55 protein-coding genes, 1 other RNA gene and 1 pseudogene (2 of these 57 cut by a window edge) are annotated in these 55,861 nt (G+C 63.1%); 21 read left to right on the forward strand and 36 right to left on the reverse strand.

Going from position 1 to position 55,861, the window contains the following annotated elements; translation table 11 throughout:
• The 4 genes from AABE10_RS24370 to AABE10_RS24385 form a co-directional block, all read left to right on the forward strand.
• Positions 1-163 carry the 3' end of a PqiC family protein gene (locus AABE10_RS24370; RefSeq protein ID WP_342935790.1) on the forward strand. 575 nt of this gene lie to the left of the window's left edge, so the window shows 163 of its 738 coding nt (coding positions 576-738); the start codon falls outside the window, past its left edge; the stop codon is at positions 161-163.
• A 136-nt stretch (positions 164-299) separates the two neighbouring features.
• Positions 300-1,580 (forward strand): class I SAM-dependent RNA methyltransferase, encoded by a 1,281-nt coding sequence (locus AABE10_RS24375; RefSeq protein WP_342935791.1) that lies wholly within the window; start codon positions 300-302, stop codon positions 1,578-1,580.
• Between the two features lie 165 nt (positions 1,581-1,745).
• Entirely contained in the window at positions 1,746-2,129 is a 384-nt protein-coding gene (locus AABE10_RS24380; RefSeq protein WP_342935792.1) for a VOC family protein, read from the forward strand.
• 90 nt (positions 2,130-2,219) lie between these two features.
• Positions 2,220-2,960 carry a helix-turn-helix transcriptional regulator gene (locus AABE10_RS24385; RefSeq protein ID WP_428983377.1) on the forward strand — a complete coding sequence of 247 codons (741 nt, stop codon included), beginning with the start codon at positions 2,220-2,222 and terminating at the stop codon, positions 2,958-2,960.
• Between the two features lie 79 nt (positions 2,961-3,039).
• On the opposite strand, the gene AABE10_RS24390 is transcribed toward AABE10_RS24385, so the two are convergent.
• The 3 genes from AABE10_RS24390 to AABE10_RS24400 are packed head-to-tail and all read right to left on the reverse strand — an operon-like array spanning position 3,040 to position 5,981.
• Positions 3,040-4,491, reverse strand: coding sequence for an NAD(P)(+) transhydrogenase (Re/Si-specific) subunit beta (locus AABE10_RS24390; protein ID WP_342935793.1), 1,452 nt, complete (start codon positions 4,489-4,491; stop codon positions 3,040-3,042).
• Positions 4,492-4,824: an NAD(P) transhydrogenase subunit alpha gene (locus AABE10_RS24395; protein WP_090868596.1), complete on the reverse strand. Its 333-nt coding sequence runs from the start codon at positions 4,822-4,824 to the stop codon at positions 4,492-4,494. It lies immediately after the preceding gene.
• Positions 4,825-4,838: 14 nt separating this feature from the next.
• Complete coding sequence (locus AABE10_RS24400; protein ID WP_342935794.1) at positions 4,839-5,981, reverse strand: Re/Si-specific NAD(P)(+) transhydrogenase subunit alpha; 1,143 nt, start codon at positions 5,979-5,981, stop codon at positions 4,839-4,841.
• Between the two features lie 283 nt (positions 5,982-6,264).
• Here AABE10_RS24400 and AABE10_RS24405 point away from each other — a divergent pair, with 283 nt between their 5' ends.
• The 3 genes from AABE10_RS24405 to AABE10_RS24415 all read left to right on the forward strand — a co-directional run bounded on the left by AABE10_RS24405 (position 6,265) and on the right by AABE10_RS24415 (position 9,888).
• Positions 6,265-6,762: an NUDIX hydrolase gene (locus AABE10_RS24405; protein WP_342935795.1), complete on the forward strand. Its 498-nt coding sequence runs from the start codon at positions 6,265-6,267 to the stop codon at positions 6,760-6,762.
• A 43-nt stretch (positions 6,763-6,805) separates the two neighbouring features.
• Entirely contained in the window at positions 6,806-7,960 is a 1,155-nt protein-coding gene (mnmA, locus tag AABE10_RS24410; RefSeq protein ID WP_342935796.1) for a tRNA 2-thiouridine(34) synthase MnmA, read from the forward strand.
• A gap of 317 nt (positions 7,961-8,277) precedes the next feature.
• Positions 8,278-9,888, forward strand: a complete 1,611-nt coding sequence (locus AABE10_RS24415; RefSeq protein WP_342935797.1) for an FMN-binding glutamate synthase family protein — start codon at positions 8,278-8,280, stop codon at positions 9,886-9,888.
• A gap of 81 nt (positions 9,889-9,969) precedes the next feature.
• Here AABE10_RS24415 and AABE10_RS24420 read toward each other — a convergent pair whose 3' ends face one another.
• Both AABE10_RS24420 and AABE10_RS24425 read right to left on the reverse strand, forming a co-directional pair.
• A complete protein-coding gene (locus tag AABE10_RS24420; RefSeq protein WP_342935798.1) occupies positions 9,970-10,725 on the reverse strand; it encodes a M48 family metallopeptidase in 756 nt (251 codons plus the stop codon).
• A gap of 207 nt (positions 10,726-10,932) precedes the next feature.
• The gene (locus AABE10_RS24425; RefSeq protein ID WP_342935799.1) at positions 10,933-11,541 is read right to left on the reverse strand and encodes a glutathione S-transferase C-terminal domain-containing protein; all 609 of its coding nucleotides are present in this window, start codon (positions 11,539-11,541) and stop codon (positions 10,933-10,935) included.
• A 389-nt stretch (positions 11,542-11,930) separates the two neighbouring features.
• Here AABE10_RS24425 and AABE10_RS24430 point away from each other — a divergent pair, with 389 nt between their 5' ends.
• The 8 genes from AABE10_RS24430 (at position 11,931) to ruvB (ending at position 20,243) form a co-directional block, all read left to right on the forward strand.
• On the forward strand, positions 11,931-13,370 hold the full coding sequence (locus tag AABE10_RS24430) for an aminopeptidase P N-terminal domain-containing protein (protein ID WP_342935933.1): 1,440 nt from the start codon (positions 11,931-11,933) through the stop codon (positions 13,368-13,370).
• Between the two features lie 21 nt (positions 13,371-13,391).
• A complete protein-coding gene (locus tag AABE10_RS24435) occupies positions 13,392-14,615 on the forward strand; it encodes a UbiH/UbiF/VisC/COQ6 family ubiquinone biosynthesis hydroxylase (protein WP_342935800.1) in 1,224 nt (407 codons plus the stop codon).
• A 197-nt stretch (positions 14,616-14,812) separates the two neighbouring features.
• Positions 14,813-15,877 (forward strand): tRNA dihydrouridine synthase DusB, encoded by a 1,065-nt coding sequence (gene dusB, locus AABE10_RS24440; protein ID WP_342935801.1) that lies wholly within the window; start codon positions 14,813-14,815, stop codon positions 15,875-15,877.
• The gene (locus tag AABE10_RS24445) at positions 15,874-16,107 is read left to right on the forward strand and encodes a Fis family transcriptional regulator (protein WP_087739738.1); all 234 of its coding nucleotides are present in this window, start codon (positions 15,874-15,876) and stop codon (positions 16,105-16,107) included. The genes dusB and AABE10_RS24445 overlap by 4 nt, the downstream gene beginning before the upstream one ends.
• A gap of 43 nt (positions 16,108-16,150) precedes the next feature.
• Entirely contained in the window at positions 16,151-17,716 is a 1,566-nt protein-coding gene (purH, locus tag AABE10_RS24450; protein ID WP_342935802.1) for a bifunctional phosphoribosylaminoimidazolecarboxamide formyltransferase/IMP cyclohydrolase, read from the forward strand.
• A 105-nt stretch (positions 17,717-17,821) separates the two neighbouring features.
• On the forward strand, positions 17,822-18,364 hold the full coding sequence (ruvC, locus tag AABE10_RS24455) for a crossover junction endodeoxyribonuclease RuvC (RefSeq protein ID WP_342935803.1): 543 nt from the start codon (positions 17,822-17,824) through the stop codon (positions 18,362-18,364).
• Positions 18,365-18,488: 124 nt separating this feature from the next.
• Positions 18,489-19,070, forward strand: a complete 582-nt coding sequence (gene ruvA, locus AABE10_RS24460) for a Holliday junction branch migration protein RuvA (protein ID WP_342935804.1) — start codon at positions 18,489-18,491, stop codon at positions 19,068-19,070.
• A gap of 108 nt (positions 19,071-19,178) precedes the next feature.
• A complete protein-coding gene (gene ruvB, locus AABE10_RS24465) occupies positions 19,179-20,243 on the forward strand; it encodes a Holliday junction branch migration DNA helicase RuvB (protein ID WP_342935805.1) in 1,065 nt (354 codons plus the stop codon).
• A 73-nt stretch (positions 20,244-20,316) separates the two neighbouring features.
• Here the strand turns inward: ruvB and AABE10_RS24470 are convergent, their stop codons facing one another.
• From AABE10_RS24470 to tyrS, 3 genes are read right to left on the reverse strand one after another with little or no spacing between them, the layout of a single operon-like run.
• A complete protein-coding gene (locus AABE10_RS24470) occupies positions 20,317-20,988 on the reverse strand; it encodes a histidine phosphatase family protein (protein ID WP_342935806.1) in 672 nt (223 codons plus the stop codon).
• A gap of 50 nt (positions 20,989-21,038) precedes the next feature.
• Positions 21,039-21,497 carry a D-aminoacyl-tRNA deacylase gene (gene dtd / locus AABE10_RS24475; RefSeq protein WP_342935807.1) on the reverse strand — a complete coding sequence of 153 codons (459 nt, stop codon included), beginning with the start codon at positions 21,495-21,497 and terminating at the stop codon, positions 21,039-21,041.
• 43 nt (positions 21,498-21,540) lie between these two features.
• The gene (tyrS, locus tag AABE10_RS24480; RefSeq protein ID WP_342935808.1) at positions 21,541-22,788 is read right to left on the reverse strand and encodes a tyrosine--tRNA ligase; all 1,248 of its coding nucleotides are present in this window, start codon (positions 22,786-22,788) and stop codon (positions 21,541-21,543) included.
• A 234-nt stretch (positions 22,789-23,022) separates the two neighbouring features.
• Here tyrS and AABE10_RS24485 point away from each other — a divergent pair, with 234 nt between their 5' ends.
• Positions 23,023-24,153, forward strand: coding sequence for an anhydro-N-acetylmuramic acid kinase (locus tag AABE10_RS24485; RefSeq protein ID WP_342935809.1), 1,131 nt, complete (start codon positions 23,023-23,025; stop codon positions 24,151-24,153).
• 111 nt (positions 24,154-24,264) lie between these two features.
• Here AABE10_RS24485 and erpA read toward each other — a convergent pair whose 3' ends face one another.
• From erpA to rplM, 3 genes are all read right to left on the reverse strand, one after another.
• Complete coding sequence (gene erpA, locus AABE10_RS24490) at positions 24,265-24,630, reverse strand: iron-sulfur cluster insertion protein ErpA (protein ID WP_087739746.1); 366 nt, start codon at positions 24,628-24,630, stop codon at positions 24,265-24,267.
• Positions 24,631-24,874: 244 nt separating this feature from the next.
• Positions 24,875-25,267 (reverse strand): 30S ribosomal protein S9, encoded by a 393-nt coding sequence (gene rpsI, locus AABE10_RS24495; protein ID WP_087739747.1) that lies wholly within the window; start codon positions 25,265-25,267, stop codon positions 24,875-24,877.
• Between the two features lie 11 nt (positions 25,268-25,278).
• On the reverse strand, positions 25,279-25,707 hold the full coding sequence (gene rplM / locus AABE10_RS24500) for a 50S ribosomal protein L13 (RefSeq protein WP_087739748.1): 429 nt from the start codon (positions 25,705-25,707) through the stop codon (positions 25,279-25,281).
• Positions 25,708-26,312: 605 nt separating this feature from the next.
• On the opposite strand from rplM, the gene AABE10_RS24505 reads away from it, so the two are divergent.
• Positions 26,313-26,735, forward strand: coding sequence for an OsmC family protein (locus tag AABE10_RS24505; RefSeq protein ID WP_087739749.1), 423 nt, complete (start codon positions 26,313-26,315; stop codon positions 26,733-26,735).
• An 87-nt stretch (positions 26,736-26,822) separates the two neighbouring features.
• Here the strand turns inward: AABE10_RS24505 and rnpB are convergent.
• From rnpB to pyrC, 3 genes and pseudogenes are all read right to left on the reverse strand, one after another.
• An RNA gene (gene rnpB, locus AABE10_RS24510) (RNase P RNA component class A) lies at positions 26,823-27,236 on the reverse strand.
• Positions 27,237-27,335: 99 nt separating this feature from the next.
• Positions 27,336-28,115, reverse strand: a pseudogene (locus AABE10_RS24515) (DUF3025 domain-containing protein); the annotation flags it as partial.
• Between the two features lie 39 nt (positions 28,116-28,154).
• Positions 28,155-29,219: a dihydroorotase gene (pyrC, locus tag AABE10_RS24520; protein ID WP_342935810.1), complete on the reverse strand. Its 1,065-nt coding sequence runs from the start codon at positions 29,217-29,219 to the stop codon at positions 28,155-28,157.
• A gap of 199 nt (positions 29,220-29,418) precedes the next feature.
• Between pyrC and AABE10_RS24525 the strand changes: the two genes are divergently transcribed.
• Positions 29,419-30,324, forward strand: coding sequence for a class II glutamine amidotransferase (locus tag AABE10_RS24525; RefSeq protein WP_342935811.1), 906 nt, complete (start codon positions 29,419-29,421; stop codon positions 30,322-30,324).
• 32 nt (positions 30,325-30,356) lie between these two features.
• On the opposite strand, the gene AABE10_RS24530 is transcribed toward AABE10_RS24525, so the two are convergent.
• The 7 genes from AABE10_RS24530 to AABE10_RS24560 all read right to left on the reverse strand — a co-directional run bounded on the left by AABE10_RS24530 (position 30,357) and on the right by AABE10_RS24560 (position 37,062).
• A complete protein-coding gene (locus AABE10_RS24530; protein ID WP_342935812.1) occupies positions 30,357-30,863 on the reverse strand; it encodes a hypothetical protein in 507 nt (168 codons plus the stop codon).
• A gap of 255 nt (positions 30,864-31,118) precedes the next feature.
• A complete protein-coding gene (locus AABE10_RS24535) occupies positions 31,119-31,844 on the reverse strand; it encodes an amino acid ABC transporter ATP-binding protein (RefSeq protein WP_342935813.1) in 726 nt (241 codons plus the stop codon).
• Entirely contained in the window at positions 31,841-32,518 is a 678-nt protein-coding gene (gene gltK / locus AABE10_RS24540; protein WP_342935814.1) for a glutamate/aspartate ABC transporter permease GltK, read from the reverse strand. The genes AABE10_RS24535 and gltK overlap by 4 nt, the downstream gene beginning before the upstream one ends.
• Positions 32,518-33,255 carry an amino acid ABC transporter permease gene (locus tag AABE10_RS24545; protein ID WP_090868555.1) on the reverse strand — a complete coding sequence of 246 codons (738 nt, stop codon included), beginning with the start codon at positions 33,253-33,255 and terminating at the stop codon, positions 32,518-32,520. Before AABE10_RS24545 ends, gltK begins: the two co-directional genes overlap by 1 nt.
• Before the next feature lie 92 nt (positions 33,256-33,347).
• Positions 33,348-34,241 (reverse strand): glutamate/aspartate ABC transporter substrate-binding protein, encoded by an 894-nt coding sequence (locus AABE10_RS24550; protein ID WP_342935815.1) that lies wholly within the window; start codon positions 34,239-34,241, stop codon positions 33,348-33,350.
• Positions 34,242-34,625: 384 nt separating this feature from the next.
• Positions 34,626-35,918, reverse strand: a complete 1,293-nt coding sequence (locus AABE10_RS24555) for a Glu/Leu/Phe/Val dehydrogenase (RefSeq protein ID WP_342935816.1) — start codon at positions 35,916-35,918, stop codon at positions 34,626-34,628.
• A gap of 187 nt (positions 35,919-36,105) precedes the next feature.
• Complete coding sequence (locus AABE10_RS24560; RefSeq protein ID WP_342935817.1) at positions 36,106-37,062, reverse strand: LysR family transcriptional regulator; 957 nt, start codon at positions 37,060-37,062, stop codon at positions 36,106-36,108.
• Between the two features lie 175 nt (positions 37,063-37,237).
• On the opposite strand from AABE10_RS24560, the gene purB reads away from it, so the two are divergent.
• On the forward strand, positions 37,238-38,626 hold the full coding sequence (purB, locus tag AABE10_RS24565) for an adenylosuccinate lyase (RefSeq protein ID WP_342935818.1): 1,389 nt from the start codon (positions 37,238-37,240) through the stop codon (positions 38,624-38,626).
• Positions 38,627-38,729: 103 nt separating this feature from the next.
• Here the strand turns inward: purB and AABE10_RS24570 are convergent, their stop codons facing one another.
• The 4 genes from AABE10_RS24570 to edd all read right to left on the reverse strand — a co-directional run bounded on the left by AABE10_RS24570 (position 38,730) and on the right by edd (position 43,430).
• Positions 38,730-39,224, reverse strand: coding sequence for a gluconokinase (locus tag AABE10_RS24570; RefSeq protein WP_342935819.1), 495 nt, complete (start codon positions 39,222-39,224; stop codon positions 38,730-38,732).
• Between the two features lie 10 nt (positions 39,225-39,234).
• Positions 39,235-40,596, reverse strand: coding sequence for a GntP family permease (locus AABE10_RS24575; RefSeq protein ID WP_342935820.1), 1,362 nt, complete (start codon positions 40,594-40,596; stop codon positions 39,235-39,237).
• Between the two features lie 262 nt (positions 40,597-40,858).
• Positions 40,859-41,500 (reverse strand): bifunctional 4-hydroxy-2-oxoglutarate aldolase/2-dehydro-3-deoxy-phosphogluconate aldolase, encoded by a 642-nt coding sequence (eda, locus tag AABE10_RS24580; protein WP_342935821.1) that lies wholly within the window; start codon positions 41,498-41,500, stop codon positions 40,859-40,861.
• Positions 41,501-41,519: 19 nt separating this feature from the next.
• Complete coding sequence (edd, locus tag AABE10_RS24585; RefSeq protein WP_342935822.1) at positions 41,520-43,430, reverse strand: phosphogluconate dehydratase; 1,911 nt, start codon at positions 43,428-43,430, stop codon at positions 41,520-41,522.
• 295 nt (positions 43,431-43,725) lie between these two features.
• Between edd and AABE10_RS24590 the strand changes: the two genes are divergently transcribed.
• Positions 43,726-44,571 carry a MurR/RpiR family transcriptional regulator gene (locus AABE10_RS24590; RefSeq protein WP_342935823.1) on the forward strand — a complete coding sequence of 282 codons (846 nt, stop codon included), beginning with the start codon at positions 43,726-43,728 and terminating at the stop codon, positions 44,569-44,571.
• Positions 44,572-44,645: 74 nt separating this feature from the next.
• On the opposite strand, the gene AABE10_RS24595 is transcribed toward AABE10_RS24590, so the two are convergent.
• From AABE10_RS24595 to AABE10_RS24605, 3 genes are read right to left on the reverse strand one after another with little or no spacing between them, the layout of a single operon-like run.
• Positions 44,646-45,773 (reverse strand): DUF2827 domain-containing protein, encoded by a 1,128-nt coding sequence (locus AABE10_RS24595; protein WP_342935824.1) that lies wholly within the window; start codon positions 45,771-45,773, stop codon positions 44,646-44,648.
• Positions 45,770-45,997, reverse strand: a complete 228-nt coding sequence (locus tag AABE10_RS24600) for a DUF2827 family protein (RefSeq protein ID WP_428983382.1) — start codon at positions 45,995-45,997, stop codon at positions 45,770-45,772. The genes AABE10_RS24595 and AABE10_RS24600 overlap by 4 nt, the downstream gene beginning before the upstream one ends.
• The gene (locus AABE10_RS24605; RefSeq protein WP_342935825.1) at positions 45,994-46,782 is read right to left on the reverse strand and encodes an ESPR domain-containing protein; all 789 of its coding nucleotides are present in this window, start codon (positions 46,780-46,782) and stop codon (positions 45,994-45,996) included. Before AABE10_RS24605 ends, AABE10_RS24600 begins: the two co-directional genes overlap by 4 nt.
• Positions 46,783-47,580: 798 nt before the next feature.
• Here AABE10_RS24605 and AABE10_RS24610 point away from each other — a divergent pair.
• The gene (locus AABE10_RS24610; RefSeq protein WP_342935826.1) at positions 47,581-47,811 is read left to right on the forward strand and encodes a hypothetical protein; all 231 of its coding nucleotides are present in this window, start codon (positions 47,581-47,583) and stop codon (positions 47,809-47,811) included.
• A 3-nt stretch (positions 47,812-47,814) separates the two neighbouring features.
• Here AABE10_RS24610 and AABE10_RS24615 read toward each other — a convergent pair whose 3' ends face one another.
• The 8 genes from AABE10_RS24615 to dapB form a co-directional block, all read right to left on the reverse strand.
• Positions 47,815-48,231, reverse strand: a complete 417-nt coding sequence (locus AABE10_RS24615) for a CopD family protein (RefSeq protein WP_342935827.1) — start codon at positions 48,229-48,231, stop codon at positions 47,815-47,817.
• Positions 48,232-48,271: 40 nt separating this feature from the next.
• Entirely contained in the window at positions 48,272-49,543 is a 1,272-nt protein-coding gene (locus tag AABE10_RS24620; protein WP_342935828.1) for a glutamate-5-semialdehyde dehydrogenase, read from the reverse strand.
• Positions 49,544-49,763: 220 nt separating this feature from the next.
• Positions 49,764-50,903: a DNA polymerase III subunit delta gene (gene holA, locus AABE10_RS24625; RefSeq protein WP_342935829.1), complete on the reverse strand. Its 1,140-nt coding sequence runs from the start codon at positions 50,901-50,903 to the stop codon at positions 49,764-49,766.
• Between the two features lie 46 nt (positions 50,904-50,949).
• Positions 50,950-51,501, reverse strand: a complete 552-nt coding sequence (gene lptE, locus AABE10_RS24630) for an LPS assembly lipoprotein LptE (RefSeq protein ID WP_342935830.1) — start codon at positions 51,499-51,501, stop codon at positions 50,950-50,952.
• A 71-nt stretch (positions 51,502-51,572) separates the two neighbouring features.
• Positions 51,573-54,179 (reverse strand): leucine--tRNA ligase, encoded by a 2,607-nt coding sequence (gene leuS, locus AABE10_RS24635; protein ID WP_342935831.1) that lies wholly within the window; start codon positions 54,177-54,179, stop codon positions 51,573-51,575.
• Between the two features lie 244 nt (positions 54,180-54,423).
• Entirely contained in the window at positions 54,424-54,930 is a 507-nt protein-coding gene (locus tag AABE10_RS24640; RefSeq protein ID WP_342935832.1) for a biopolymer transporter ExbD, read from the reverse strand.
• Positions 54,931-54,968: 38 nt separating this feature from the next.
• Positions 54,969-55,706 carry a MotA/TolQ/ExbB proton channel family protein gene (locus tag AABE10_RS24645; RefSeq protein ID WP_342935833.1) on the reverse strand — a complete coding sequence of 246 codons (738 nt, stop codon included), beginning with the start codon at positions 55,704-55,706 and terminating at the stop codon, positions 54,969-54,971.
• 61 nt (positions 55,707-55,767) lie between these two features.
• Positions 55,768-55,861, reverse strand: partial view of a 4-hydroxy-tetrahydrodipicolinate reductase gene (gene dapB / locus AABE10_RS24650; RefSeq protein WP_342935834.1) — the 3' portion only. The gene runs 704 nt beyond the window's last position; only the last 94 of its 798 coding nucleotides appear in the window; its start codon lies off the right edge, out of view — the gene reads right to left on this strand; its stop codon occupies positions 55,768-55,770.

A 55,861-nucleotide genomic window follows, 5' to 3' on the forward strand; every position in this document is an offset into this window, starting at 1 on the left:
GGAAATCGCGGCCGCCGTGCGCACTCTCGCGGCGGCGCCGTCGCGCGGCGCAAGCGTGACGTGTCCGGCGTCGGCGGCCGGGGCGGCTTCTGCTTCAGCGGTGCCTTCTGCACAGTCCGCACTTTTTGCGCCGAACGCGCCGAACTCCGGGCCGAAGAGCTGAGCCGGCCCACGCGCGCAACGACACGCGACGCGCGCACTCAAACGCGCAGTCGAGCGTCCACGCGCGATCCAACCCCGAGGCACCGTGAGGCGACCGCGTACAATGTCGCCTTGACCTACGCCTTGCGGCAACCTCCATGTCCTTCGAATTTTTCATCCCCTGCCCGCGCGGCCTCGAAGCCGCGCTTGCCGCCGAACTCGCCGAGATCGCCGCGCGTCATCTGAACGGCGCGCCGTTCACCGCCGGCGAGCAGGTGCCCGGCGGCGTGCACTTCAAGGGCGGCTGGGCAGCCGGCATGGCCGCCAATCTGCATTCGCGCATCGCGAGCCGCGTGCTGCTGAAGATCGCGCATCGTACGTATCGCAACGAGCAGGACATCTATGCGCTCGCGCTCGAACAGCACTGGGAACAATGGTTCTCGGCGAATGAAACGCTGCGCGTCGACGTCACCGCGATCAAGTCGCCGCTGCGCAGCCTCGAATTCGCGACGCTGCGTGTGAAAGACGCGATCTGCGACCGTCTGCGCGACAAGACGGGGGCGCGTCCGAGCATCGATACGGGCGCGCCCGACGTGCGCGTGTTCGCGTTCGTGACGGCCACCGACTGCACGCTGTATCTCGATACCTCCGGTGAGCCGCTCTTCAAGCGCGGCTGGCGCCTCGACAAGGGCGCGGCGCCGCTGCGCGAAAACCTCGCGGCGGGCATTCTGCGCCTGACCGGCTGGACGCCGGGCACGCCGCTGTACGACCCGATGTGCGGCAGCGGCACGTTCCTCGCGGAAGCCGCGCAGGTCGCGCTGCACATCGCGCCGGGCGTCGATCGCCGCTTCGGGTTCGAGAAGTTCCGGCAGTACGACGTATCGGCATGGCAGGCGCTGAAGGTCGCCGCGCAAGACGCGAAGCGCGCGGCGCGCGCGGGCCGCGGCGATCTGCTGATCTTCGGCAGCGACATCTCCGACAACATGCTCGAGAAGGCGCGTGCCAATTTCGAGCGCGCCGGTTTTCCCGCGCTGCCGCTCAAGCAACTCGACGCGCGCAACATGACGCCGCCTGTCAGCGAGTCCGGCATTCTCGTCGCGAACCCGCCGTATGGCGAGCGGATCGAAGTGCGTGGACGCGGTCCGCGCGGCGAGATACGCAATACGGGACGTGAAGAAAGCGGCTTCCGGCGCGCGGAAGCCGATACGGGTGATATCGCCGAGTTCTTCCAGTCGTTCGGCGATGCGCTCAAGAAGCGCTTCACCGGCTGGCACGCGTTCGTGCTGACGTCGGATCGCAAGCTGCCGGGGCAATTGCGCCTGCGCGAATCGGCGAAAACGCCGCTGTATAACGGCGCGCTCGAATGCCGGCTGTTCCGCTTCGATCTGATCGCGGGAAGCGTGAGACAGCGGCCCGCCGCCGACGCGCCGAAGGCGTAAGCGGTTTTTCCTCTTCAACAGGAAGCGGGCGCGATGCCCGCTTTTTTATCGCCCGCGCTAGCGCGCGTCTTTCAACGCTAATCAACGCTACTGACAGAACGGTGTCAGCAGCCCACCCGCACACTTCTCCTGCGCCATCCGGCGACACATCCACAGGAGAACGTCATGTCAGCACAACCCAACCGCGCCATTGCCTGGTTCGAGATTCCGTCCGCCAATTTCGAGCGCGCGGTCCGCTTCTACGAGGCCGCGCTCGATACGACGCTGCGCCGCGAAGACTTCGGCATGCCGATGGCCGTCTTCAGTTACGACGAGCCGTCGACGGGCGGCTGCATCGTCCAGAGCGCGACGATGGAACCGTCGTCGACGGGCTCGCTCGTCTATCTGAACGCGCGTCCGACCGTCAACGCAACGCTCGAACGCGTGAAGCGCGCAGGCGGCAAGGTCGAAGGGCCGGCCGTGCAGTTGCCGCACGACATCGGCTGGATCGGTTTTTTCACCGATACGGAAGGCAACCGCGTCGGCCTTCATTCGAAGACCAACGAGTAACGCGTCGGCACACGTGACCGCCATCATCTTGCAGCGGACCGGGACCGGGACAGGCGTTTAGGCGCCCACTCCCGTCGACAGGAGCGCGTCGTGCGGCGCTATCATCGCGGGAGATTCCCCGTCTATTTCCGCGAGACACCCACGATGACGCGTCGCGCCGACCGCCTGTTCCAGATCGCCGAACTGCTGCGCGGCCGGCGCCTGACCACCGCGCAACAACTGGCGGACTGGCTGCACGTGTCGCTGCGCACCGTCTATCGCGACGTGCAGGACCTGCAACTGTCTGGGGTGCCAATCGAAGGGGAGCCGGGCATCGGTTATCGGCTGAGCCGCAGCGCGAGCCTGCCGCCGCTCACGTTCACGGCCGACGAGCTCGCGGCGCTCGCCGCCGGCGCGCGGATGCTCGAATCGTGGGGCGGCGAAAGCATGGCGGCGGGCGCACGCGGCGCGCTCGCAAAGATCGCGTCGGCGATGCCCGCCGACAAGCGCGCGGCGATCGACCGCCTCGCATTCTTCGCACCGTCGTTTCATATCGACGGGAATGTCTCCGCGATCGTCGATACGCTGCATCGTGCGATCGACAAGCGGCATGTGGTCAGCTTCGCGTATCAGGACAAGAACGGCGCGGCGACGCAGCGGCGCGTGTGGCCGCTCGCGCTCGCGTACTGGGGCGCGCGCTTCACGCTCGGCGCGTGGTGCGAGCTGCGCGGAGACTTTCGACATTTCGCGCTCGCGAATATCGACGATCTGAAAGTACACGAGCCGTTTCCCGATGTGGCGGGAAGACGGCTCGCGGATTTCATGCGCAGCATCGGCGTGAAGCCGCGCTGAGCGAATTGTCGTGACGACTGATCGTGATACCCGATGAAGCGTGCGAGGCGCCTTTGAAAGCGCCCCGCAGCATGCTTCGTCAATCGACGGATTTCACCATGTCTTCGATCACCTTCTTCGCATCGCCGAAGACCATCATCGTCTTGTCCATGTAGAAGAGATCGTTGTCGAGACCGGCGTAACCCGCCGCCATCGAACGCTTGTTGACGATCACCGTGCGCGCCTTGTACGCCTCGATGATCGGCATGCCCGCGATCGGCGACTTCGGATCGTTCTTCGCGGCCGGGTTCACCACGTCGTTCGCGCCGAGCACCAGCACCACGTCGACCTGGCCGAACTCGCCGTTGATGTCCTCCATCTCGTGGACGATTTCATACGGCACTTCGGCTTCCGCCAGCAGCACGTTCATGTGACCGGGCATGCGGCCCGCGACAGGGTGAATCGCGTACTTCACGTCGATGCCCTTCTCGACGAGCTTGTCGGTCAGCTCCTTCAACGCGTGTTGAGCGCGCGCGACGGCGAGACCGTAGCCCGGCACGATCACGACCGTCTCGGCGTTGCCGAGCATGAACGATGCGTCTTCCGCCGAGCCCGACTTCACCGGCTTCTGCTCCGTCGAGCCGCCCGCAGCCGCCGCGCCCGGCTCGGCACCGAAGCCGCCGAGAATCACGTTGAAGAACGAGCGGTTCATCGCCTTGCACATGATGTACGACAGGATCGCACCGGACGAGCCGACCAGCGAACCGGCGATGATCAGCATCGCGTTGTTCAGCGAGAAGCCGATACCCGCCGCCGCCCAGCCCGAGTACGAGTTCAGCATCGACACGACCACGGGCATGTCCGCGCCGCCGATCGGGATGATGATCAGCACGCCCAGCGCGAACGCGATCAGCGTCATGATGATGAACGGCAGCCATGATTGCGTGAGGAAGAAGATCACGCCGAAGCCGATCATCGCGAGCGCGAGCAGCAGGTTGATCAGATGCTGGCCCGCATAGACGACGGGCGCGCCCTGGAAGAGCCGGAACTTGTACTTGCCCGACAGCTTGCCGAACGCGATCACCGAACCGCTAAAGGTAATCGCGCCAACGAACGTGCCGATGAACAGTTCGATCCGGTTGCCGTACGGCAGGAAGCCCGCAATGCCTTCCTCGGCGCCGAGGCCGAACGCGGCCGGCTCCGACACCACCGCATACGCGATACACACGGCCGCCATACCGATCAGCGAGTGCATCGCCGCGACCAGTTCCGGCATCTTCGTCATCTCGACGCGCGCTGCGACAAACGCGCCGATCCCGCCGCCCACCACCAGCGCAACGAACACGAGCGCCAGGCCAAGCGACAGATTCGAGCCGAGCACGGCTGCCTGCTTCGCAATCAGCGCGACGGTCGTCAGGATCGCGATCGCCATGCCGATCATGCCGAACACATTGCCGGCGCGCGCGCTCTTCGGGTTCGACAGCCCCTTGAGCGCCTGGATAAAGCACACCGAGGCGATCAGATAAAGGAGCGTAACGACGTTCATGCTCATTTACGCGCCCTCCTTCGAACCACCGGGAGCCGCGATCTTCTTCGGCTCCTTCTTCTTGAACATCTCCAGCATCCGCCTTGTGACGAGGAATCCGCCGAACACGTTCACAGCCGCGAGCGCCACCGCGATCGTGCCGAAGAACTTGCCCGCGCCGCCGACCGTCAGGCCCGCCGCAAGCATCGCGCCGACGATGACGATCGCCGAAATCGCGTTCGTCACGGCCATCAGCGGCGTATGCAGCGCGGGTGTCACGTTCCACACGACGTGGTAGCCGACGTAGATCGCCAGCACGAAAATGATCAGGTTGATCACGGTATGGTTGATGACTTCCATCACCCGTCTCCTTCTTATGCCTTGCGCGTGACTTCGCCGTCGCGTGCCAGCAGCGTGGCCGCGACGATGTCGTCCGCGAGATCGATATTGAGCGCGCCTTCCTTCGTGACGATCAGCTTCATGAAGTCGAGCAGATTGCGCGCGTACAGTGCGGAGGCATCCGACGCGACCATCGACGCGAGATTCGTATAGCCCGCGATCGTCACGCCGTGCTTGACGACGACCTTGTCGGCTTCCGTCAAAGGACAGTTGCCGCCGCGGTTGCCTTCATATTCGGCGCCGCGTCCGGCCGCGAGGTCGATCAGCACGGAGCCCGGCTTCATCGCCTGTACGGTTTCGACGGAAAGCAGCGTCGGTGCGGGACGGCCCGGAATCAGCGCGGTCGAGATGATGACGTCCGCCTGCTTCGCGCGCTCGTGAACGAGCGCCGACTGGCGCGTGAGCCACGAAGGCGGCATCGGCCGCGCGTAGCCGCCGACGCCTTCCGCTGCTTCGCGTTCCTCAGCGGTTTCGTAAGGCACGTCGAGGAACTTCGCGCCGAGCGACTCGATCTGCTCCTTCACGGCGGGCCGCACGTCCGACGCTTCGATTACGGCGCCGAGGCGCTTCGCGGTCGCAATCGCCTGCAGGCCCGCGACGCCCGCGCCCAGAATCAGCACGCGCGCGGCCTTCACGGTGCCGGCGGCTGTCATCAGCATCGGCATGAAGCGGGGGTAAAGGTCGGCGGCAAGCAGCACCGCTTTATAGCCCGCGATGTTGGCTTGAGACGACAATACGTCGAGACTTTGCGCGCGCGTCGTGCGCGGCGCGGCCTCCAGCGCGAAGGCAGTGATGCCCGCTGCCGCAAGCTTTGATGAATTCTCCGTATTAAAAGGCTCGAGCATGCCGATCAGCACCGCGCCGCGTTTAAGAAGCGGTAGTTCTGAATCGGTGGGCGTCTGGACCTTGAGAACGATCTCCGCGCCGAACGCTGTCGGCGCATCGACGAGTTCCGCCCCTGCTGCTGAATAGGCATCGTCCAGATAACTGGCTCCCGTTCCGGCGCCGATCTGTACGGTGACTCTGTGACCCTGCGACACGTACTTCCTGACCGTCTCGGGCGTCGCGGCGACGCGTGTTTCATACGGCCGCGTCTCGGCTGGCACTCCGATGTGCATCGTTAAACCTCCTCGACCATCCTCTGTTATGAAAATCTGGAATCGCCGACGAGGGGCAACGCCGGCAATGCAATAAGGCAAGTGCAACGGCTACGCACGGCTGGGGCTTCAGCCAACGCTGCAACTTTAACCGAAGTCCGGTGACGGATTGAAATCCGTAACGATCCCGGTCTTCAGGAACACGATCCTTCGTGCTTTTTTTACCGGCATGTGCTAAGCGCGGAGCGCGCCGTCCTTTGCGCGCACCGGCAAGCCCGGCCCATAAACGGTAAAATGCCGTCCCATGAAACCGGAAACCTGGGCCCCGCATGTGACGGTGGCGGCCGTCGTCGAATGCGACGGGCGCTTTCTGCTGGTCGAAGAGCACACGCCCGCCGGGCTGCGCCTCAACCAGCCAGCCGGACATCTGGAAGCAGGCGAGACGCTGACGCAAGCCGTCATCCGCGAAACGCTCGAAGAAACGGCGCATGCGTTCGCGCCCGAGGCGCTAGTCGGCGTGTACATGACGCACTTCAGCCGGCCCGACACCGTCGATGGCCCCGCCGATGGCGTCACGTATCTGCGCTTCACGTATTGCGGCTCGACGGACGGTGAACTCGCCGAAGGACGCGCGCTCGATCCCGACATCGTTCGCACGCTGTGGATGAGCGCCGACGAGCTGCGCGCGTGCCCCGAGCGGCATCGCACGCCGCTCGTGATGCAATGTGTCGACGACTACCTCGCAGGCCGGCGTTTCCCGCTCGACTTCGTGCAAACGCATTCAGTCGGGCCCTCCCGATAGAACGCGTGCTTCGGCACGGCAAAGAGCAGTCAGGCAGAACCAGATGAGCAAACAGAAAGTGGTGGTAGGCATGTCGGGCGGCGTCGATTCGTCGGTCACGGCATGGCTGCTGAAGGAGCAGGGTTACGACGTCGTCGGCCTGTTCATGAAGAACTGGGAAGACGATGACGACAGCGAATACTGTTCGACGCGTCAGGACTGGATCGATGTCGTATCGGTCGCGGACCTGATCGGCATCGACGTCGAGGCCGTCAATTTCGCCGCCGAGTACAAGGACCGCGTGTTCGCCGAATTCCTGCGCGAATATTCGGCCGGCCGCACGCCGAACCCCGATGTGCTGTGCAACGCCGAAATCAAGTTCAAGGCGTTTCTCGATCACGCGATGTCGCTCGGCGCGGAAACCATCGCGACGGGCCACTACGCGCGCGTGCGCGAAATCGACGGCCGTTTCGAGCTGCTGAAGGCGAAGGATCACACGAAGGACCAGTCGTACTTCCTGCATCGGCTCAACCAGGCGCAACTGTCGAAGACGCTGTTTCCGCTCGGCGAGACTCCGAAGACGAAGGTCCGCGAAATCGCCGAACAGATCGGGCTGCCGAACGCAAAGAAAAAGGACTCGACGGGCATCTGCTTCATCGGCGAGCGGCCGTTTCGCGACTTCCTGAACCGCTATCTGCCGACCCAACCGGGGCCGATGAAAACCACGGAAGGCAAGACGGTCGGCGAGCACATCGGCCTCGCGTTCTACACGTTCGGACAGCGCAAGGGGATTGGTCTCGGCGGCAGCAAGGACGGCAGCGGCGAGCCGTGGTTCGTCGCGGGCAAGGACATTCCGTCGAACACGCTGTACGTCGCGCAAGGCCACGATCATCCGTGGCTGCTGAGCCACACGCTGACGGCAGGCAACACGAGCTGGGTCGCAGGCCACGCGCCCGAGGAAGGCCACGCGTGCGCGGCGAAGACGCGCTATCGCCAGGCCGATGCGGCGTGCACGTTCGGCACCGCCGACGGCGGCGACAGCAAAGACGCTCTCTTCTCCCTCCATTTCGCCGACGCGCAATGGGCTGTCACACCGGGGCAATCGGCCGTGCTCTACGATGGCGACGTCTGTCTGGGCGGCGGCATCATCGAGCACGCGGCCACTGCGCAACCGGTCGCCCGCCAGCCACAGAAAGCTGCGCTGCTGACGGCGCGCTGAATCTTGCCGTGACTCTTGCCGCGACCGGCACGCGAGCATGATTCGCGAGCCGGTCGGCACCAGTATCGCTGCACTGATTTCCGCTTCGTTGTATCTTCCGGGCGACGGTTGTCCCGCCGCCGCCCTTGCCTGTCGCCCGCCCGCTTCGCTTCGCGCGCCGTCGGGCCTCGGCACATGCGAGCGCCGGACAACCTGCATCCGCCGTACCGATCCGCAGCGCGATCCGTCCGCACACACGCCCGCCGTCTTTGCGGCAAGGCCGATGCAACGGACGCCGAATGCATCGCCGGCGGTGAAATCACTGCAACGGAGTTGTCATGTTCTCTCGACGTTATCTGGCGATGTGGGGTGCCCTTCTGCTGCTCGCGGCCTGCGCTGCGCTCGCTGCTACCGGCCGCACCGCATGGCCGTGGATCATCGTACCCGTGCTGCTCGTCGCGCTCGGCGCCTACGATCTGACGCAGCAGCGCCACGCGATCCTGCGCAACTATCCGCTGTGGGGGCATTTGCGCTTCCTGTTCGAATTCATCCGGCCGGAGATTCGCCAGTACTTCGTCGAGGACGACACGGAAGAACGGCCCTTCTCGCGCGCGCAGCGCAGCATCGTCTATCAGCGCGCGAAGAACGAAGTGGACAGCCGCCCGTATGGCACGGAAGTCGATGTGAAGGCGACGGGCCACGAATGGATCAGCCATTCGCTCGTGCCGACGAAGCTCGACGGTCACGACTTTCGCATCGTGGTCGGCGCGGAGCGCGCGCAGCCCTATTCGATGTCGATCTTCAACGTCTCGGCGATGAGTTTCGGCTCGCTGTCGGCGAACGCGATCCGCGCGCTGAACCTCGGCGCGAAGAAAGGCAACTTCGCGCACGACACGGGCGAAGGCTCGATGTCGAAGTATCACCGCGAGCATGGCGGCGACATCATCTGGGAAGTTGCGTCGGGATACTTCGGCTGCCGCAACGACGACGGCACGTTCAACGCCGACAGGTTCGCAAAGCAGGCGCGCGAGCCGCAAGTGAAGATGATCGAGGTGAAGCTGTCGCAAGGCGCGAAGCCGGGACACGGCGGCGTGCTGCCCGCCGCGAAGATCACGCCTGAAATCGCGGAAACGCGCGGCGTGTCGATGGGCCGCGACTGCATCTCGCCCGCGACGCACTCGGAGTTTTCGACGCCGCGAGGGCTGCTCGAATTCGTCGGGCGTCTGCGCGACCTGTCGGGCGGCAAACCGACGGGCTTCAAGCTGTGCATCGGCCATCCGTGGGAATTCTTCGGCATCGCGAAGGCGATGCTGGAAACGGGCATCCTGCCGGACTTCATCGTCGTCGACGGCGCGGAAGGCGGCACGGGCGCGGCGCCGCTCGAATTCACCGATCACATCGGCGTGCCGCTGCAGGAAGGGCTGCTGCTCGTGCACAACACGCTGGTCGGCATCGGGCTGCGCGACCGGATTCGCATCGGCGCGAGCGGCAAGATGATCACGGCGTTCGATATCGCGAAGACGCTCGCGATCGGCGCGGACTGGGTGAACGCCGCGCGCGGCTTCATGTTCGCGGTCGGCTGCATCCAGGCGCAGACCTGCCACACGGGCCGCTGCCCGACGGGCGTCGCAACGCAGGACCCGGTGCGTCAGCGCGCGCTGATCGTCACCGACAAGTCGGACCGCGTATTCAACTTCCATCACAACACGCTGCACGCGTTGCAGGAAATCGTGCAGGCGGCCGGTCTGCGTCATCCGTCCGATCTGCGCGCGCATCACATCGTCCGGCGTGTGTCGTCGTATGAAGTGCGGCTGATGTCGGACCTGTTGAAGTATCTCGAACCGAACGATCTGCTCAACGGCAACTATCGCTATACGCTGTACGAGAAGTGGTGGCCCGTCGCGCGCAGCGATTCGTTTTCGCCGGATCTCGAACCGGCCGTCGTGTAAGCGTCGGCGTTTTTTACGCGCCAATAAAAAACGCGCGCTGGGTTCGAATCCAGCGCGCGTTTTCTATTCGGGAACAGCGGCTTACTTGTTCGACGCGATACGCTGCTGGATATGCTGCGCGCGCGCCGCCGATGCCGGATGCGAGCTGAGCATGCTCGACTGGCCGCCTTCGAGCTTCGCGATCTTGTTGAACGCCGTGACGAGGCCGGACGGATCGAGGCCTTTCTTCTTCTGGATATCGAACGAATAGTCGTCGGCTGCCGATTCCTGCGTTTGCGAGAACTGCGCGTTGATCAGCTTCTCGGAGAAATCGCCGAGCTGCGATGCGGAGATCGCGCCCGCGACGCCGCCCGCCGAGGTCGCCACCGACCGCAGCGCCGACGTCGCATACGCGACCTGCATCGCCTTCTTCGTGTGGCCGAGCGCGACGTGCCCCATCTCGTGACCGACGACGCCGCGTACTTCGTCGTCCGTCATCATGTCCATCAGGCCGCTATAGACGCGCACGCAGCCGTTCGCCATCGCCCACGCGTTGACGTCCTTCGTAACGTAGACCTTGTAGTTGACGGGCACGCCGTTGATGTCGCCGCCGAGTTGCGCGGCGATCTTGTTCAGGCGCTTCGTGTACGGGCTGCCGGCGCCCGCGATCTTGTTTTCCGAATCGAGCTGCGCGCACGACTTGTCGGACAGCGTGCGCACGTCGCCATCGGAGAGCGACGCGGCCTGAAACGCCTGCGAGCCGGATTGAACGAGAGAATTTGGATCGAGGTTCATCCCCGAACAGGCGACGAGCACGCCACACACGGCGGCAGCGAGAGCTACGCGGATTGTTTTCATGTCGAAGGTCTCTTGACGGTTGTTATCGATGGTCATGCGCGATCGACAGGCGCCCAAAAGCAAAAACGCCTGACGGGCAGGCGTTTTTAACATGCTGAAAGGCGTCTTCGTGGAAAACGAAAGATTCCTTAACATTCCATCAGTGCGACTCGACACTAGCGCGTGGCATCGATGTTTGCCGACTCGCCGCGGATCGCCGTGTGCCGTTCAGGTCAATGCCGTGTCAGTGAACGACTGACGCTGCGACAGCTTCTGATAGTGCTTGTCGAGATTCGGATGCTGCTCGCGCCAGTCGAGTTGCGGCATGCGGAAGTCCAGATAGCTCAGCGCGCAGCCCACGGCGACGTCGGCGAGCGTGTAATGATTGCCCGCGCACCACGCCTTCGAGCCGAGTCCGCGCGCCATCGCCTTCAGGCCATCGTCGATCTTGTGACGCTGGCGCGCGACCCACGCTTCGCTGCGATGCGCTTCGTCGCGCAGCACGCCCTCGAGACGTATCAGCACGGCGGCATCCATCATGCCGTCGGCGAGCGCTTCCCAGCAGCGCACTTCGACGCGCTCGCGGCCCGACGGCGGCACCAGCTTGCATACAGGCGACAGTGTATCGACGTAGTCGCAGATCACGCGCGAATCGAACACAGCCGCGCCGTCTTCCATCACGAGACACGGCACCTTGCCGAGCGGGTTGTAGTCGTGAATGGCCGTATCCGCGGCCCAGACGTTTTCGAGTTCGAGCTTGTAGTCGATTTTCTTTTCGGCGAGCACGATCCGCGCCTTGCGGACGAATGGGCTCGACAGCGAACCGATGAGTTTCATCACATCCTGCCTCTTTTGAAATTGGCCGAAAGTATACGTGCGTCGGCGGGCATTCGCAGATTTTCAATGCAGCGCGCGGCGCGTTGCCGGCTTTAAGGCCCTGCTTCAAGGCCCCGTTTCAAGACGATAGACAGCTTGCAACAATGCCGGCTGCGCGCGCGCCCGTCTACCTGGCCTGTCGGCCAGGCGTTCGCGTATCGATGTCGGGCGGCCGTCGCCGTCGATAGTTGAGGCGTGGATGGCTGACACGTGGTTGCCGTTTCGAGCCACGCCGGTCACGCGCGAGGTCCTGGCGGAAGCGATTCCAGTTGGGCGATACAATCGCAGCATTGCATTGCGGCGTCGAGACGTCGCGAGATTGCCTCGCGCGCCGCCATCCAACCCGCATGATGAACCCGCCGACCGAACTCATGACCGATCTGACTCCGGCTAACGACATCTACCGTCAGCGCCGCGCGCGCGTGCTCGATGCGCTGCGCGCGACGGGCGGCGGCGTCGCGATCGTTCCGACCGCGCCCGAAGTCCTGCGCAACCGCGACGCCGACTATCCGTACCGGCACGACAGCTATTTTTATTACCTGACCGGCTTCACCGAACCCGAAGCGATGCTCGTGCTCGACGCCAGCGCGAAGCAGAACGAACCCACGGCAATCCTTTTTTGCCGCGCGAAGAACGCTGAGCGCGAGACGTGGGAAGGCTTTCGCTTCGGCCCCGAAGCGGCGCGCGAAGCATTCGGCTTCGACGCCGCGTTCGCCTTCGATGACATCGACGCGCAGTTGCCGCGCATCATCGCGGACAAGCCGGCGCTGCATTACGCGCTTGGCTCGTCGGAAGCGCTCGACGGCAAGGTGCGCAACTGGCTCGACGCCGTGCGCGCGCAGGGCAGAAGCGGGGTCGTCGCGCCGTCGGCCGTGCACGATCTGATGCCGCTGCTCGACGACATGCGCCTCGTCAAGGACGACCACGAACTGTCGATCATGCGCCGCGCCGCCGCGATTTCCGCGAAGGCGCACCGGCGCGCGATGGCCGCATGCCGCCCCGGCGTGCGCGAATACGAACTCGAAGCCGAACTGCTATATACGTTCCGCAAGTACGGCGCGCAGGCTCCCGCGTATGGCTCGATCGTCGCGGCGGGCGCGAACGCGTGCGTGCTGCACTACCCCGCCGGCAACGCCGTCGCGCAGGACGGCGATCTGATCCTGATCGACGCGGCGTGCGAGCTAGACGGCTACGCGTCTGACATCACGCGCACGTTTCCCGCGAGCGGCCGCTTTACGCCCGCGCAGCGCGAAATCTACGACATCGTGCTGGCCGCGCAGCAGGCCGCCATCGACGCGACGCGCCCGGGCGCCAGCTTCGACGCGCCGCATCAGGCCGCCGTGCGGGTGCTCTCGCAAGGGCTGCTCGACACGGGCATTCTCAGGCGCGACCTGTTTGCGGGCGTCGACGACGTCATCGCGGAACGCGCATACACGCGTTTCTACATGCACCGCACAGGCCACTGGCTCGGGATGGACGTGCATGACGCGGGCGATTATCGCGAGCGCGGCGTGAGCGCCGATGAAAACGGCGCGCTGCCCTGGCGCACGCTGAAGCCGGGCATGACGCTGACGGTCGAACCCGGCCTGTACATCCGCGCCGCCGACGATGTGCCCGAAAAGTACTGGAACATCGGCATTCGCATCGAGGACGACGCGATCGTCACGGCAACGGGCTGCGAGCTGATCACGCGCGATGTGCCCGTCGACGCGGACCAGATCGAAGCGCTGATGCAACAGGCGCAATCCGGGCAACAGGCGCAGCCGGCACGCGAGGCGGGCGCCGCCTGAGCGCAAGGAACACACAAGAAGATGAACGATGTCCATCAGACGGCCACGAACGCGCCGCTCGTCCTCTCAAGCACGCAGCCATTCGACTACGACGTGACGATCGTCGGCGCGGGGCCTGTCGGTCTGGCGCTCGCGGGCTGGCTCGCACGACGCAGCGCGACGCAACAGCTGTCGGTTGCGCTGATCGACGCGCGCGAGCCGGAAGACTCGATTGCCGATCCGCGCGCGATTGCCGTGTCGCACGGCAGCCGGATGATCCTCGAACCGCTGCGCTGGCCCTCCGACGCCACCGCGATTCAGCGCATCCACGTATCGCAGCGCGGTCACTTCGGGCGCACGCTGATCGATCACGCGGAACACGGCCTGCCCGCGCTCGGCTACGTGCTGCGCTACGGCTCGATCGTCCACGCGCTCGCCGAGGCCGTGCGCACGACACCCGCGCACTGGTTCAAGTCGACGAAGGCCCAACCGCCGCAGCAACTCGAAGACGACGACGGCGTGCTGCTGCCGATCGAAAGCGCGCATGTGACGCGCACGCTGCGCACGCGCATTCTCGTGAACGCCGAAGGCGGTCTCTTCGGCGAACAACAGGCCGGGGCTGGTGCGACGCGCGATTACGGGCAGACGGCGCTGGTCGGCACGGTGACGCTGTCGGCGCCTCAGCCGCATGTCGCGTGGGAGCGCTTCACCTCGCAAGGCCCGATTGCGCTTTTGCCGATGGGCGGCGTACGCGGCGCGGACTACGCGCTCGTCTGGTGCTGCGCGCCCGAACAGGCGGCGCGGCGCGCGCAATTGTCCGACGAAGATTTCCTGCGCGAACTCAGCGCCGAATTCGGCGACCGGATGGGCCGTTTCACGCAGATCAAAGGACGCGCTGCGTTCCCGCTTGGCCTCAATACCGTCGATACGCTCGTCAAGGGCAGTGTCGTCGCGATCGGCAATGCGGCGCAGACACTGCATCCCGTCGCCGGACAGGGATTGAATCTCGGGCTGCGCGACGCCCACGCGCTCGCCGACGCGCTGTCGCATTACGGCGCGACGCGCAGCGCGCTCGCGGCCTTCGCGCGCCGCCGCGCGCTCGACCGGCGCATGACGATCGGCGCCACCGACACGCTCGCCCGCCTCTTCACGATCGACTTTCCGCCACTCGCGACGCTGCGGGGACTCGCCCTCACCGCGCTCGAATTCGTGCCGCCCGTGAAGACGGCCCTCGCCCGGCAAATGATGTTCGGACAGCGCCGCTAGGCGTCCCGAAAAACGCGTGAAAGTGGCCGCCGTTCTATGAACGCGGCCACTTTCATAGAAGATTTAATGAGTTGCCACATGGGCCGCTGCGTCAGGCTCTAGTGCGTTAACGCTAAAATAGACGTTTTCCCTCGTATTTCGCGGTACGCGACGTGCGCTATTTTGAGCGCATCGAACGTTCGCCGCCGATGTCCGCCATGCCCACTCTCGGCTCCCACACACTGCGCAACAACCTGTTCGTCGCCCCGATGGCGGGCGTGACGGACCGGCCGTTCCGCCAGCTCTGCAAGCGCATGGGCGCGGGGTATGCGGTGTCGGAGATGGTGGCGTCGAACGCGCAGTTGTGGAAGAGCGAAAAGACGATGCGCCGCGCGAATCACGCGGGAGAAGTCGAGCCGATCGCGGTGCAGATCGCCGGCGCGGACCCGCAGATGTTGGCCGAGGCCGCGCGCTACAACGTCGCGAACGGCGCGCAGATCATCGATATCAACATGGGCTGCCCGGCCAAGAAGGTCTGCAATGTCGCGGCCGGGTCGGCGTTGCTGCAGAACGAGCCGCTCGTGCAGCGGATCGTCGAGGCGGTGGTGGGCGCAGTCGGTATCGGCCCGGGCGCCGTGCCCGTCACGCTGAAGATTCGCACCGGCTGGAACCGCGAAAACCGGAACGCGCTGAACGTCGCGCGGCTCGCCGAGAACTCGGGCATTTCGATGCTGACCGTCCACGGCCGCACGCGCGCCGATCTGTACCGCGGCGAAGCTGAGTACGAAACGATTGCCGCCGTGAAGGCCGCGGTAAAGATTCCCGTGGTCGCGAACGGCGACATCACGTCGCCGCAGAAGGCGCGCGACGTGCTGGCCGCGACGGGCGCGGACGCGATCATGATCGGCCGCGCGGCACAGGGACGCCCGTGGCTCTTCCGCGAGATCGAGCATTTCCTGCGCACGGGCGAACTGATGGAAGCGCCGCGCATCGACGAAATCCAGCGGGTGATGAACGAGCATCTGGAAGATCACTACGCGTTCTACGGCGAATTTACGGGCGTTCGGACTGCGCGCAAGCACATCGGCTGGTACACTCGCGGCCTTTCCGGCGCCAATGTGTTCCGCCATCGCATGAATACGCTGGACACGACGCGCGAACAGCTGCTCGCCGTCAACGAATTCTTCGACGCGCAAAAGGCGATTTCGGACCGCCTCGTGTACGTCGGCGACGAAGTCAACAACAACGGCGAGCAGGACCAAACCGACCGACTAGCAGCATGAGCAAGCACAATATCGAACAATGTGTCCGCGACAGCCTGGGTATGTACTTCCAGGATCTCGACGGCTCCAATCCGCACGATGTCTATGACATGGTGATTTCGTGTGTCGAAAAACCGATGCTCGAGGTGGTGCTCGAGCAGGCCGGCGGCAATCAGTCGCTGGCAGCCGAGTATCTCGGCATCAACCGCAATACGCTGCGCAAGAAACTGCAACAGCACGGCTTGCTGTAGTTTCAGCGCCCTGCCACGCCTTTCATCGGCTTTTGTTCCCATCATGATCAAGCAAGCGCTCATCTCCGTTTCCGACAAGTCCGGCATCGTCGATTTCGCGAAATCGCTGTCGGACCTCGGCGTCAAGATCCTGTCGACGGGCGGCACCGCGAAACTGCTCGCGGATGCCGGCCTTTCCGTTACCGAAGTAGCCGATTACACGGGCTTTCCGGAAATGCTGGATGGGCGCGTGAAAACGCTGCACCCGAAAGTGCACGGCGGCATCCTCGCCCGGCGCGACTTGCCGGAGCACATGGCCGCGCTCGAAAAGCACAGTATTCCGACCATCGATCTGCTTGTCGTGAACCTGTATCCGTTCGTGCAGACCGTGTCGAAGGAAGAATGCACGCTGGAAGACGCGATCGAGAACATCGACATCGGCGGCCCGACGATGCTGCGCTCGGCAGCGAAAAACCATCGCGACGTGACGGTCGTCGTCGACCCGGCCGACTACGCGAGTGTGCTCGAAGAAATGCGCGCGAACGGCAACAAGGTCGGCTACAAGACCAACTTCCGTCTCGCGACCAAGGTGTTCGCGCACACCGCGCAGTACGACGGCGCGATCACGAACTACCTGACGAGTCTCACGGAAGAACTGCAGCACCGCGATCGCAACACGTACCCGGCCACGCTCAACATGGCGTTCGAGAAGGTCCAAGACCTGCGCTATGGCGAGAACCCGCACCAGAGCGCCGCGTTCTACCGCGACATCGCGGTACCCGCCGGCGCGCTCGCGAACTATCGCCAGCTGCAGGGCAAGGAGCTGTCGTACAACAACATCGCCGACTCGGATGCCGCGTGGGAATGCGTGAAGACCTTCGACGCGCCCGCCTGCGTGATCATCAAGCACGCGAACCCGTGCGGCGTGGCCATCGGCGCGAACGCGCACGAAGCGTATTCGAAGGCTTTCCAGACCGATCCGACGTCGGCGTTCGGCGGCATCATCGCGTTCAATCGCGAAGTGGATGAAACCGCCGCACAGGCAGTCGCGAAGCAGTTCGTCGAAGTGCTGATCGCGCCTTCCTTCACGGAAGCGGCCAGGCAGGTGTTCGCGGCCAAGCAGAACGTTCGCCTGCTCGAAATCGCGCTGGGCGAAGGCCACAACACGTTCGATCTGAAGCGTGTGGGCGGCGGACTGCTGGTTCAGTCGCTCGACGCGAAGAACGTGCAGCCGCACGAACTGCGCGTCGTCACGAAGCGTCACCCGACGCCGAAGGAAATGGACGACTTGCTGTTCGCGTGGCGCGTCGCGAAGTTCGTGAAGTCGAACGCGATCGTGTTCTGCTCGAACGGCATGACGATGGGCGTCGGCGCGGGCCAGATGAGCCGCGTGGATTCGGCGCGCATCGCCAGCATCAAGGCGCAGAACGCTGGACTGACGCTGTCGGGTACGGCCGTGGCGTCGGATGCATTCTTCCCGTTCCGCGACGGTCTCGACGTGGTCGTTGCGGCAGGCGCGACGTGCGTGATCCAGCCGGGCGGCTCGATGCGCGACGACGAAGTGATCGCCGCCGCCGACGAGCACAACATCGCGATGGTCGTGACGGGCGTCCGCCACTTCCGCCACTGATCGGCTGACCCGCTTCTTCTGGAACGGCCCGGCGGTTTGCAACTGCCGGGCCGTTTTGCATTTGATTCGTTGTAGTATCGCAGGCACTGAACACGCACGGCACCTATGAGAATTCTCGGCATCGACCCAGGCTTGCGCGTCACGGGCTTCGGCGTGATCGATCTGTCCGGCCACCAGCTCAGCTATGTGACGAGCGGCGTCATCAAGACCGCCGATGCCGATCTGCCGACCCGGCTCGGCACCATCTTCGAAGGCATTTCGACGCTGATCCGCCAGCACGCGCCGGACCAGGCGGCAATCGAAAAGGTGTTCGTGAACGTCAATCCGCAATCGACGCTGTTGCTCGGCCAGGCGCGAGGCGCGGCGATCTGCGGGCTGGTGTCGGGCGGCGTGCCCGTCGCCGAGTACACGGCGCTGCAGTTGAAACAGGCCGTGGTCGGCTACGGACGCGCGACCAAGGAGCAGATGCAGCAAATGGTCGTGCGGCTGCTGAGCCTCTCGGGCATCCCCTCCACCGATGCCGCCGATGCCCTCGGCATGGCGATCTGCCATGCGCACGGCGGCGGCACGCTGAGCACGCTGGGCGGCATCGCACCCGCGCTGGCGAAGAAGGGATTGCGGGTGCGGCGCGGACGGCTGGTGGGTTGATCCTCACAACGCACGACGCTTGAAACAACACACACGACGGAGGGTTTGACGGCTAGCAGGCCCGGCTCGCGAAAGCTGTTCCCGCTGCGCTACACTCGCGCTTTCCCTCACGATAGAACCCGCCATGATCGGTCGCATCGCCGGCGTCCTGCTGGAAAAGAATCCGCCTCACCTTCTGATCGACTGTAACGGTGTCGGCTACGAAGTCGATGTGCCGATGAGCACGTTCTACAACCTGCCATCGACAGGCGAAAAGATCGTGCTGCTCACGCAGATGATCGTGCGCGAGGATGCTCATCTGCTGTACGGCTTCCTCACGCCGCAAGAGCGTTCGACGTTTCGCGAGTTGTTAAAGATCACGGGCATCGGCGCGCGCATGGCGCTTGCCGTGCTGTCCGGCATGAGCGTGCAGGAACTATCGCAAACAGTGACGATGCAGGACGCCGCGCGCCTCACGCGCGTGCCTGGCATCGGCAAAAAGACGGCGGAGCGGCTCCTGCTCGAACTAAAAGGCAAGCTCGGCGCCGACATTGGCGCGATGGCGGGCGCGGCGTCGCCGTCCGATCATGCGTCCGACATCCTGAACGCATTGCTGGCATTGGGCTACTCCGAAAAAGAAGCGCTGGCTGCCATCAAGAACGTGCCGGCGGGCACGGGTGTTTCCGAAGGCATCAAGCTTGCGTTGAAGGCGCTGTCGAAGGGCTGAGCGGGCCTTCACAGCGGCGATGCGTGAAGCTTCGCACGCCGCCTGTGTACGCGCACCCTGGCCGTTCGGCCAGGTCGTCGAACGGGTCACGCGCGGTACAATGCCTGCATGATCGAACACGACAAACTCGCCGCCGAACGCATCATCGCCGCCACGCCCGTGTCGCCGAATGAAGAAGCATTCGAGCGCGCGTTGCGCCCGCGCCAGCTCGATGAATACGTCGGCCAGGAAAAGGTGCGCGGCCAGCTGGAAATCTTCATCGAGGCGGCGAGGCGCCGCTCTGAATCGCTGGACCACGTACTGCTGTTCGGGCCGCCGGGTCTCGGCAAGACGACGCTCGCGCATATCATCGCGCGCGAAATGGGCGTCAATCTGCGGCAGACGTCGGGGCCTGTGCTCGAACGCGCGGGCGACCTCGCCGCGCTGCTGACGAATCTCGAAGCCAACGACGTCCTCTTTATCGACGAGATTCACCGGCTGTCGCCCGTCGTCGAGGAAATCCTGTACCCGGCGCTCGAGGATTATCAGATCGACATCATGATCGGCGAGGGCCCCGCCGCGCGCAGCGTGAAGCTCGATCTGCAACCGTTCACGCTGGTCGGCGCGACGACGCGCGCGGGCATGCTGACCAACCCGTTGCGCGACCGCTTCGGAATCGTCGCGCGGCTGGAGTTCTACAACGCAGAGGAGCTGGCGCGCATCGTCAGCCGCTCCGCATCGTTGCTGGGCGCGCAGATCCATCCGGATGGCGCGCTGGAAATCGCGAAGCGCTCGCGCGGCACGCCGCGTATCGCGAACCGGCTGCTGCGCCGCGTGCGCGACTTCGCGGAGGTGAAGGCGGATGGCAAGATCACCGCCGAGGTCGCGGATGCGGCGCTGAAGATGCTCGATGTCGACCCGGTCGGCTTCGATCTGATGGACCGCAAGCTGCTCGAAGCGATCCTGCACAAGTTCGATGGTGGGCCCGTCGGCGTCGACAATCTGGCGGCAGCCATCGGCGAAGAGCGCGACACGATCGAAGACGTGCTTGAACCTTATCTGATCCAGCAAGGCTTCCTGCAGCGGACGCCGCGCGGACGCGTGGCGACGCTGCTCACGTATCGACACTTCGGCCTCGCCGCGCCGGATTCGGCGAACCCGGTGAGCGGGCTGTGGGATCCAGAGCCGAGCTAAGCGGCTCCTCGATGAAAAGCACGGCGCGTGACGTTGTGCATAGTTCTTATCGTCGAGGCCGTGTCGATCAGCTTTAGCGCGCCGCTTCGGGCGCCTTCTTGAAGCTGTCGTCTTCACTGCGCCCGTCGAGGTGCGTGACGTCGGCCCATGTCGCAACTGTCGCGCGCCCATCTGCGTAATCGACCACGTTCACGCTCGTGTTCAGCAGCGCGTAGTTGCGTGGCGCGTCCAGCGCCAGCCCGTTCGCGAAGCGATACACGCAATCCAGCACGCCACCATGCGCGACACAGGCGATACGCCCGTCCGGATGCTCGGCGACGATCGGTTCGATCGCGTGCAATACACGGTGATAGAACACACGCTGCGATTCGCCCTCGGGTGGCGAGAAGCCCGGATCGCGCGTCTGCCATTGCGCGTACTCATCGGGAAAGCGCCGCGCGATCTCGTCGCTGTCATGTCCCTGGAACGCGCCGTAGTTGCGCTCGCGCAACCCTTCACTCAGTCGCAACGGCAAGCCGAGCGCGTCTGCAAAAGGCCGAGCCGTTTGCTGCGCGCGCAACAGATCGCTCGAATAGACGGCATCGAGCCGCGCGCCGCCTCGAGCCTCGCGTGCGAAACGTTCGGCAAGACGCTCGGCCTGTTCGACACCGCTCGCCGCGAGCGGAATGTCGATGTGCCCTTGAATCCGCTTGATGCGGTTCCAGTCGGTTTCGCCGTGTCGGATGAAGAGGATTTGTGTGGCCATGGAATCGACGTCGCTAGACGATGTGAGGCTGGGCGAAATGGAACGCGCGCTCAGGCCCGGGTCTGCAGCCAGAACGTGACGGGCCCGTCGTTGACGAGCGACACCTGCATGTCCGCGCCGAATTCGCCCGTTTCGACGACGGGGTGCTTCGCGCGCGCCGCCGCGACGAAGTAATCGAACAGGCGCTTGCCCTCGTCGGGCGGCGCAGCGGGCGTGAAACTGGGACGCAGGCCGCTGTTCGTGTCGGCCGCGAGCGTGAACTGCGAAACCAGCAACAGGCCGCCCGCGCGGCCCGCGCCGTCGATATTCTGCACGGGCAGGTTCATCTTGCCCGCGGCATCGCTGAACACGCGGTAGCCGAGCACTTTCGCCAGCAGCTTGTCGGCGATGGCGTCGGTGTCGCCGCGTTCGGCGCACACGAGCGCGAGCAGGCCCGCGTCGATCGCGCCCGTCACACGGTCGCCGACGCGCACTTCCGCGCGCCGCACGCGTTGAATCAGCGCGATCATGCGGCGGGCGTCCGCTGCGGAATGCCGAGCGCTGCGCGGATCATCACGCCGACAGCGTCACGCGCGCAAAGCGACGCTTGCCGACCTGCACGACGAATTCACCCGCTTCGACCTTCAGCGCCTTGTCGGACACGGTCGCACCGTCGATCTTCACGCCGCCCTGCTCGATGTTGCGCAGCGCTTCGCTCGTCGACGGCACGAGACCCGCCTGCTTCAGCAGTTGTCCGATCGAGAGCGGGGCGCCCGCGAGCGACACGGACGGAATGTCGTCCGGCACGCCGCCCTTCGCGCGATGGTTGAAGTCCTCCAGCGCGCGCTCGGCGTCGGTCTGCGAGTGAAAGCGCGCGACGATTTCCTGCGCGAACATCACCTTGAAGTCGCGCGGATTGCGCCCGCCTTCGATTTCGCGCTTGAATCCTTCGATTTCCGTCATCGGACGGAACGACAGCAGCTCGAAGTAGCGCCACATCAGCACGTCGGAGATGCTCATCAGCTTGCCGAACATGTCGGTCGGCTTTTCGCTAATGCCGACGTAGTTGCCCTTCGACTTCGACATCTTCTCGACGCCGTCCAGCCCTTCGAGCAGCGGCATCGTCAGAATGCACTGCTGTTCCTGGCCGTACTGCTTTTGCAGCTCGCGGCCGACGAGCAGATTGAACTTCTGGTCCGTACCGCCGAGTTCGAGATCCGCGTTCAGCGCGACGGAGTCGTACCCCTGCATCAGCGGATACAGGAATTCGTGGATCGAAATGGGGATGCCGCTCTGGAACCGCTTCGTGAAGTCTTCGCGCTCGAGAATGCGCGCGACGGTGTAGCGCGACGCGAGCTTGATCATGCCGTCGGCGCCGAGCGGCATCGACCATTCGCTGTTGTAGCGAATTTCCGTTTTCGCGCGGTCGAGCACGAGCGCGGCCTGTTCGAAGTACGTCTTCGCGTTCGATTCGATCTGCTCGCGCGTGAGCGGCGGCCGCGTCGCGTTGCGGCCGGAAGGATCGCCGATCAGCGACGTGAAATCGCCGATCAGGAAAATCACCGTATGACCGAGGTCCTGCAACTGGCGCATCTTGTTCAACACGACGGTGTGGCCGATGTGGATGTCGGGCGCCGTCGGATCGAGACCCAGCTTGATGCGCAGCGGCGTGCCCGTGGCCGCGCTCTTCGCGAGCTTTTGCGCGAACTCCTCTTCGATCAGCAGTTCATCGACGCCGCGCTTCGTGACTTCGAGCGCGTGGCGGACTTCATCGGTGATCGGGTAGGCGGAATTGGGCTTGTCGGTGGACTCGGTGCTCATGCTGGAACGGGAGATCACAAAAAGGGAGATTGTCCCATAGTTGCGGGACATTGCGCCCTCATCTCACGCGAAACGCGCCCAACTCGCGTCGCAATACGGCGCGCGCCGAGACGGCACGCGCTCGCGCGCGACCCCGCCCGGTTGTTTCGCGCCGCAGCATTGAGCGACAATCGTCGTGGACGGCGCACCCGAGGCGCCCCTGATGCGCGACGAACGACGATGGGAGGAGCAGACGTGGCGAAAGACACAGCAGACGGCGTGTACTTCGGATTGATGTCGGGCACGAGCATGGACGGTGTCGATGGCATTGCGGTCGAGTTCGCGAAAGGCAAGGCGCCCGTCGTGCGGTCCCAGGCTTTCGTGGGCTTTTCGGAGGGCCTGCGCGACGCGCTGTTCGCCCTTCAGCAGCCCGGTGACAACGAAATCGAGCGCGAAGCACTGGCCGCGAATGCATTGGCCGCGCGCTACACGGTGTGTTGCCACGAGTTGCTGCGAGCGGGCAATCTGTCGGCCGCCGATGTCCGCGCAATCGGCGTGCACGGACAGACGGTGCGGCACCGGCCCGAAAAGGGCTACACGCGGCAGATCAACAACCCGTCGCTGCTGGCGGAAATGACGCATATCGACGTGATCGCCGATTTCCGCAGCCGCGACGTCGCGGCGGGCGGCCAGGGCGCGCCGCTCGTGCCCGCGTTCCACGCGACGGTTTTCGGCGCGCAGAACGAGACGCGTGTGGTCTGCAATCTGGGCGGGATCAGCAATATCACCATCCTGTCGGCGAACGGTGCCGTGCGCGGCTTCGATTGCGGCCCGGCGAACGCGCTCCTCGACGAATGGGCGCACCGGCACCTGCACAAGCCGTATGACGAGAACGGTCAGTTCGCGGCGACGGGCCAGGTGCATCGTCCGCTGCTCAATGCGTTTCTCGACGAGCCGTTTTTCGAGGCGCAGCCGCCGAAAAGCACGGGCCGCGACCTGTTCAACGCCGAATGGCTTGACGCAAGGCTACAAGAATTCGCCGGCGTAAGCCCCGCCGACGTCCAGGCGACGCTGGTCGCGTTGACGGCCGTGAGCGTCGCGCGCGAAATCGAGCGTCATGCGCCTGATTGCAAGGCCGTGTATATCTGCGGCGGCGGTGCGCGCAATCCGGAAGTGATGAAAGCACTGGAGGGTGCGCTAGCCGAGAGCGGCTGCAGCGGCGTGCCCGTGCTGACGACGGACGCGCTTGGCGTGCCGCCGCATCAGGTGGAGCCGCTGGCGTTCGCGTGGCTGGCGATGCGTTGCATGGCGCGCGAGCCGGGAAATCTGTCGTCGGTGACGGGCGCGGCCGGCGAGCGCGTGCTGGGCGCGATTTATCCGCGCTGATGCTTCGTTTTTCGTTCTGAGGCGTTTTCGCAACGTGAAGGCGAGGCGAAAAATGAAAAACGGGGCCGAGGCCCCGTTTCCTGTGCGGCTTTGCGCGAAGTAGGCTGCCGATTACACCGAGAACGACGAACCGCAACCGCAAGTAGTGGTCGCGTTCGGATTCTTGATGACGAACTGGGCGCCGTTGATATCGTCCTTGTAGTCGATCTCCGCGCCGACCAGATACTGGTAGCTCATCGAGTCGATCAGCAACTGGACGCCGCTCTTGTTCATCACGGTGTCGTCTTCGTTGATCGCTTCGTCGAACGTAAAGCCGTACTGGAAGCCCGAGCAGCCGCCACCCTGCACGAACACGCGCAGTTTGAGGTCCGGGTTGCCTTCTTCGTCGATCAGTTGCTTGACCTTTTCTGCCGCTGCGTCGGTAAAGACGAACGGGGCCGGCATCTCGGTCACAGGGGTGTCGGTCACTGCGTTCATACGAACTCTCCAAAATGGCTTCTAGCCACTATTGTATTGCTGATCCCAATATCGTGCTAAAGCCCATGAAATCAATAGGTTCTTAGGCGGAGGACGCCGGTGCAAAACCGTGAGCCATATCCTCCCACGGCCGGGAGCGATGCGATCCATCCGCGCGGCGAAAAAACAAAAAAGCCGCCTTCGCATGTGCGTTGGCGGCCTTTTGTTGCAGGCTCTGCCCGAAAACAGAGCCGGCGCGAAACGATTAACGCTTCGAGAACTGCTTGCGGCGACGTGCCTTGTGGAAACCGACCTTCTTACGCTCGACTTCACGTGCGTCACGCGTCACGAAGCCTGCGTTCGACAGAGCCGGCTTCAGCGTTGCGTCGTAGTCCATCAGCGCGCGCGTGATGCCGTGGCGAACTGCGCCTGCTTGACCCGTTTCACCGCCGCCCGACACGTTGACCTTGATGTCGAACGTCGAAGCGTGGTTCGTCAGTTCCAGCGGCTGACGCACGATCATCAGCGAGGTTTCGCGCGAGAAATACTCGGAGATGGGCTTGCCATTGACGACGATGTCGCCCTTGCCTGCCTTGATGAAGACACGTGCAACGGCGCTCTTGCGGCGGCCCGTACCGTAATTCCAGTTACCGATCATGTGGGCTCCCCTTAGATCTCGAGCGCCTTCGGCTGTTGTGCCGAGTGCGGATGCGTTGCGTCTGCGTAGACCTTCAGCTTCTTGATCATCGCGTAGCCGAGCGGGCCCTTCGGCAGCATGCCCTTGACCGCCTTCTCGAGCGCGCGGCCCGGGAAGCGTTCCTGCATCTTGCCGAACGTCGTTTCATAGATACCGCCCGGGTAGCCCGAGTGGCGATAGTACTTCTTGTCCGTGGTCTTGTTGCCCGTGACCTTCAGCTTGCCGGCGTTGATAACGATGATGAAATCACCGGTGTCGACGTGCGGGGTGAACTCAGGCTTGTGCTTGCCGCGAAGACGGTGTGCCACTTCGCTGGCGACACGGCCGAGAACTTTATCCGTCGCGTCAATCACGTACCATTCGCGCGTCACCTCATGGGCTTTTGCGGAAAACGTCTTCATGATCGATCCAAAAAATAGTGCTGCGCCCTGTGTTTTTTCCTGCTTGTAAGTGCGCATCGAGGCGCGTGCAGGCTCTCCCTGTTTTTCCTCCGCGGGCACGAATGCGGAAAAGCTATGAATTATAAAGGAATTTGCCGCGAGGAGTCAAAGCGTCCGCAGTGATCGAAAAACTAGGGACGAAAAAAAGCCCGAACTAGCGGTTCGGGCTTAATCCACCTTAGGAGGAGGGTGGAGGAGACATGCGGAGATTGCCGAACTTCGACAATCAATGAACAGATTATATGTGCAGCGCTTGTGCAACGCAAGAGTATTTGCAATGTGAAATCCGATTTCATGATTTGGAATTTGCGTGGCTGAACATCTATTCGAAATAAATTATTTAAAAACAGATGGTTATCCATCAACCGCAGGAACGTTTTTCAAACGGCACTAGAGCGGATCACCTAATTTCGTCGGTGCTATCCCTTACGCGCACGGCATGCTGCGATGCAGCATACCACTCTTTTCTCGCATAAGCTGCTGACGATGTCGCTCCGGGCGAGCCATCACCCATAGGGCTACAATGATGCGTTTCTCATTCAAGGCCAGCGAGCCGGAGTACACGCATGGAATGCAAAGTCAGCTGGATGGGTCAGGACGGCATGGCATTTGCCGCCGAAACGGGCAGTGGCCACCTAGTTGCTATGGACGGCGCGCCTGAAGGCGGCGGCCGTAATCTGGCGCCGCGCCCAATGGAAATGGTGTTGCTCGGCACGGGCGGCTGCACCGCGTACGACGTCGTGATGATCCTGAAGAAGAGCCGTCAGGAAATCATCGGTTGCTCGGTGACGCTGAAAGCCGAGCGCGCCAGCGAAGACCCGAAGGTCTTCACCAAGGTCCACTTCCATTTCACGGTGACGGGCAAGAACCTGAATCCGGCCACCGTCGAACGCGCGATTAATCTGTCGCACGACAAGTACTGCTCGGCGTCGATCATGATCGCGAAGACGGCCGAACTGTCGCATTCGTTCGATATCGTCGCGGCCTGAGTCCGAGCCGACGGCTGGACGCGCCGAAGCAACGCGCAAAAAAGCAAATGCCGGCGTCCCAACGGACGCCGGCATTTGTCGTTTGAGCGGCAAAGCGGGTCGATAAGCCGGATTCTGTGCACGCGACGCGCCCGAAGACGCCTCACGCGTGGCAGCCATTCCTCTAGGCGCGCCATTGCTGACGCGCTCAAGCTTCCTACCCGCAGACGAGACGGGGGCCCCGTCCTGCATCGCGAAGATGCGCGCCTGCCTACTTGGAATTGCTCCGGGTGGAGGTTACCGTGCCGGTCTGCGTCGCCGCAGCCGCGGTGCGCTCTTACCGCACCGTTTCACCCTTACCTGATCCCGGCTTGCGCCGGGCCATCGGCGGTTTGCTTTCTGTTGCCCTGTTCCGCGTGTCGCCACGGATGGCCGTTAGCCATCACCCTGCCCTGTGGAGTCCGGACTTTCCTCGCCCTCGCCGGCGGAAGCCGTCGAGGCCGCGACTGCCTGACCTGCTTTGCAACCGAGTAGTTTACCATCCGGCGTCACGCCGGACCGCCTTCCGCTGCGAAATACGGCGGCGTCGTCATAGAACGACGGCTTTTCGTTTTCCGCCCACCAGCCAGGGATGCCGAGCACCGGGAGCGGCGCGAACATCCTGCCGCTGAATTCGCTGCCTTCGATCAGCGCACGGGCGACGTTCTCATCCAGAAACGCGTCGCGGGCAGCGCGGGTCCACGAAAAATACGCTAAAGGCACGTCGACGATCCACGCATGCCCCGTGCACGCCTTGTACGGCGTGACGAGCTTTTCCAGCAGCGCATGCCCGAAACAGCGCACTTCGCAGCGCTCGCCCCACGCGGCGCGGTTGTCGATGAACAGCGCGCTCCAGTCGAAGGACCGCAGTGCGATGCTCAGCTCGCGCTCGGCGGATGCGAACAACACTGCGTTCTCGTCGAACAGCGTCAGCGCGTCGCGCATGCCGCCACGCGTCGGGCCGACGCCCAGCGCATCGACGGCCGCCGACCCGCGCGCGCTCAGCGCGGCCTTGATGCGGGGATACTGGAACCACATCAGCGCGTTGAAGAAATCGTGCAGATTGTGGCGCGTCGGCACGCAGCCTGTCGCCGCGATATGAGCTTCGTAGGCCGTGTCGGGAGGCAAATGGTCTTGCGGGATGAACGCGAGGCGCTTTCCGCGCCCCGTCGTCTGCGCTGCCGACTCGGCGTCGGCGTTCATCTCTCGCAGCAGATCCGTCGCGCTGCGCAGCGCGGCCTGTTGCCAGCGCATGCCGCGCGCGGCGACCTGCGCGAACCACGGCCGCAACCAGTCGATATCCGCGAAACCCGGCGCGGCGCGTTTCAGCGCGCCGCCGGGCGCAACGACATCACGCGACATTCCGTTAGCCAGCCTTCAAATCAAGCGTCAATAGAACGGTCAAACGAGCCGCCAGCCGATCGTCTCGCCGCCGCGCAGCGGCACAACGGGCGTATCGCCAGCAGCGACTTCCGTCGGCAGCATCCATTGCTCGCGGCGCAGCGTCACCTTTTCCTCGCTGCGCGGCAGACGGTAGAAATCCGCGCCATGGAAGCTGGCGAAGCCCTCGAGTTTGTCGAGCGCCCCTGCCTTGTCGAAGGCTTCCGCGTACAGTTCGAGCGCGTGCAGTGCCGTATAGCAGCCCGCGCAGCCGCACGCATGCTCTTTCAGGCCCTTCGAATGCGGCGCGCTGTCCGTGCCGAGAAAATAACGCGGATTGCCCGAAGTCGCTGCCTCGACGAGCGCCACGCGATGCGTTTCGCGCTTGAGCACCGGCAGGCAGTAGTAATGCGGACGAATGCCGCCCTGGAAGATCGCATTGCGGTTATACAGCAGATGATGCGCGGTGATCGTCGCGCCGAGCAGTTCGGGCGGCGCACCCGCGTCGCGGATGTAGTCGACGGCATCCTTCGTCGTAATGTGCTCGAACACGACCTTGAGCGCGGGGAAATCGCGGCGCAGCGGAGTCATGACCCGATCGATGAAGACCTTTTCACGATCGAACAGGTCGATCGACGAATCCGTCACTTCGCCGTGCACGAGCAGCGGCATGCCGACTTCCTGCATCATGTCGAGCGTCTTCGCGCATTTGCGGATGTCCGTGACGCCAGCGTCCGAGTTCGTCGTCGCGCCGGCCGGGTACAGCTTCACGCCATGCACGAAACCGCTTTCGCGAGCGCGGCGAATTTCCTCGGGCGGCGTGTTGTCGGTCAGATACAGCGTCATCAGCGGCTCGAACATTACGCCAGCCGGAATCGCCGCGACGATGCGCTCGCGATAGGCGCGCGCCATTTCCGTTGTCGTGACGGGCGGCTTCAGGTTCGGCATGATGATCGCGCGGCCGAATTGGCGCGCGGTATGCGGCAGCACGGCGGCGAGCATTGCGCCGTCGCGGACGTGCAGGTGCCAGTCATCGGGACGGGCGAGCGTGAGGGTATCGACGGAAGCAGCGGTAGATGCAGTCATGGCGGGAGTCACGAGCGACCGGTGCGGCAAACAACGATTGGCGCAGAAAATGGCGATGTCTTTGCACAAATGCAGCCAAAACACTCGTCAATTTTGCGTTTTGCCGTTTCTGGCTCGGTGATATGCTTGGAAAATCATCATTGTAACGGGTCGGCTCACCTGGGCTCATACCCCGTTCATAAGGCTCGTCTTTCGCATCATGTGCCAACTACTCGGAATGAATTGCGCTGCGCCGACGGACGTCACGTTCTCGTTCACCGGCTTCGCAGCGCGCGGCGGCGTCACCGACCACCACTCCGACGGCTGGGGCATCGCCTTCTTCGAGGACAAGGCCTGTCGCCTCTTTATCGACCATCAGTCGTCGGCAACATCGCCAATCGCCGAAATGGTCAAGCGCTATCCGATCAAGTCGAAAAACACGATCGCGCATATCCGCAAGGCGACGCAAGGGCACATCGTGCTCGAAAATTGCCATCCGTTCATGCGGGAGTTGTGGGGACGCCACTGGATCTTCGCGCACAACGGCGATCTGCAGAACTACAGCCCTGTGCTCTCGGGCGTCTATCAGCCCGTCGGCAGCACCGATAGCGAGCTCGCGTTCTGCGCGCTGCTGCAAGGCTTGCGCAAGGCGTTCCCCAGTTCGCAGCCGCCGCTCAACGAACTTTTTGGCGCGCTCGAATCATTGACGCGCGAGATCACCCAGTTCGGCGTGTTCAACTTTCTGATGTCGAACGGCCAAGCGCTGTTTGCGCACTGCTCGACGCATCTGCATTACCTCGTTCGCAGCTGGCCATTTTCGACGGCGCATCTCGTCGATGCAGATGTTTCGATCGACTTCGCCAAATACACGACACCCGAAGACCGCGTCGCGGTCATCGCCACGCAGCCGCTTACCGACAACGAAGTGTGGACCGCCTTCGAGCCCGGCGATCTGCTGATGTTCCAGCATGGCGAAGTCATTGCGCGCGCCAATGTGCCCGTGCCGCCGGCCGTGCTGGAAAAGGCGCGCAATCCCGGCTGCGATCCGAGCGCGTCGGCAAGCATGCTGCCCGCTGCCACCGCGCTCGACCTTGAGTCCGACGACGCCGCCGCGTACGAATCGTGACCGGCTGACGTGCCGGGTAGCGGCGGTTGTCGTTACTCGTTGCCCGCCTCGCCAGCGCGGCCGGCGCACCCCTGCTCACCCGCCGATCCCGTCGACCGTGGCGTATCCGCCGTGCAGATCAGCGAACGCAAGACGGCGGGACAGCGCAAGCAGTCTGTCGCAAGCTGCGCTGCCAGGTCCGTTCTGGCGGAATGCGGGCCGCAATCGCACAGCTTGTTGCGGCAAACCTCCAGGCTGGCAGCGAGCGCACTTGCGCTCAGCGGATCGGCGTAGTTGACAACGGGAATATCCAGAAACAGCCGCCTCAACGGTGAGCCTTCCATCATGACCACGCCTTCGTTCATCAGGCGCTCCGCGATCTGAACGGCCTCCTTTTCCAGCGCCCGAACAAACAGTTCGGAAAACTGATTTTTAGGGGCATGACGAGAAACCCAAAGACGCGCCGACTCGGAGAATTGTTCCGTCGTCAGCCATTTTCCTTCCAACTGCATCGATACAAGCTCGTGAACGACCAGGTCGCTCAGCAAAAACACTTTCATGGTTTATCTCTTGTCGATCGAAACGAATGACGGCAACGCACGCCGCTTATCGTCATCGAATTTTCGCCTCAAGCTTATGCTTATATCAGCATTACTCCCATGAGATGATTCCGATTAACCAATTTAATAGTCGGAAGAATCTGTAATGTTTAGGATAACCACGTAACCGACACAAAGCAAATCGCGATGGAATTGTAGATATATAAAAAAAGCCGCTTCCAGGGAAGCGGCTTTAGCTGTATTTGATGCTTAAACTTAATGCAGAATCTTCGCGAGAAAGTCCTTAGCGCGATCCGACTTCGGATTTGCAAAAAAGTCTTCCTTGCGGTCGTCTTCGACGATGAGACCCTTGTCCATGAAGATCACGCGATGTGCGACCTTCTTGGCAAAGCCCATTTCGTGCGTCACGCACATCATCGTCATGCCTTCCTGCGCGAGTTCGACCATCACGTCGAGCACTTCGTTGATCATCTCCGGATCGAGCGCCGACGTGGGTTCGTCGAACAGCATCGCGATCGGGTCCATCGACAGCGCCCGCGCAATCGCCACGCGCTGCTGCTGACCGCCCGACAATTGCCCCGGGTACTTGTCCGCATGCGCGCGCAGGCCGACGCGATCGAGCAGCTTCAGGCCCTTCGCCGTCGCTTCGTCCTTCGAGCGGCCGAGCACCTTGATCTGCGCGAGCGTCAGGTTCTCGGTGATCGACAGATGCGGAAACAGCTCGAAGTGCTGGAACACCATGCCGACCTTCGCGCGCAGCTTCGACAGATTCGTCTTCTTGTCGGTCAGCGACTGGCCGTTGATCACGATGTCGCCCTTCTGAAACGGCTCAAGGCCGTTGACGGTCTTGATGAGCGTCGACTTGCCAGAACCCGACGGGCCGCACACGACGACCACTTCACCCTTTTTCACTTCCGTCGTGCAGTCGGTCAGCACCTGAAACTGGCCGTACCACTTCGAGACATTCTTAATGGAGATCATCTTGCGACCTTTTTCTGAAGACTTTTGACGAGGGTCGACGCGACCACACAAACCACGAAATAACACGCACCGGCGAACAGTACCATCTCGACATTCGTACCGTCACGATCGCCAATATTGGTGGCCGTGCGGAAGAAGTCGGCGAGGCTGATCACATAGACCAGCGACGTATCCTGAAAGAGCACGATGGCTTGCGTCAGCAGCAGCGGCACCATCGCGCGGAACGCCTGCGGCAGCACGACGAGGCGCATCGCCTGCGCGTAGTTCATGCCGAGCGCGAACGACGCATTCACCTGCCCGCGCGGCACGGCCTGAATGCCCGCGCGGATGATTTCCGAGTAGTACGCGGCTTCGAACAGCGAGAACGCGACCATCGCCGAAGCAAGACGGATGTCGATGTCCGCGGAAAGCCCCAGCACGTTTTGCAGCAGTTGCGGCACGATCAGGAAGAACCACAGCAGAACCATCACGAGCGGAATAGAGCGGAAGAGCGTCACGTAGAGCTTCGCGAACCACTCGAGGGGTTTGAACGACGACAGCCGCATGATGGCGAGCAGTGTGCCCCACACGATGCCGACGACGATCGCAAGAATGGTGATCTTCAGCGTGACGATGGCACCCGTCCATAACGTAGGCAGCGCGCCCGGAATGCCGCTCCAGTCGAAATGATGCATCACTTGCCTCCGATGTAGCCAGGCAGCCGGCTCTTGTGTTCGACGATACGCATCAGCGTCATCACGATCAGGTTGATGAGCAGATACGCCACGGTGACGGCGATGAACGACTCATACGTCTGCGCCGTGTAGTCGACGAGCTGGCGCGCCTGCGCCGACAGATCGAGCAGGCCGATGGTCGACGCGACCGCGGAGTTCTTGAAGATGTTCAGAAACTCGGACGTGAGCGGCGGCACGATGATCCGGTACGCGACGGGCAGCAGCACGTAGCGGTACGTCTGCCATTGCGTGAAGCCGAGCGCGAGGCCCGCCCCGCGCTGGCCGCGCGGCAGCGCGTTGATGCCCGAGCGCACCTGCTCGCACACACGTGCGGCCGTGAAGAGCCCGAGACAGATGATCGACGACGAGAAAAACTGCGTGCCCGGCGGCAGTTGCTTGAACCATGTACCGATCGAAACCGGCAACAGTTCCGGTATCACCAGATACCAGATGAAGAACTGCACGATCAGCGGGATGTTACGGAAGATCGCGACGTAGACGGTGCCGATCGCGGCCGTCCTGTTCGGCACCGTGCGCAACACGCCGAACAGCGACCCGACGATGAGCGCGATCACCCACGCGGAAAGCGAAACGGTGACCGTCACCCATAGGCCGGACAGCAGCCAGCCGAGATAGGTGGTCGGCTCGCCGGTGGAAACCGGACTTAGCAGAATGCCCCAGTTCCAGTGGTATGACATGACGAAGACTCCAACAAAAAGAAACGGAAGAAGCGCCTGCCCCTTCCGTTCTGTTCAACACGTTGACTGATCAGCTAACGGTTGTTCGAGGTTTAGTCGATTGCCTTGTCGTTCGGTGCCTTGTACAGCGCCTTCATGTCGTCGCTTTCCGGGAACGCCAGGTTCAGGCCCTTCGGCGGGATCGGCGATTCGAACCACTTCTTGTAGATCTGCGATGCTTCGCCCGACGTCTCGACCTTCGCGATCGCATCGTCGACGACCTTCTTGAACTCCGGATCGTTCTTGCGCAGCATGCAGCCGTACGCTTCATGCGATTGCGGCGTGCCGACGATCACGAAATCGCCCGGGTTATTCGACTTCGCGCGCTCGCCCGCGAGCAGCGCGTCGTCCATCATGAACGCGGCCGCACGGCCCGTCGACAGCGTCAGAAACGATTCCCCGTGATCCTTCGCGCTGATGATGTTCATGCCCATGTTCTTGTCCTGGTTCATCTTGCGAAGCAGGCGCTCGGACGTCGTGCCAGCCGTCGTCACGACGGTCTTGCCCTTCAGGTCCGCCCAGTCCTTGATGCCCGAATCCTTCTTCGTCATCAGGCGCGTGCCGATCACGAAGATCGTGTTCGAGAACGCGACCTGTTGCTGGCGCTCGGCATTGTTGGTGGTCGAGCCGCATTCCAGATCGACGGTGCCGTTCTGCACCAGCGGAATGCGGTTTTGCGACGTGATCGGCGTCAGCTTGACCTTCAGATTCGGCATGTTCAACTTCTGCTTGACGGCGTCCACGACCTTCAGCGCGAACTCCTGCGAGTAGCCGACCACGTTCTGCTTGTCGTCATAGTACGAAAACGGAATCGACGATTCGCGGTGACCCAGCGAAATGACGCCCGTGTCCTTGATCTTCTTCAGCGTGCCGGCGTCCTGCGCTTGTGCGCCTACCGTGAACAAACCCAGAGTCGCGAGAACGAGCGCAGCTTTTTTAACCTTCATTTGTGATCTCCTTGGCAAGAACCGGCGCCAGTTTATATCAGTAATTATTCTGAAAGTATGGTTGTTAACCATGTTTCCGCGTGCAGTGTTGCATAAAGCCACCATTTGCGCGATGCAGCGCTGGTACTGGCTTTGCAGCGGCTCGACGCGATGATGCGCGCGTCATTGGATGCGTCGTTTTTGCCGGTCGGATTCAACTACTTACGGCATCAACTGCGCAAGAGCGGACGGCACCCGGAGATGCCGTCCGCCCGCTATTCTGCGCGAGTCCGTGGAATCGCGCAGACAAAGACATGGGTGAAACGTGTGTTGCGAGGCACCTGCCTCCATGACAGGCGCCTCGCTCGGCCGGATATCCGAGAGGATACGGGCCGCGCCGCTGTATCAGGGATACAGGCCGCGCATTTCGCGCGCTTGCAGAATGCGCTTGCACGCGACGATGAACGCAGCCGTACGCACCGACACCTTCTGCTCGCTCGCCACCTGCCACACGGCTGCGAACGCTTCGCGCATCACGCGCTCGAGACGCTCGTTGATCTCGTCTTCCGTCCAGAAGAAGCTCGAGAAGTCCTGCACCCACTCGAAGTAGGACACCGTCACGCCACCCGCATTCGCGACGACGTCGGGGATCACGAGGACGCCCTTGTCGTGCAGGATGTCGTCGGCGGCCGTCGTCGTCGGGCCGTTCGCGCCTTCGACGATGATCTTCGTGCGAATCTTGCCGGCGTTCTTTTCGGTGATCTGGTTTTCGAGCGCAGCCGGAATCAGGATGTCCGACTCGACCGTCCAGAAGTCATCGTCCGCGATCTTGTCCGCTTCCGGATAACCGCCGACGCCGCCGTGTTTCGCGACGTAATCGAGCAGCGCGACTGCGTCGATACCCGATTGCTTGTACAGCGTGCCCGTGTGGTCCTGCACGGCAACGATCTTCGCGCCCGCTTCCTGATACAGACGCGCCGCGATGCCGCCGACGTTACCGAAGCCCTGCACGGCGATGCGCGCGCCTTCGATGTCCATGCCGATGCGGCGAGCCGCTTCGCAGCCGACGACGAACACGCCGCGGCCCGTCGCCTCGCGACGGCCGAGCGAGCCGCCGAGCGTGATCGGCTTGCCCGTCACGACGCCCGTCGACGTCTGGCCCTGGTTCATCGAGTACGTGTCCATCATCCACGCCATGATCTGCTCGTTCGTGTTCACGTCCGGCGCAGGGATGTCGGTGTTCGGTCCGATGATGATGCCGATTTCGCTCGTGTAGCGGCGCGTCACACGCTCCAGCTCGCCGCGCGACAGCGTGCGCGGATCGACGCGGATACCGCCCTTCGCGCCGCCGTACGGCACGTTCACGGCTGCGTTCTTCACCGACATCCACGCGGACAGCGCCATCACTTCCGACAGCGTCACGTCCTGGTGATAACGCACGCCGCCCTTGCCCGGACCGCGCGATACGTTGTGCTGCACGCGATAGCCTTCGAAGTGCGCCACGGTGCCGTTATCGAGTTCGATCGGGCAATCGACGATGAGAATGCGCTTCGGGCGTTTCAGCGTTTCGAGCCAGCGCGACAGCGAGCCGAGATACGGCGCGACGCGATCGACTTGACGGAGATAGTTGCCCCAAGGGCCGAGATCGTCCTGATGAAGGTAGGACGGGATGGACTGCAGATTTGCCGCGGTAGACATGAACGCTCCAGCGTTTTATCGGGTGACGCCATTGTCGAAAAAAAGCGCCGAAAGGGTCCAATGCCGATTGTTCATCCGATTATGTTTTTCTTGCATAACGCTGCGGAAAGCGCAAATGCATGTCGCAACGGCGTATTCCCGCGAGACTTTCCGCTTAGGCCTGGCGTGGGCCGGGCTTCGGCGCGCGTTACTTCGAGCCTTGCGCGAGTTCCGCGCTCACCACGTCCCACAACGCGCGCACGAGCTGCTGACGCGCGTCGTCGGCTTGCGCCGCGAGCTTGTCGCGGTAGAGGCGGATCTCCATCGTCAGCGTGAGCTGGCCTTGCGCGACGCCGCGCGATGCGCGGTCGAGGCGGAGCAGGCGGCCATCGGCGACGGCATCTTCGACGGCGCTATGCGGCAGGAACGCGACACCGTGCCCGGCGAGCGCCATCGCCTTCAGCCCCTCCGCCATATCGGTCTCGTACACACGATCGAGATAGAGACGCCCCGGCGCGGTCGCGAAGATCACCTCCGTCATGCGGCCCAGATACGCGTTCGGCGTGTAGGAGAGGTACGGCGTCGGCGCATCGGGCGTGCCGGGCAGCGTGTAGCGCGGGCGCCCGCCTTTGCCCGGCGCGGAGAACGGACTGATCGTTTCGATGCCGAGCGTCAGCATGTCGTAGCGCGCGGGATCGAGCGCGACAGGATGGCTCGGATGGTGATAGCCCATCACCAGATCGCAGCCGCCTTCGACCAGCGACAGCACCGCATCGTGCACGTTCAGCGCGCGCAGTCGCGTGTGTATCGAGCCGAGCTGCGCTTCAATGCGTTGCAGCCAGCTCGGAAAATACGTCAGCGACAGCGTATGCGGCACCGCGAATTCGATCGTCGCGGCGGGCGTCGCCGTGTGGCCGCGAAGCAGCGTGCGCGCCTCGTGAAACTGCGAGAGCATCGCCAGCGCCTGCTCGTAGAACACTTGGCCCGCCGCGGTGAGGCGGGTCGGGTAAACCGAACGGTCGATCAGTTCCGTTCCGAGCCACGCTTCGAGCGCCTGAATGCGCCGCGAGAAAGCGGGCTGCGTGACGTGCCGCAGTTCGGCTGAGCGGCTGAAGCTGCGCGTCTCCGCGAGCGAAACGAAGTCTTCGAGCCATTTCAGTTCCATAGCGACCCAATGCTCCAGCAATGTCGGAAAGCCCGCATTCTAGCGGCGTCGCGCGCGCAGGAGGCGAAGCGTGGGGCAAGCACGCGCCGGGCCGCATGTCCTAAAGTGGTAAAATTCGCGGTTCTCCCCGCTAATATCTGTCGCCCGATTCTTCACCGTTTTAGCCCCTCCCATCATGTCCGACACCCGCCCCGACACTCTCTTCGCGTTGACCGCCCTGTCCCCGCTCGACGGCCGCTACGCATCGAAAACCGAAGCCCTGCGCGACTGGCTCTCGGAAGCCGCATTCATGCGCCATCGCGTGACGGTGGAAATTCACTGGCTGATCGCGCTGTCGCACGCCGGTTTCGCGGAAGTGCCGCGCTTCTCCGAAGCGTCGGAGCAATTCCTGCTGCAACTGGTCGAGCGCTTCACCGCGCATGACGCCGCGCGTATCAAGGAAATCGAGCGCGTGACGAATCACGACGTGAAGGCTGTCGAGTACTGGCTGAAGGAATCGGTGAAGGGTCAGCCGGAACTGGAACGCGCAAGCGAATTCATCCATTTCGCGTGCACGTCCGAGGACATCAACAACACGTCGCACGGACTGATGCTCGCGGGCGCGCGCGAACACGTGATCCTGCCCGCGCTGCGCTCGGTGCATCAGCGTCTCGTTGCGCTCGCCCATGCGCAGGCCGACCAGCCGATGCTTTCGCGCACGCATGGCCAGCCCGCCAGCCCGACCACGCTCGGCAAGGAAATCGCCAACGTTGCCGCGCGTCTGTCGCGCGCGATCGACCGTATCGCGAAGGTCGAACTGCTCGGCAAGATGAACGGCGCCGTCGGCAACTTCAATGCGCATCTGTCGGCGTATCCGGAGTTCGACTGGGAAGCGTTCTCGAAGCAAGTCGTCGAGCAGCGCCTGAAGCTGACGTTCAATCCGTACACGATCCAGATCGAGCCGCACGACTACATGGCCGAACTATTCGACGCGGTTGCTCGCGCAAACACGATCCTGCTCGACCTCGATCGCGACGTGTGGGGCTACATCTCGCTCGGCTACTTCAAGCAGAGGACGAAGGCAGGCGAGATCGGCTCGTCGACGATGCCGCACAAGGTCAATCCGATCGACTTCGAAAACTCGGAAGGCAACCTCGGCCTCGCGAACGCGACGCTGCGCCATCTCGCCGACAAGCTGCCCGTTTCGCGCTGGCAGCGCGACCTGACGGACTCGACGGTGCTGCGCAATATCGGCGTCGCGTTCGGTTACGCGCTGCTCGCGTATGACGCGCTCAATCGCGGCCTCGACAAGCTCGAAGTAAATCCGCAGCGTCTGAACGAAGACCTCGACGCGACGTGGGAAGTGCTCGCCGAGCCGGTGCAGACCGTGATGCGCCGTTTCGGCATCGAGAATCCGTACGAGCAGCTGAAGGAACTGACGCGCGGCAAGGGCATCACGCGCGAGGCGCTGCAGACGTTCATCAACGGCCTGTCGATTCCCGCCGACGCGAAAGAACGTCTGCTCGCGATGACGCCCGCATCGTACATCGGCAAGGCAGCGGAACTGGCGAAGCGGATCGGCTGATCTGCCTGCTCACTTGACGCATCGCGGCGCGATGCGGAAATGAAAAAGGCGCCCTGTGAAGGCGCCTTTTTTACGACTGCCGCAAAGGCAGACTCACGCTTATCTATCGACGCTTGATCTGCGCGAGCGTCTCATCGACGATCTGCTCCGGCGTCAGCTCGATGCTCACCGTAATCGCTTCGTCCTCGCTCGGCTCTTCCAGCGTATCGAGCTGGCTTTGCAGCAGCGACGGGTCGAAGAAATGCCCGGTGCGCGTCTGAAGACGCTGCGCCAGCAGTTCATGCGTGCCCTTCAGATACACGAAGCAGACATCCTTGTCGCCATCACGCAGGATGTCGCGATACGAGCGCTTGAGCGACGAGCACGTGAACACGGCCGTCTCGTTCGCCTTCTGCTTTTCCTCGATTGCGGCACGGATCGTTCTGAGCCAAGGCCAACGGTCTTCATCCGTCAGCGGGATGCCGTGGTGCATCTTCTCCTTGTTGGCGGCGCTGTGAAACGCGTCGCCATCGGTGAAAGAGCAATTGAGCCGCTCCGCCAGCAATTCGCCAATGCGGGTCTTGCCGGCACCCGACACGCCCATCGCGATCAGAATCATTTACAACTCCTTACAGGACCGCCGCCAATGCGAAGGTCAAACCGAGGCCCATCAGCGAAATAATGGTTTCGCAGAGCGACCACGTCTTGAACGTCTGCCCCACCGTCATTCCGAAATACTCCTTGATCAGCCAGAAGCCGCCGTCGTTGACGTGCGAGAAAATCAGCGAGCCCGAACCCGTTGCGAGCACCAGCAGTTCCGGTTTCACCTGGACGCCGCTCGCGGCCGCGATCGGCGCGACGATGCCGCAGGCCGTCGTCATCGCGACCGTCGCGGAACCCGTCGCGAGACGGATCAGCGCGGCGACGAACCAGCCGAACAACAGCGGCGACAGATGCGCGGCCGTCGCCGTCGCGACGATTTCCTTCGAGATGCCGCTGTCCATCAGCACGCGGCCGAAACCGCCGCCCGCGCCGACGATCAGCGTAATGCCCGCGATCGGCGCGAGGCAGTCGCCGCAGAACTTCTGGATCTGCTCGCGATTGAAGCCGCGGCTCGCGCCGAACGTCCAGAAGCTCACCAGCACCGAGATCAGCAACGCAACGTCCGACGTGCCGATGAACTTCAGCAGATCGTTCGGCGTCGTCTTCGGCGCGAACACGAGGTCCGCCCAGCTGCCGATCAGCATCAGGATCACGGGCAGCAAAACCGTGAAGAGCGTGATCCCGAAGCCCGGCAGATCACGCGTGCCCGCCTCGTGCTCGACGTCGACGAATTGCGCGGCGAGCGGATTGTTATTCGCGAGCTTGATCTGACGGTGAATCAGCAGCGCAAACAGCGGACCCGCCACGATGGCCGTCGGCACGCCGACGATCAGACCGTATGCGATCGTGCGGCCGATATCCGCGTGATACGCCTGGACGGCGAGCAGCGCGGCCGGGTGCGGCGGGATCAGACCGTGCACGACGGAGAGGCCCGCGACCATCGGCAGGCCGATCAGCAGCAGCGATTTGCCCGTGCGCTTCGCGACGTTGAAGGCAATGGGGATCAGCAGCACGAAGCCCACTTCGAAGAACACCGGCAAGCCGACGATGATCGCGACGAACATCATCGCCCAGTGGATGTTCTTTTCGCCGAACCAGCTGATCAGCGTCGTGGCGATACGCTCGGCGCCGCCCGACTCGGCCATCATCTTGCCGAGCATCGTGCCGAGGCCGACGACGATCGCGATATGGCCCAGCGTGTTGCCGTTACCCGTTTCGAACGACTTCACGATCGTGCCTGCCGGCATGCCGACAGCAAGGCCCAGCAGCAGCGAAACGATGATGAGGACGAGGAACGGATAGACCTTGAAGCGCGTGATCATCAGGATCAGCACCGCAATGGCGATCAGGGCGTATACCAGCAGCATGCTGCCGTGGACAGCTTCCATGAAGCTCCTCCTTTGCTTTGTTGGTTTGAGTTGCAAGTGCTGCTGCACTCGCCCGCTTCCGGATGCTGAAAACGCCTTCAGAAGAGGCGTATTCGCGGACGCTGAATTTTACTGTCTGTTGACGTTCGTGGCGCGCGAAGTCCTCGCGCAACAAACAAAAAGCCTCGCCGCTAAAGCCTTTCAAGGCTAAAACGGGGAGGCTGTGTCGAGCCGATTGTATCGACCCTCTCTCACGCGCTTCGTCAAAACGCGATGCCGCGAATCAATGCGCGGGCGCGGCCAGTTCGCTTGCAGCGTGCGCGAGGCGCGTGACTTCGTCCCAGTTCTGGGTGGCGAGCGCGGCCTTCGGCGTCAGCCACGAACCACCGACGCACACGACGTTCGGCAGCGCGAGGAAGTTCGGCGCCGATTCCGCCGTGATGCCGCCCGTCGGGCAGAACTTCAGCGTCGGGAACGGGCCGTAGAAGGCCTGCAGCATGGGGACGCCGCCTGCCTGCTGCGCCGGGAAGAACTTGACGATTTCATAGCCGAGTTCCAGCGCGACGATGATGTCGCTCGGCGTCATCACGCCGGGCAGCAGCGGCAGACCCGCATCCTGCGCGGCCTTGTGCATCTCTTTCGTGAGGCCCGGCGATACGCCGAACTGCGCGCCCGCCTTCTTCGCCTGTTCGCAGTGCTCGGGCCTCGTGATCGTGCCGACACCGACGACGATGTCTTCGGCAAGCTGGCTCGCGCGCTCGATCGCCTTGATGCCCGCAGGCGTGCGCAGCGTGATTTCGAGCACTTTCACGCCGCCTGCGTGCAGCGCGCGCGAAACGTGTTCGCCCTGCTCGACGGTATCGAATGCGAGGACGGGAATCACCGGTCCCAGGCGCACGATTTCGCTGACTGTTTTCGACGTCATCTTCAGACTCCTTATCGCTTCATTTCTGCATTGCGTGACTGGCTTCGCTCGCCACGGCGCTTGCGGCTTGACCTGCGTGCTGCGTTGCGTGCGTCTTTTCGCCGACGAGCGGCCCGAACACCGACGCGCCCAACTCCGCCGGCGCCGCCGCCGAGCGGAACACGCCGAACAGCTCGCGGCCGAAGCCCACTTCGTTTTCCGCCTGATGCTGCGACACGGCAATCGGACGCTCAGCCCATTGCGCATCTTCGATTTCGACGTCCAGCACGCCCGCTTCCGCGTCGATGACGATCGTATCGCCCGTGCGCACCTTGCCGAGCGGACCTTGCAGCAACGCTTCCGGCGACACGTGAATGACGGCGGGCACCTTGCCCGATGCACCCGACATACGGCCGTCCGTCACGAGCGCGACGTGGAAACCTTGATCCTGCAACACGCCGAGGAGCGGCGTCAAACGATGCAGTTCGGGCATGCCATTTGCGCGGGCGCCCTGGAAGCGCACCACGGCGATGAAGTCGCGTTTCAGTTCGCCGTTGTCGAACGCTTCCTGCACGGCTTCCTGCGAATCGAACACGATCGCGGGCGCCTTCACCGTGCGATGCTGCTTCGCGACGGCCGAAATCTTGATGACGCCGCGCCCGAGCTTGCCCTGCATCAGACGCAGACCGCCGTCCGGCTGGAACGGTTCGTCGATGGCGCGCAGCACCGCCGCGTCCTGGCTTTCGGTGACGCCCGGCACCCACGTCAGCTTGCCGTCGAGCAACTTCGGCTCTTCCGTATAGCGCGCGAGACCCTTGCCAGCGACCGTGTTTACGTCGTCGTGCAACAGGCCGCCTTCAAGCAGATTGCGGATCAGGAACGCCATGCCGCCCGCGGCGTGAAAGTGGTTCACGTCGGCCTTGCCGTTCGGATAGACCTTCGCCAGCAGCGGCACCGACGCGGACAGGGTATCGAAATCGTCCCAATCGATGATGATGCCCGCCGCCCGCGCAATCGCGACGAGGTGCAGCGTGTGATTGGTCGAGCCGCCCGTCGCCAGCAAGCCGACGATGCCGTTGACGATCGCCTTCTCGTCGATCACGTGACCGATCGGCATGTACTGGCCGCGATCGGCGGTGAGGTCGAGCACGCGGTGCGCGGCTTGAGCCGTGAGCGCGTCGCGCAGCGGCGTATGCGGATGCACGAACGCCGAGCCCGGCAGATGCAGGCCCATGATTTCCATCAGCATCTGATTGCTGTTGGCCGTGCCGTAGAACGTGCAGGTGCCGTGGCTGTGATACGCGGCGGCTTCGGACTCGAGCAGCGCGTCGCGGCCGCATTGGCCCGTCGCGAACTGCTGGCGCACTTTCGCCTTGTCGTCGTTCGAGAGGCCGCTCGTCATCGGACCGGCGGGCACAAAGATGGTCGGCAGATGGCCGAACTGCAGCGCGCCGATCAGCAGGCCAGGCACGATCTTGTCGCACACGCCGAGGCACAGCGCCGCGTCGAACATGTTGTGCGTGAGCGCGACGGCCGTGCTCATCGCAATCACTTCGCGCGAGAACAGCGACAGCTCCATCCCCGCGTTGCCCTGCGTGATGCCGTCGCACATCGCCGGCACACCGCCCGCGAACTGCGCGACGCCGCCGCTTTCGCGCGCGGCGGCCTTGATGATGTCAGGGAAATCCTTGTATGGCGCATGCGCCGAAAGCATCTCGTTGTACGACGAGACGATGCCGATATTCGGCTGGCGGATCTGCTTGATGACGAGCTTGTCGTTGCCCTCCAGACCGGCAAAGCCGTGCGCGAGGTTCGCGCAGGACAGCGCGCCGCGCGCCGGGAACTTGCCCTGCGCCTTGTCGATGCGCGACAGATAGGCGTCACGCGCAGGCTTGCTGCGCTCGATCACGCGCTTCGTGACTTTCATCAGTTGCGAATGCGGGGAAACCATCGATGCTCCTTCGTCGCTGGCTCGCGCGCACGCGCGCTTGCGCCAGATTGATATCGCGGGGAACGGCATGGAACGCCGGCAATCGGGATATTAGTAGAAAAACTACACACGCACAATGTTGCAATTGCTGAATCTGCCGGACAGCCGAATTCACGTCTGAGCTTTATAAATCAGCGCTTTCGGGAATTTTCAGCCTGACATCAGGGTAATCACCTACAGCAGATATGTAGTTTTTGTACCCGATTCATCTATCAGCTATAGTCCACGCATTCTTCAGCATAGTGCGAGATTCCCGATGATGCTGTCCCAGGTGGAAGCGATGCGCGACCAGTTGCGCCCTTCCGAACGCAAGCTCGCCGACTACGTGATCGAAGCGCCGCGCGAAGTGCTCGACCTGTCAATGACGGAGGTCGCCGCGCGCGCGGGCGTCAGCCAGCCGACCATCGCGCGCTTCTGTCATGCGCTCGGATTTTCCGGCTTCCGCGAGTTCAAGATCCGGCTCGCGCAAGGCATCGCAACGGAGGTGCCCGCCGTTTATCGCGACGTTCGGCCCGACGAGCCGGCGCCGGGCGTCGCTGCGAAGGTGCTGGACCGGACGATCGGCGCGCTGATCCAGGTGCGTAACAATCTGTCGACCGATAGTGTCGCGACTGCGATTCAGCTGCTCGCGCGCGCGAAGCGCATCGAGTTCTACGGCGCGGGCGGCTCGGGCATCGCCGCGCTCGACATGCAGCACAAGTTCTTCCGGCTAGGCATGCCGAGCGTCGCGTATTCCGATCCGCATACGTTTCTCATGTCGGCGGCCTTGCTGGGCGAAGGCGATGTCGTGGTGGCGATTTCGAATACGGGCCGCACGCGCGACATCATCGATGCGGCGCAGTCAGCGCTCGCCGCTGGCGCAAAAGTGATCGCGGTCACGCATGGGAATTCGCCGCTGGCGCGGATTGCGTCGATTGGCTTGTTCGCCAATGTCGACGAAGACACCGACATCTTTTCACCGATGACGTCGCGCACGTCGCATCTCGCGATCGGCGATATTCTGGCGGTCGGCGTCGCGCTTCAGCGAGGGCCGGATCTGGCGGAAAAACTGGCAGGCGCGAAGGATCTGATCGCGCGAAGAAGAGTTGGGCCGCAGGAGTGACGCACGGCGGCGGTGAACCCGCCATTGCGATGTTGCGCGACGCCACCATGGTTGGCCATCGGCAGGCAGTCCCGCTAGCGTATGGGCGCGCGCATGAGGTCATCGAGTAGCGCGGCGTAGGTTGCCACTAGCTGGTGGTCATTGGGTAAATAACGTGCGATCAGGCTGCGCTGATGCTCGCGGTACCACGACGCATGTGCGTCATGCGTATCGATCACTTCGTCGACCCGCCGCGCCCCGTCGTCAACGTCGTTGCCTTCGTAGTAGTAACCGAGATCTCTGCATAGCAAAGCATTGTGCACGAGCGGATATCCCTGCCAGCACACCTCGAGATAGAAATAGTTGAGCGGGTTCTCGAGCTGGTGCGAAATCACAATGTCGGTATGCCCGGCCAGAAAGGTCGGTGTATCGTGGCGCCCGAGGAAGACAGCCTTGTGATCACGCACGATGTCGAGCTGATTCATCAGCGTGACGAATTCGATGCTTTCCCGCGCAAGCTGCTCCGCATTGGTCACCTGCAGCAGCGCAATGCTGTCGGGCCGCCGACGGTAGACCATCTCGGCGATCAGCACCGGATACAGACAGAACTTCACGACATTGATGTTCGGCTCCATCACCGTCAGGCGCCGCGCTCCGCTGCGTGGGCGGTATTCGCCTGCATGCGGAAGCGATCCGGCACGTTCGTCGATAAACTCCGGACTCCATACAAACGGCACGACACGCCCGATCTGCCGTCGCAACACCTCGAAATACGCGCGGCTGATATTCGCCACCTGCGGAATGATCCAGATGTCGTCGTAACGCTGGTTAACGAACAAATGTTCACCCCACATGCGTCGGCGGAACAACACCGACTCCATCGCATGGACGTACTCGAATCCGCAGCAGTAGGACACCAGTCGCACGCCGCGCCGCTTCAGATAGTCGGTCCGCGCAGCATCGATCTGGCCACCCAGTTCGATGAGCACGTCGATGGCGTCCTTGGCTGCGTCGAACGTGACGGTGGGATAGCGTTCGAGATTCCATGGCAAGGCGGGTGTGATCGGGATGTCGGTTGTATTGACCAGCGTCACGCTGACAACCTGCGGGCAGTTGCGCAACGCATCTGCAAGAAACGCCGCGTTTTGCTTGATCCCGTTGTTCCACAGCGTTTCCTTTGCCTGATGCAGACCGATCGTGATACCGATGCGCAGGCCGCTCATGGCTGCTCCTCGTAGAGCGCGGCGATCGCATCGCTGTAGACACGGACATTGACTTCGTTCTCCGGGTCGAGTCCGCGCAAGAAGTCACGCGCCGTGCGACGGTACACATCGAGATTCGCGTCGTGTCCGGCAAAAGCCGCCTGCAACGCCCGCCCACCCTCTTCACAGTCAAAGTTGCGATACCGATACCCGCATTCGCCAATGAGATGCGAATTGTGGATCAGCGGATACCCGTCGAGGCGGAGGTCGACAGCGACGCCACACTGCTGTTGGTCGTGCTCAGCCCCGTCGACAGCGAGCTGATGCCCGTCGACGCCGAGGTCGACAGCGAGGCCACACTGCTGTTCGTCGTGCTCAGCCCCGTCGACAGCGAGCTGATACCCGTCGAGGCCGAGGTCGACAGCGACGCCATATTGCTGTTGGTCGTGCTCAGGCCAGTGGACAGTGAGGACACGCTCGTCGAGGTCGACGTCGACAGTGAAGTGAGCTGGCTCATGTTCACCGCGTCGGTTGGGCTCACACCCGCGGCTACACCCGACAGCAGCACGTGACCACCGGAACTGGACATCGTCATTACGGGGCCACTCGCGCCTCCCACCCTGTAAGAGATTATTCCAGTAGTGCCATTAATGACCATTTGCGTATCATCGGCCGAAATTCCGGTCCAATCACCCGTACCGGGGGTGACACCGCCTGCCCATGAAGTAACACCGGTGGTGCAAGTCGCGCTAGTCTGACTGGTCGCGCCGTAGCCGTCGTACGAACCACCATAGTTCGCACAAAAAACGATGTTGCCGGCAGCCTGCGCCTCAGAAGCGAACGGCCCGATCATCCCCATGGCCGCCAGCGATACTGCCGCCAGCACCGACAGCCGGAACCACTTCGACAAACCCGCATCCGCCGACGCCGCGCCGCCAGATTCGGATTTCTTCACGCCCAGCGCGTGCTCGGAAGCCGCGACCCAAGTACGCGACGCCTGACACCAAACCGTTTTAAATATCTTATTCACAATCCAAGACCTTAAATACAAGACAAAGAACTTAAATACGACCCATCTAAACTCGCATGCTTCAATGCCTTATTTGAGCATTACGGATATCTCGCAAGCAAACTCAATATCCCGAGCCTGATTAATCGCGCATATACTTCTCTTGCAGTCAAAAAAATGCAAAAGAAGTCAATCAAATTAATTTCAATAACAAAATACTTCTGATATCGATATCGCCCTTGCCCCTTCTTCGAAACGGAAGCGAGTTAAGCCCTATCGGGCATCAAGAAGCGCTGGACAAAGTTGCGACTTGGCGATCAATTTGCATGAAAATGCAGCAATTCACAGGTGTCTCAGTGTTTCAACTCAGCAAATATCGATTGCTCTGTCAGCGACATGCGAGAATTTAAGACGATATCCATGCACGTGGAATGAGAATATTCCTAATTTCCGAATTCAACGAAGAAGACGACATCAATTGCCACAGCGATATCCAATCAATCCCGTTCAAAATTAATCTTCACCGCCCGCAAATAGGACTATTCCTAATTTCGCATTTGCCTTTTAATAAACTTCCCGATTCGTTTCGCCTCCAAGGGCGAGACGTGCGAGGCTCGATTAAAAAAGCCGCCACAAGGGAAAGGCTGGCTGAGGCGACAGCCGAGATCAGCAAGTCGTTCGAGCGAACGGTGGAGAGTGTGGTTGATATCGGTGTCCTGGCTGCCGGCGCGAACATAACGAGCACAGACGCTGTAAGCGATACACCTGCTGTACACGATGGATGCTTCTATCGCTAATGCGAACGGCGATAGTTAGACGGTGAACACCGATACGGTCTCTGCTCCGGTATGCGACGTCGGCACCACGATCGTCAGTTCGATTGCCGACGCCGCGACGAACCTCGACACCCGCGTAGCGCACCGAGTCATGATCGGCTCTGCGAAACGGGCAGCGGAAATATCCAGCGCCCGATCTCAGAAAGCAAAAAGCCCGGTTTGCTGTTTCCAGCAAACCGGGCTTTTTATCGACGCCGCGAATCGAACAGCCTGAAAATCAGAACGGCTTGATCACCACCAGCGCAACGGCTACGAGCATGCCCAGAACAGGCAGCTCATTGAACATCCGGTACCACTTGTCCGAGCGCCGGTTTTCACCGCGCTCGAACGTGCGCAGCAGCACGCCGCAATACGCATGATAGATGACGAGCAGCACAACCACGCCGACCTTCGCGTGAATCCAGCCCTCACCGCTGCCGATCCCGATCACCAGCCACAGCCACAAGCCGCATGCCAGCGCCGGCACCGCGATGAGCGTCATGAAGCGAAACAGCTTGCGGGCCATGATCAACAGACGTTTCACCGCGTTCGGATCGGTCTCCATCGCGAGATTGACGAAAATCCGCGGCAGATAAAAGAGCCCCGCGAACCACGAAGCCACCAGAACGATGTGAAACGTCTTGACCCACAACATCTGCGATCCTTGTTCGTTTTATGAAGGGCTTTTTGAAGGGCTATTGGCGACCTTCGCCGCGTCCGAGCACGACATATTTCATCGACGTCAGCCCTTCCAGCCCGACGGGCCCGCGCGCATGCAGCTTGTCGTTCGAGATGCCGATCTCCGCGCCGAGGCCGAATTCGAAGCCGTCGGCAAAACGCGTCGATGCGTTGACCATCACGCTCGCCGAGTCCACTTCGCGCAGGAAGCGCATCGCGCGGTCGTGGTCTTCCGTGACGATCGCGTCCGTGTGATGCGAGCCGTATTCGTTGATGTGCTCGATCGCCTGATCGATGCCGTCGACGACCTTCACAGCGAGCACAGGCGCGAGATATTCGGTTCGCCAGTCCTCCTCCGTCGCATCGACGAGCGGACCAACGCCAGCCGCTTCGAGCAGCTTCCGGGCCGCCGGATCGACGCGCAGCTCCACCTCCTTGCTGCGATACAGCTTGCCGAGCGGCGGCAGCACCTCAGCCGCGACGCCGCGCGCGACCAGCAGCGTCTCCATCGTGTTGCAGGTGCCGTAGCGGTGCGTCTTCGCGTTGTCGCAGACATTCATCGCCTTCGCGATGTCCGCGCGATCGTCGACATACACATGGCAGATGCCGTCGAGGTGCTTGATCATCGGCACGCGGCCTTCTTCGATCAGGCGCGCGATCAGGCTCTTGCCGCCGCGCGGCACGATCACGTCGACGTATTCGGTCATCGTGATCAGCTTGCCGACCGCCGCGCGATCCGACGTTTCGACCACCTGCACAGCCTCTTGCGGCAGGCCCGCCTTTTCCAGCCCTTCGCCGATCAGCTTCGCCAGCGCCGTGTTGCATTCGAGCGCCTCCGAGCCGCCACGCAGAATCGTCGCGTTGCCGGATTTTAGGCACAGCGCGGCCGCATCGATGGTCACGTTCGGCCGCGATTCGTAGATGATCCCGATGACGCCCAGCGGCACGCGCATCTGGCCGACCTGGATGCCGCTCGGCCGGTACTTCAGACTGGTGATTTCGCCGATCGGATCGGGCAGCGCGGCCACTTGCCGCAAGCCTTCGATCATCGTGTTCAGTGCCTTGTCCGACAGCGTCAGGCGATCGATGAAGGCGGCGTCGTGGCCCTTGTCGCGAGCGCGCGTGAGATCGCGCGCGTTCGCTTCCTTCAGCGCGCCCGTTTCGCGCTCGATGGCAACTGCGACGGCTTCGAGCGCGGCGTTCTTCGCCGCCGTCGACGCCCGCGCCATTGCGCGCGACGCATGACGCGCGCGGCGGCCGAGGTCGGTCATGTACTGGTCGATATCCATGATGATTCCCGTTGTGCCGCTTTCTGCACGAAGCGCGGCGGACAATTTCTGCAAGCGGAACGATGCGACGATTGTAAGACGTGTGACTACGGCGTGCTTGGCGCGGCGGCGCGGTGTCACGGACCGGGAAAGGCTGCCGGACGGCCTGACGAGGAATCTGGAGACACGCGAGCGCCGCTGCGGTTCGGCTCTGCGTAATGATCCGTCAGCGTGCGACAGCCTACGACGGTCGACGCATTGGCGCTGGCCGCGCGGCTGCCGGCCGACCTGGCGCAGGCCGCGTCGGCGCGCCGCGCGCATCTGAAGCCTGCGCGCCGGCGACAGCCATCGCAAGCTCGAAGAGGCCAGCCCACGGATCGGGCGGCGGGTCATTGCGGTGATTGCCCGGCGTGCCGCCCGACAAGCCCTTCACCTGCCGGTCGAGCTTCGCCGCCAGCGCGAGCGCCTTTTCGAGCGAGGCTTCCGTCACGCGTGACAGCGCGGGCCCGACGAGCCGCTCACGCGGGCCCCATACGCGGTTCTCGCGCAACAGCATCGCGAGTGGCTTGCCGGCCTCGACGCCGCGCTTGATCCGCAGCAGCGTGCGAATCTCTTCGACGACGGCCCACAGCACGAGCACAGCCGCCTCGCCTTCGCCCTTCAGGCCGTCGAGCATGCGCGACAGCCGGCCGATGTCGCCTGCCAGCATCGCTTCGTTGAGCTTGAACACGTCGTAGCGCGCGACGTTGAGCACGGCATCGTGGATCTGTTCGAACGTCAGCGCGCCGGACGGATACAGCAGCCCGAGCTTCTGGATCTCCTGATGCGCCGCCAGCAGATTGCCTTCGACGCGCTCCGCGATGAACTGCAACGCGCGCTTGCCATCTTCACCCGGCGCGACGCGCTGACCTTGCTGTGCAAGCCGCTGCCCGACCCAGTTCGGCAACTGCGCGCGCTCGACAGGATCGATTTTCAGCGCGACGCCGGCGTCTGCGAGCGCCGTGAACCACGCGGCCTTTTGCGTCGCGGCGTCGAGACGCGGCAGTGTAATGAGCGTTAGCACGTCAGGGTTCGCCGACGCCGCGAGCGTCTTCAGCGCATCGGCGCCTTCCTTGCCGGGCTTGCCCGTCGGAATGCGCAACTCGACGAGTTGCCGGTCGCCGAACAGCGACATCGACTGGCTCGCGCCGAGCAGCGAGCTCCAGTCGAAACCGCGCTCCACCGTGAACACCGTGCGATCCGTAAAGCCGCTTGCGCGCGCCGCCGCGCGGATGCGGTCGCACGCTTCCTGCGCGAGCAGATGCTCGTCGCCGTACACGACGTACAGGCCGGCGAGTCCTTTCGCGAGGTGCGCTTCGAGCGCGTCAAGACGCAGTTGCATGGTTACGGATGAACGAGAGTGAAAGCGGGTCGATGCAGTCGGCGGATCAGAGCGGCGGCGGCGGCAGCGGCGCGCGCGGCGCGACGCCCGGCACTTCCTGGCCCGGCGCCGGATGCAGCGAGCGCACGACGGCGAGACGCCGCATCAGCTGATCGACGGCGTCGTTCTGCATGTCGGCGTACAGGATGTCTGCTTCCGCGGTCTTCGCTTGCGAGAACTGATCGCTATACGTCATCGCGCGATTCAACGCGATCGAGCTGGGCGGAATCAACAAAGTGCCGTCCGAGCCCCTCAGCGTGTAGTTCAGCGAATAGTTCAGCGCGTATTCCTCGACTACGCCGAGCGAGCTCAGCGTCAGCACGCCCGTGCCACGCGACTCCGAAACCACCAGGACCGCGTCCGCGTTGCTGGACGAATTCACGATCACCGTGTCGCTGCCGCCCTGCACCATGCGCGTCAGGCGCGCAGCGACGGGCGGCGTCGCGCCCGTGATGGCGAGGCGCTTGAACGCGTAGTTCTGCTGGCCGCGCAACTGGAAGCCGCACGCGGACAGCAGCACAGCGCTGCACGCCAGGGTCAAAAACGATCTGCGGTTCACATGGGCTCCTGATTCGCAGTTAAAGCGCAATCGCGATTGATCGGCACCAACCGGCACATTCGGCGCGGCCGTCAGACGACGACGTTCACGAGGCGGCCGGGCACGACGATCACCTTCTTCGCCGGCTTGCCTTCGCTGAACTTCGCGAACATTTCGTGCGCGAGGGCAGCCGCTTCGATCGCTTCACGCGACGCGTCCTTCGCGATCGTCACGGCGCCGCGCACCTTGCCGTTCACCTGCAGCACGAGTTCGATCTCGCTTTGCTCCAGCGCCTTTTCGTCGACCTTCGGCCACGGCGCATCGAGCAGCGTGCCGAATTCATCCGCGTAGCCGAGTTCCTGCCACAGCTGGAACGTGATGTGCGGCACGACCGGGTACAGCACGCGCAGCAGCACGCCGTAGGTTTCGCGCAGTACGGCGGGGCTCGCGCCGGGTTCGCCACTGCGTGCGCCTTCGAGCGCGTTGAGCATCTTCATCGCCGCCGACACAACCGTGTTGTACTGCAGACGCTGATAGTCGAAATCGGCCTGCTTCAGCACGCCGTAGATTTCGCGGCGCAGCGTTTTCTCCGTATCGGCGAGTTTTGCGGCATCGAACGATGCGCGCTCGCGCAGCGCCGCTTCGTTCGCCTGGCCGAACGCCCACACGCGGCGCAGGAATCGGCTCGCGCCTTCGACGCCCGCACCCGACCATTCGAGTTGCTGCTCGGGCGGCGCGGCGAACATCGTGAAGAGACGCGCGGTGTCGGCGCCGTACTGGTCGATCAGCACTTGCGGATCGACGCCGTTGTTCTTCGACTTCGACATCTTCTCGACGCCGCCCAGCTCGACGGGCTGGCCGTCGGCGTTCAGCGTCGCGCCGATAGGGCGGCCCTTGTCGTCGTGCGTGACGGTGACGTCGGCCGGGTTGTACCAGGTCTTCTTGCCCGCTTCGTTCTCGCGGTAGTACGTTTCGTTGAGCACCATGCCCTGCGTGAGCAGGTTCTTCGCCGGCTCGCCGAACTTCACGATGCCCAGATCGCGGCAGACCTTCGCCCAGAAGCGCGAATACAACAGGTGAAGAATGGCGTGCTCGATGCCGCCGATGTACTGGTCCATCGGCATCCAGTGATCGGTGCGCTCGTCGACCATCGTCTTTGCGTCGGGCGCCGCGTAGCGATAGAAGTACCACGACGAATCGACGAACGTGTCCATCGTGTCGGTCTCTCGCTTCGCGGCCGCGCCGCACTTCGGACACGTGCAGTTCAGGAACGCTTCCGACTTCGCGAGCGGATTGCCGGTGCCGTCCGGCACCAGGTCTTCGGGCAGCACGACGGGCAGATCCTTCTCGGGCACGGGCACGTCACCGCACGACGGGCAGTGGATGATCGGGATCGGCGTGCCCCAGTAGCGCTGGCGCGAGATGCCCCAGTCGCGCAGACGCCACGTGACCTGCTTGTCGCCGAGGCCGAGCGCCTTGAGATCGGCGGCGATGGCGTCGACGGCTTCCTGGTACTTCATGCCGTCGTACTTGCCGCTGTTGACCAGCACGCCGTTTTCCTTGTCGCTGTACGACTCCTGCCATGCGTCCGTCGAGAACGGCTGGCCAACGACTGCGACAACCTGCTTGACGGGAATGCCGTACTTCTTCACGAACGCGAAGTCACGCTCGTCGTGCGCCGGCACGCCCATCACGGCGCCTTCACCGTAGCTCATCAGCACGTAGTTGCCGATCCACACCTCGACCTTTTCCTGCGTCAGCGGATGCGTGACGTAAAAGCCCGTCGGCATGCCCTTCTTTTCCATCGTCGCCATGTCGGCTTCGGCGACGCCGCCGTGCTTGCACTCGTCGATGAACGGCAGCAGCTCGGGCTTGTCCTGTGCGAGACGCGTCGCGAGCGGGTGCTCGGCGGCGACCGCGCAGAACGTCACGCCCATGATCGTGTCGGCGCGCGTCGTGAACACGCGCAAGAGCTTCTGCTCGCCGTCGATTTCGTACGGGAAGCCGAAGTTCACGCCATAGCTCTTGCCGATCCAGTTCTGCTGCATGATCTTCACGCGCTCGGGCCAGCCGAGGCCGTCGAGATCGTTCAGCAGTTCATCCGCGTACTGCGTGATGCGCATGTAGTACATCGGGATTTCGCGCTTTTCCACGAGCGCGCCCGAACGCCAGCCGCGGCCGTCGATCACCTGCTCGTTCGCGAGCACGGTCTGATCGACGGGGTCCCAGTTCACGGTGCCCGTCTTCTTGTACGCGATGCCCTTCTCCAGCATCTTCAGGAAGATCCACTGGTTCCACTTGTAGTAGTCCGGGCTGCACGTGGCGACTTCGCGCGACCAGTCGATAGCGAGACCCATCGACTGCATCTGCTTCTTCATGTACGCGATGTTGTCGTATGTCCACTTTGCGGGCGGCACGCCGTTGGCCATCGCGGCGTTCTCGGCGGGCATGCCGAACGCGTCCCAGCCCATCGGCATCAGCGTGTTGTAGCCGTTCATCCGCAGATAGCGGTACATGACGTCGTTGATCGTGTAGTTGCGTACGTGCCCCATATGCAGCTTGCCCGACGGATACGGCAGCATCGAAACGCAATAGAACTTCGGCTTGTCGGCCTTTTCCGTCGTTTTGTACGCGTCGCTGACGCGCCATTGTCCTTGCGCGGCGGATTCGACGTCGGAGGGAACGTATTTTTCGTGCATGGTGTGATGGGATCGCTGGTTCGGTGCCGCTTTTCAGTGCTTCGGCACCGGCCGGTGCTCTGCGTGAAGAAATGTCTCGTCGATTCCCCTTGCGTCAAGGGGAAAGGGCTGATTATACCGTCCGGGCGGGACGACGCCGCACGCGATGCGGCGTACGCGGCGCGTTTTGCGCGCCGATTGATTCCGGTTCGATTCCGGTTCGCGGTGAAAACGGGCTTTTGGCCCGGCAGCGATGCGATGACGCTCACTGCGCGGCGGATGCTCCCGCTGTCGAAGGCGCTGGCTGTCCCGCGTTCGCGCCGCCTGTCGTCGCAACTCCGGCTTTCGCATTGCCCGCCGATGGCGGCTCGGTCACGAAGCCGATCCGCTCCAGGCCCGCCTGCTGCGCGGCGCCCATCACCTGCGCGATGACCTCGTAGCGCGTCGAACGCTCGGCACGCAGATGGATTTCGGGCTGTTGCTTTTGCTTGCCGGCGTCGTTGAACTGCGCGCGCATCTGCTCGAGTGTGACGGGCTTGTCGTTCCAGTAGAGCTTGCCTGTCGCGTCGATGGACAGCGTGATGGTCTGCGGCGTCTCGCGCGCCTCGGCGGACGCCACGCGCGGCAGATCGAGCCGGATCGCGTGCGTGAACAGCGGCGCCGTGATGATGAAAATGACGAGCAGCACGAGCATCACGTCGATCAGCGGCGTCATGTTGATGTCCGCCATCGGCGCGGCCGTCTTGTGTCTGTCGAGTCCGCCGAATGCCATATCGTGCCTCGCTCCTTCCGTTTCAGCGTTGGCCGAAACTAAGCCTGCGTCCGCGCGGGCGAACGGTTGCCCTGGGCGTCGCGCATGTCGGCGCGCGCACCGTCGCGCGTCTCTCCGGCGGGCGCGCAGACATACGCGTGCAGATCGTGCGCGAAGCCGTCGAGTTCCTCCGACAACTGCCGCACCATCCGTCCAAGCACGTTATAGGCGAGCACGGCGGGAATCGCGACGACGAGGCCGAACGCCGTCATGATGAGCGCTTCGCCGACGGGCCCCGCGACGTTTTCGATCATCGCCTGACCGCTCGACGCGATGCTGCCGAGCGCGTGATAGATGCCCCACACGGTGCCGAGCAGGCCGACGAACGGCGCGGTGCTACCCACCGACGCCAGCAGCACCTGCCCGAATTCCAGCCGCCGTTGCGAGCGATGCAGCGCCTGGCGCAGCGCCCGCAGCACGCGTTCGCTGCGCTCGACGCGCGCGAGCAGCACGCCCGGCATCTCGACTTCCGACGCCTGCAGCGCCGCTTCCGCCAACGGAGAAAAGACGTGCTCGCGATCGGCGAGCCGCAGCGCGGCGACGCCGTCGGCGAGCGTCGGCGCCTGCCAGAAAAGCGCGATGGCGCGCGGCCCCTGGCGCTTCGCGCGCCCGAGCATCCAGCTTTTGACGATCAGGAAACACCAGCTCGCAATCGACATCGCCAGCAGCACGTACGCGACGCCATGCGTAATGGCGTCGCTGGATTGCAGGTAGTGGATGATGCCGGAGTTTGCCATCGGACCTCGCCGTTCGCCTCGGCCACGAGTGCCCCGGCGCGTGAGAACAGGCTACGGGTGCTCAGCGAAGGCCAAGCACGTCCTGCATGTCGAACAGGCCGTTCCGATGGCCTTGCAGGAAACGTACCGCACGCAGCGCGCCTTGTGCATACGAC

Origin of the sequence: Paraburkholderia diazotrophica (assembly GCF_038900755.1) — a bacterium.
Classification (GTDB): domain Bacteria; phylum Pseudomonadota; class Gammaproteobacteria; order Burkholderiales; family Burkholderiaceae; genus Paraburkholderia; species Paraburkholderia diazotrophica_A.

What these genes read in the sequence shown, in the direction of transcription:
- AABE10_RS24620 (WP_342935828.1), bottom strand. Translation starts at nt 49,543, where the DNA reads ATGGATATCGACCAGTACATGACCGACCTCGGCCGCCGCGCGCGTCAT.
- AABE10_RS24575 (WP_342935820.1), bottom strand. Translation starts at nt 40,596, where the DNA reads ATGGAAGCTGTCCACGGCAGCATGCTGCTGGTATACGCCCTGATCGCC.
- AABE10_RS24425 (WP_342935799.1), bottom strand. Translation starts at nt 11,541, where the DNA reads ATGAAACTCATCGGTTCGCTGTCGAGCCCATTCGTCCGCAAGGCGCGG.
- ruvA (WP_342935804.1), top strand. Translation starts at nt 18,489, where the DNA reads ATGATCGGTCGCATCGCCGGCGTCCTGCTGGAAAAGAATCCGCCTCAC.
- rplM (WP_087739748.1), bottom strand. Translation starts at nt 25,707, where the DNA reads ATGAAGACGTTTTCCGCAAAAGCCCATGAGGTGACGCGCGAATGGTAC.
- AABE10_RS24535 (WP_342935813.1), bottom strand. Translation starts at nt 31,844, where the DNA reads ATGATCTCCATTAAGAATGTCTCGAAGTGGTACGGCCAGTTTCAGGTG.
- AABE10_RS24530 (WP_342935812.1), bottom strand. Translation starts at nt 30,863, where the DNA reads ATGAAAGTGTTTTTGCTGAGCGACCTGGTCGTTCACGAGCTTGTATCG.
- AABE10_RS24390 (WP_342935793.1), bottom strand. Translation starts at nt 4,491, where the DNA reads ATGAGCATGAACGTCGTTACGCTCCTTTATCTGATCGCCTCGGTGTGC.
- AABE10_RS24645 (WP_342935833.1), bottom strand. Translation starts at nt 55,706, where the DNA reads ATGGCAAACTCCGGCATCATCCACTACCTGCAATCCAGCGACGCCATT.
- AABE10_RS24380 (WP_342935792.1), top strand. Translation starts at nt 1,746, where the DNA reads ATGTCAGCACAACCCAACCGCGCCATTGCCTGGTTCGAGATTCCGTCC.
- rpsI (WP_087739747.1), bottom strand. Translation starts at nt 25,267, where the DNA reads ATGATCGGTAACTGGAATTACGGTACGGGCCGCCGCAAGAGCGCCGTT.
- AABE10_RS24525 (WP_342935811.1), top strand. Translation starts at nt 29,419, where the DNA reads ATGTGCCAACTACTCGGAATGAATTGCGCTGCGCCGACGGACGTCACG.
- AABE10_RS24400 (WP_342935794.1), bottom strand. Translation starts at nt 5,981, where the DNA reads ATGCACATCGGAGTGCCAGCCGAGACGCGGCCGTATGAAACACGCGTC.
- AABE10_RS24430 (WP_342935933.1), top strand. Translation starts at nt 11,931, where the DNA reads ATGAACCCGCCGACCGAACTCATGACCGATCTGACTCCGGCTAACGAC.
- AABE10_RS24435 (WP_342935800.1), top strand. Translation starts at nt 13,392, where the DNA reads ATGAACGATGTCCATCAGACGGCCACGAACGCGCCGCTCGTCCTCTCA.
- purB (WP_342935818.1), top strand. Translation starts at nt 37,238, where the DNA reads ATGTCCGACACCCGCCCCGACACTCTCTTCGCGTTGACCGCCCTGTCC.
- gltK (WP_342935814.1), bottom strand. Translation starts at nt 32,518, where the DNA reads ATGCATCATTTCGACTGGAGCGGCATTCCGGGCGCGCTGCCTACGTTA.
- ruvC (WP_342935803.1), top strand. Translation starts at nt 17,822, where the DNA reads ATGAGAATTCTCGGCATCGACCCAGGCTTGCGCGTCACGGGCTTCGGC.
- purH (WP_342935802.1), top strand. Translation starts at nt 16,151, where the DNA reads ATGATCAAGCAAGCGCTCATCTCCGTTTCCGACAAGTCCGGCATCGTC.
- holA (WP_342935829.1), bottom strand. Translation starts at nt 50,903, where the DNA reads ATGCAACTGCGTCTTGACGCGCTCGAAGCGCACCTCGCGAAAGGACTC.
- ruvB (WP_342935805.1), top strand. Translation starts at nt 19,179, where the DNA reads ATGATCGAACACGACAAACTCGCCGCCGAACGCATCATCGCCGCCACG.
- edd (WP_342935822.1), bottom strand. Translation starts at nt 43,430, where the DNA reads ATGGTTTCCCCGCATTCGCAACTGATGAAAGTCACGAAGCGCGTGATC.
- AABE10_RS24560 (WP_342935817.1), bottom strand. Translation starts at nt 37,062, where the DNA reads ATGGAACTGAAATGGCTCGAAGACTTCGTTTCGCTCGCGGAGACGCGC.
- AABE10_RS24570 (WP_342935819.1), bottom strand. Translation starts at nt 39,224, where the DNA reads ATGATTCTGATCGCGATGGGCGTGTCGGGTGCCGGCAAGACCCGCATT.
- eda (WP_342935821.1), bottom strand. Translation starts at nt 41,500, where the DNA reads ATGACGTCGAAAACAGTCAGCGAAATCGTGCGCCTGGGACCGGTGATT.
- AABE10_RS24470 (WP_342935806.1), bottom strand. Translation starts at nt 20,988, where the DNA reads ATGGCCACACAAATCCTCTTCATCCGACACGGCGAAACCGACTGGAAC.
- AABE10_RS24550 (WP_342935815.1), bottom strand. Translation starts at nt 34,241, where the DNA reads ATGAAGGTTAAAAAAGCTGCGCTCGTTCTCGCGACTCTGGGTTTGTTC.
- AABE10_RS24420 (WP_342935798.1), bottom strand. Translation starts at nt 10,725, where the DNA reads ATGAAAACAATCCGCGTAGCTCTCGCTGCCGCCGTGTGTGGCGTGCTC.
- erpA (WP_087739746.1), bottom strand. Translation starts at nt 24,630, where the DNA reads ATGAACGCAGTGACCGACACCCCTGTGACCGAGATGCCGGCCCCGTTC.
- dtd (WP_342935807.1), bottom strand. Translation starts at nt 21,497, where the DNA reads ATGATCGCGCTGATTCAACGCGTGCGGCGCGCGGAAGTGCGCGTCGGC.
- AABE10_RS24545 (WP_090868555.1), bottom strand. Translation starts at nt 33,255, where the DNA reads ATGTCATACCACTGGAACTGGGGCATTCTGCTAAGTCCGGTTTCCACC.
- AABE10_RS24590 (WP_342935823.1), top strand. Translation starts at nt 43,726, where the DNA reads ATGATGCTGTCCCAGGTGGAAGCGATGCGCGACCAGTTGCGCCCTTCC.
- AABE10_RS24505 (WP_087739749.1), top strand. Translation starts at nt 26,313, where the DNA reads ATGGAATGCAAAGTCAGCTGGATGGGTCAGGACGGCATGGCATTTGCC.
- AABE10_RS24405 (WP_342935795.1), top strand. Translation starts at nt 6,265, where the DNA reads ATGAAACCGGAAACCTGGGCCCCGCATGTGACGGTGGCGGCCGTCGTC.
- AABE10_RS24595 (WP_342935824.1), bottom strand. Translation starts at nt 45,773, where the DNA reads ATGAGCGGCCTGCGCATCGGTATCACGATCGGTCTGCATCAGGCAAAG.
- AABE10_RS24395 (WP_090868596.1), bottom strand. Translation starts at nt 4,824, where the DNA reads ATGGAAGTCATCAACCATACCGTGATCAACCTGATCATTTTCGTGCTG.
- pyrC (WP_342935810.1), bottom strand. Translation starts at nt 29,219, where the DNA reads ATGACTGCATCTACCGCTGCTTCCGTCGATACCCTCACGCTCGCCCGT.
- AABE10_RS24415 (WP_342935797.1), top strand. Translation starts at nt 8,278, where the DNA reads ATGTTCTCTCGACGTTATCTGGCGATGTGGGGTGCCCTTCTGCTGCTC.
- AABE10_RS24640 (WP_342935832.1), bottom strand. Translation starts at nt 54,930, where the DNA reads ATGGCATTCGGCGGACTCGACAGACACAAGACGGCCGCGCCGATGGCG.
- AABE10_RS24615 (WP_342935827.1), bottom strand. Translation starts at nt 48,231, where the DNA reads ATGTTGTGGGTCAAGACGTTTCACATCGTTCTGGTGGCTTCGTGGTTC.
- AABE10_RS24375 (WP_342935791.1), top strand. Translation starts at nt 300, where the DNA reads ATGTCCTTCGAATTTTTCATCCCCTGCCCGCGCGGCCTCGAAGCCGCG.
- AABE10_RS24445 (WP_087739738.1), top strand. Translation starts at nt 15,874, where the DNA reads ATGAGCAAGCACAATATCGAACAATGTGTCCGCGACAGCCTGGGTATG.
- leuS (WP_342935831.1), bottom strand. Translation starts at nt 54,179, where the DNA reads ATGCACGAAAAATACGTTCCCTCCGACGTCGAATCCGCCGCGCAAGGA.
- mnmA (WP_342935796.1), top strand. Translation starts at nt 6,806, where the DNA reads ATGAGCAAACAGAAAGTGGTGGTAGGCATGTCGGGCGGCGTCGATTCG.
- tyrS (WP_342935808.1), bottom strand. Translation starts at nt 22,788, where the DNA reads ATGAGCACCGAGTCCACCGACAAGCCCAATTCCGCCTACCCGATCACC.
- AABE10_RS24555 (WP_342935816.1), bottom strand. Translation starts at nt 35,918, where the DNA reads ATGTCTACCGCGGCAAATCTGCAGTCCATCCCGTCCTACCTTCATCAG.
- dusB (WP_342935801.1), top strand. Translation starts at nt 14,813, where the DNA reads ATGCCCACTCTCGGCTCCCACACACTGCGCAACAACCTGTTCGTCGCC.